This window comes from Neorhizobium petrolearium (assembly GCF_017873175.1).
GTDB classification, from domain to species: Bacteria; Pseudomonadota; Alphaproteobacteria; order Rhizobiales; family Rhizobiaceae; genus Neorhizobium; species Neorhizobium petrolearium.
The window spans coordinates 1-40886 of sequence record NZ_JAGGJW010000027.1; the positions used below are offsets into that span (position 1 = coordinate 1).

Genomic DNA, 40886 nt, shown 5'->3' on the forward strand with positions numbered 1-40886 from the left:
TCGAGGCCAAGACGCAATTCGCCGTCGCATTCGGCGAAAGGTTCGTCAGCAACTGACGGAAACGGGCCTCAGGCACAAAAAATCCGACAGTCCCCCCGGCTGGACTGAAACGCCAATGGTTGTGGCAAACAGCCAACAAAACCCCGCCTTTGCCGCACTCGCTCAAAACGCCATTCCTGCCAAACGCGGCGGCAGGCCGGAGGAAATCGCGGCCGCGGCAATCTGGCTTGCCTCCGACGCCGCCTCCTATGTCACCGGACACACGCTGACCGTCGATGGCGGCATGACGATTGGTGGCTTCGAACTTTGACGCTCAATCTTGAAAGGAACATCCCATGTCTGACCAAAACGAAGCATTGAAAGCAGTCGTCCGCCGTAACACACTCGAGGTGCAGTCCGGCGGTAATTTCGAGCTCTTTGACCAGCTTTTCGCCGAGGACTTTCTGGACCACACACCGCAGCCTGGGGGGACGCCAGACAAGGAAGGTGCCCGCCGCCTTTACCATGCTCTGCGCGAAGCCTTCCCGGACTTCCACGCCGAAATTCACTGGCAAGCGGTCGACGGCGACATCGTGACGACTTTCAAGACCTATCACGGCACGCATCAGGGCGTCGTCCTTGGGATCGCGCCAACGGGCCGCCAGATCAAGTTCGAAACCGTCGACGCCATGCGCATTCGCAACGGCCAGATCGTCGAACACTGGGGCGTGGCCAACCTCTATTATCTTTTGCAACAACTCGACGCCCTGCCCTCCTCGGCTCCCAAAGTGCCGGAACATTAAGGATCACCACAATGAGCAACAGCAACATTCTCGACGGCAAGGTCGTCATCGTAACCGGCGCATCAAGCGGCATTGGCCGTGCGATCGCCATCCGGGCTGCCGAACATGGCGCCAAAGCAGTTATCGTCTCTGACGTCGTGGAAGCACCGCGCGAAGGCGGTGAACCGACTGCCTCCGAGATCAGAAAACTGGGGGCAAAATCCGTCTTCGTGAAAGCAGACGTCAGCCGCAAGGCTGACAACGACGCCCTCGTTGCGGCGGCAGAAGAATTCGGCGGCGTCGATGTCATGGTCGCAAATGCAGGCATTACGCTGAAGACAGACGGGGCGGAGGTTCCGGAAGACGATTACCGCCGCCTGATGTCTGTCAATCTCGATGGCCCGCTATTTGGAGCGCAGGCAGCTGCGCGTCAGATGAAAGCACGCAACAAGCAGGGCAGCATTGTCCTCATGGCAAGCATGGGCGGGATCTCTGGCGCCGGCATCACCGTCGCCTACTCGACCAGCAAGGGCGGCGTTGTGCTGATGGCCAAATCATTGGCCGACGCTCTTGGCCCCGACGGTATCCGCGTCAATGCAGTCGCACCCGGCACCATCGACACGGAGCTTCTTCGCACCAGCCCCGGCATCGCACAGGCCTCCGAGGGCTTTCGCCAGAGGACGCCGCTTCGCCGGCTTGGCAAACCGGCAGAAGTCGGAGATGCTGTCGCCTTCCTTGGCTCGGACCTGTCGAGCTATGTGTCTGGTACCGCGCTCCTCGTGGATGGAGGGCTGCTCTCCGTTATCTGATTTCTCGACCCTCCAGTCGGACCCGCGCCCTCACAAGCGCGGGTTTTTCTTTGCCTCCATCATTCGATTTTATCGACGATAATCGGCGATATTATCCTACTTTTTCGTTCGCTCGCATGATGGCAATTTCTCCTCACGACGCAGCCACGGTGGCTACGCCCCAACCTAAGGAGAACGTCCATGTCTTATTCCGATGCAATCGCTCAGCGCGTTCAAACTCTTTCGCAGTCGGCCCTCATCAACGGCGTCACGCCTCTCACCGGCCGTGTCCTGCTGTCGGCAATCTTCCTTCTGTCCGGTATCAGCAAGATCTCTGATCCAGCTGGGACGATCGGCTATATCAATATGGTTGGCCTGCCCTTCCCGCCGCTGTCCTACGGCGCAGCCGTCGTGACTGAACTCCTGGGCAGCATTGCGCTGATCCTCGGCTTCCAGACCCGCATCGTCGCCCTGATCCTTGCCCTGTTCAGCGTTGCCACGGCACTGACGTTCCACAACAACCTCAGCGACCTGAACCAGTTCATCCACTTCTTCAAGAACATCGCAATGGCCGGCGGTCTGCTGCAGGTCGTCGCGTTCGGCGCGGGCCGTTACAGCCTCGACGCCCGCCGTTAATTGAACCACCCGATCACAGGAGAAGCCCGGACCATTGTCCGGGCTTCTCGCGTTTTTACTTACCCCATTCCGGACCGCCATCGGTGCAGGTCTGGCCCCCATCGACAGGCAAGACAATTCCGGTGATCCAGGCAGCTTCATCACTGGCAAGAAAAGCGACCGCCGAGGCAATCTCTTCAGGTTGGCCTGCCCGTCGCAACGGGATCCGGTCCCACGCCTTTTCGAGAAGCGCGTCGTCATCCATGATAGCATCCACCATTCCCGTGACAGTAAGCCCGGGTGCCACTGTGTTTGCTCTGACGCCGAACTTGCCGAGGTCACAGGCCGCTGAGCGGGTTAGATTCGCAACCCCACCCTTTGCAGCATTGTAGGCAGCATGGCTCCAGCCGCCACCAAGGGATGAGACGGAGCCGATGTTGACGATCGAACCCTTGGTCTCCTTCAGATGCGGGACCGCTGCACGGCTCATGTAAAAGACGCCGGAAAGGTCCGACGCAATGCATTCGCCCCAATCCTGATCGCTCGTCTCTTCGATGGTGCCGACGAGATTCACGCCGGCGGCATTGACGACAGTGTCGATCCGGCCGAAGCGCTCCACGGTCGCGGCAACAAGGGCGTCGCAGTCCGGCCGTGAAGAAACATTCGCGACAAAGGTGCCACTGCGCTCGGCCGGCATCTTGGAGGCAGCTTCCGACAACCGCTTCTCCGTCCTGCCGGAGATCATCACGGACGCTCCTTCCTCAAGAAGCCGGTTGGCAATAGCGGCGCCGATACCGGAACCACCGCCGGTCACAATTGCTACTCTTCCTTCAAATCGCTTTGACATGACACACTCCTTCATTCTCCGTGGCGAAGGCCGCGGCAGTGTTGGTTTCGTGTTTGGGTCTGACTGGATTGGTTCAGTTTGTCGGGAAGTCGGCGGAACGAGACAAAGCTTCCCAGGCGAGGACGTTCGCCTTGAGATCGTCCGCCTTCTTCAGGGCTGCGTCCGCCGCATCATTGCCGAGCGGAAGGTGATGCGGAGGCTGTTGCGCCAGCACGGCTTCCCGGATCGCCTTTGCTGCGCGCGCGGGGTCACCGGCCTGCTTTCCGACCGATGCGTGGTAGGCACGACGTGCCTCGCCCGCTGTCGCCTCGTAATCCTCAATGGACGCGGAGACCTCGTTCGACGAGCCTGCCCATTCCGTCCGGAACGCGCTTGGCTCGACGGTCATGACGTTGATCCCGAGTGGGGCGACTTCTTTCCGGAGCGTATCCGACAGGCCTTCCACGGCAAATTTGGTCGCGCAGTAATAGCCCACGCCGGTGTAGCCAACCAGGCCGCCGATTGATGTCAGATTGACGATCGTACCACTGCGGCGGGCTCGCATATGTGGAAGCACCGAATGGATCGTGTTGGCGACACCAAAGAAATTGACATCAAACAGGCGACGGGCGTCGGTTTCTTCGGTTTCCTCAATGGCGCCGAAGAAACCGATCCCGGCATTGTTGATCAGGACGTCGATCCGGCCGAAATGCGCTTCTGCTGCATCAACGACCTTCTGGCACTGATCCCGGTCGATGACGTCGAGCGGGAGGATCAGGACATCGCCCTTCTGCTCAAGATCCGCGATTTTGTCAGTCTTGCGAGCCGTCACCACGACCTTTTCACCGGCTTCCAGCAGGTGTTCCGCGATGTAGCGACCGAAGCCTGTAGAGCATCCGGTGACGAGCCAGACTTTAGGGTTTTGCGTGCTCATTTCATATACTCCTTTCTGTTTCAGACCTGCGGCGACCGTTGCTGGTAGCCGCAGATTTCAACGTCTTCGACGCACAGGTCCGGGACCTTCGCCATGAAGGCCTCGACATAAGGTGTGCTCATATGCAGTTTGAAGTCGGAGGCGTGCCGCCAGTCTTCGAGCACCATCCAGACATCGGGAACGTCGTTGGACTGGTGGATCTCGTAGCGTAGGCAGCCTTCCTCGTTGCGGGACGGAGCAACGAGCTGAAGCAGTTCGTCACCCAGATCTCCTGAACGGCCCGGCTTAGCAGTGAAGTAGGCCACATTGGTGAGGTCAGCCATTTCGGGTCTCCTTCTCGATTAGGGCAACACCCGCACAGTTACGGGATGTCTGGAAAAGATCTGCCGCGCCTTTGCGGGAGCTGTCGTGATCTTGCTGTTTTCAGACGCCGTTGATTGCTATGATGCGAGATGCGGCGGCAGCCTGCCGCTGTGCGGCCAGAGGTGCATATTCCGGCGATGCGAAGAGCTCACGGATCGCTTGCCTGTCAGGAAACTCGATGATGAGCATGTTGGTGGCGGTCCAGCCTTCCAGCTCTAGAGGGCTTTCATCGATGGCGATAAGCTTGCCGCCGGCTTTGGCGACGAGCGGCAATGCCTTTGACCTGTAATCTTCGATAGACTTCATGTCGTGGATGTCGAGATCGACGATAAGATAAGCAGACATAGGTCTTTTCCTTTCCTGTTGAGTTTGTAGCTTCTGGGGCTCATGGCGCTGTCAGGGGAGATGGCGCCATTTGACCATGCGGTCTTTGAGGTCGAGCGTGCCGCCGTCGACGGTGAACGTACCGTCACCCCGGTGATGCATCGTTCGACGCTCTTTTCGGGTCTCGTTGATCCAGATCCTCGTCGCTTCAAGGATGAAGAGGTTGTAGGGATCCGAAAGCCTGGTATCGACGACCCGACATTCGATGTTGACCAGGCAGTCGGACAAGAGCGGTGCTGCCACGTCCTTGGCAGGTCGCGTCTTGAGGCAGTACCTCTGGAATTTGTTCACCCTATCGCCCGAACAATTCCCGACGTCGACAACCGTTTCGACGAGATCCAGACCGGGGACTGCGATGACACATTCTCCGGTTTTTCGGAGAGCCTGATAGCTGTGATCCCAGGGACCGATGACACAACCGATCAGCGGCGGGTCATGTTGGATCATCATATGGAAGCCCATTGTCATCACATTGGGCTTGCCGTTATCGCTCGTGGAAACCATGACGATCGGGCCAGGTTCCAGAACGCGATAAGCTTGAGATGCGGGTAATTCCTTCATGACAATCTCCCTTGAGAGGTCCCTGCATCAAGGCAGGGACCCTTCAGGGTCGGCCTGTTACCAACCCTGTTCTACTGGCAGGACGAACAGCTCGGCGACGTCCACATGAGCCGGGGCCTGGGCGGCGAAGACGATGGTGTCGCCGATATCCTCGCCCTGAAGGAAGGTCATCTGGCTGGCCAGTTCGTCCATCTGCTTGCGATAACCCGGATCGGTTATGTGATCGTAGAGTTCGGTGGCAACGGCGCCCGGCTGGATGCAGGTGACGCGAATGCCATGCTTCTGGCCAACTTCCATACGAAGGCCATCAGAGAAAGCCGTGACCGCATGTTTCGTGGCGCAGTAGACCGACAGACCCTTGAACACCTTGCGGCCAGCGATAGAGGACATGTTGAAGACATGGCCTGAATGCTGCTTGATCATCTGGGGCAAAACGGCTGCCGTCGTGTTGAGCAGGCCCTTCACATTAACGTCCACCATTCGCTGCCACTCGTCGACCTTGAACTGGTCGATATCGGAGAGCGGCATCAGGCCAGCATTGTTGACGAGGATGTCGATCGAACCATAGGCATCGATCAGCTTCTTCACGCCCGCATCGACCGAGTTCGTGTCAACCACGTCCATTTCGATCACAAGAGCTTCGCCGCCCTTGGCTTCAATCTGGTTCTTGAGATCTTCGAGCTTGTCGGTGCGCCGTGCAGCGATACCGACCTTTGCACCGGCTTCAGCAAGCTTCGCAGCAGTCGCGGCTCCAATGCCACTCGATGCTCCGGTCACCAGTGCGATCTTTCCATTGAGGTTGGTCATTGTCTTCATTCCTTGTCTGAAGCCCACCACCGCGGTGGGCGTTTCGTTTTGACAAGGAGGAATTTAAGCCGTTCATCAGCGCCCTTCTCACGGGCTCTTGCTCGACCTGTCGCGATCTTGCTCGAAACGTAAGATGTTAAAAACTAGCCTAGGCGATGGTGACTTGGGCGGCAGGCCAGTTTAACGACGGACTAGCTGGACCAACTGAAAGTCTTCGTCGATTTCGACGTAAACGAGCATGCGGCCACAGCCACGCGCGCTATTGCGTTTGCTGAGCCGATCAAAGTATCCGGTAGGGGGGCTATTATCCGCTTCCCGAAATCAGGGCATGTTCAGGGAGACGAGACACACTACAGGTGAGGCCACTCGTCTGGAGCTGATGCTGCTGATGCAAGCGTGCCAACGGCGCTTGATGGAGCGAAAACTCACTTTCAGCCGACGGCATGATGGGGAGTAACAAGCGTGTAAAGCATTTGCGCGCCTTCTACGCCCTTGAGTGCGAACCGGCCCACGCATGCAAGACGCTGGCGATTACGCCCCTCCATACAGTCTGCGAAGTTTGAAGAGGTTAGCAGGTTTACATCCAGCGACCGACACAATGAAACGATGCGGCTTACCTCGTTTACGGCGGGACCTATCACAGTGAAATCGAGCCGGTCCTCGCTTCCGATATTCCCGTAGAAGACATCACCGATATGTAGCCCGAGACAGACTTCCGTTGTGGGACGGCCTTCCGATGTCCTCCGGGTATTAAGGGATTTCAGCCTCAGGCGGAGGAGGTTTTCGGCCTGCAGCGCGGCGTCACAAGCATCGATCTGTCGATCCGCCCTGAAAATTGCCAGGATACCATCTCCGATTAATTTCAGGACCGTCCCGCCAGCCTCATGGACTGCTGAGATGACCGCATCACTGTAATCATTCAGGAGAGGAATGATCTCCTCAGGCGACACTGAGGCAGAAATTCTTGTATAGTTTGCAAGGTCCGAGAACCACAGGGCCGCGGATATCCGTTCCGACGCGCCCCGGTTGATTTTACCTTCGAAAACTTTTCGTGCTGCGTCGTGCCCAAGATAGACTTCGGCAATCGTCCTTGCGATCCGCGCAAGCGCAGTGCTTTTAATCGCCAATGCAAGAACCGGCAAAAGTTTGCGAAGGTTTTGAAGATCGACATCAGAAAAACCACCGGGGTCGCGAGTCGCGAAGTGAGAGAAGAAGCAGTCCATCTCTCCAATGGTCCCTTGCTTCTCAAAGCCGCGCGGCTCCTATCACAAGGCCGAGGATGCAGAGCTTTTGCCCATCATCCGCAGGCTGGCGGATCAAAGGCCAACCTATGGCTATCGGCGGATCGCCGCGCTCCTCAATCGCGAGAGGCGAGCCGCCGATAAGCCTGTCGTCAACGCCAAGCGGGTTCATCGCATCATGGGCAGCCACGCCATGTTGCTGGAGAAGCACACGGCCGCTCGCAGGGGCCGCCTCCACGACGGCAAGGTCATGGTGATGCGCTCGAACCTGCGCTGGTGCTCGGACGGTCTGGAGTTCACCTGCTGGAATGGCGAGGTCATCCGTCTCGCCTTCATCATCGACGCCTTCGACCGGGAGATCATCGCCTGGACGGCGGTCGCCAACGCGGGCATCTCCGGCTCTGACGTGCGCGACATGATGCTGGAGGCGGTCGAGAAGCGGTTCGCAGCAACGCGAGCCCCGCACGCAATCGAGCATCTCTCGGACAATGGTTCTGCTTACACCGCGAGGGACACGAGGCTATTTGCCCAGGCGCTCAATCTGACGCCTTGCTTCACGCCGGTGGCCAGTCCGCAGTCGAACGGCATGTCGGACGCCTTCGTCAAAACCCTGAAGCGGGACTATATCCGCATCTCAGCACTACCGGACGCAGAAACAGCGCTCCGGCTCATCGACGGATGGATCGAGGACTACAATCCTGTTTCATAACACCCATCTTTCTATGTCATTGAAGGGAATAGGTTTTCGTGATCTGGAGGCGATCCCGCGGGGTGGCGAGGGTTCTTCCGGGCGCGATCGAGGATCTGACGTGCTTGTGGGGTCGCGAGTTTTGAACGGCTGAAGATCCATGGGCCATCGGGTAGCGGATGAACCCCCTCAATATCGCCAGCCTCGGCCGCCAGACGCAGCGTCTTTGGCGTTATCCCGAGTAACTTCGCCGCGCCGCCCAGATTAAGCCATGGCTCGACCCCGTCGATCTGCGGACGGAAGACCGGAATCTTGCGATATGACCTCAGCGCGGTGACCCGCTCCCGTGTCCAGCGATTGCCATTACCGGTCGTCAGTCCGTTGCGATTGAGGACACCGGCAATCACATCATCATTGGCGATCAAGACAAGCTGTCTCACAGCGTCGACAATGTCGTCAGGGGTCGCGTTTCTTTGGCCACGGCGTCGCTTCGGCAGGCGCAGCTCGGTGTGGACGCCGCCAACCCAATGAATGACGAGGACGATCTCAGAGGTTCCATCATCGAGATCGGCGATCACTTCATTGATGAGCGTGCGCATAATGCGCTTCTTCAGCCTTGCATCGGTTGTCGGCGCCGTCCAGACGGTGCGAAGGTTTCCCGCAAGTGCGGTTACCTGTGATGCGGACATGGGGAACGGCTGCGGCGTAACTGTCCGATGTTTGGCAATCTTGGCCTCGATCTCACCGACGCCAGTCAGCGCCTTGTTCCAGCGTGCTTCCAGCTCCGACGTCACCAGCCTATTCTCCGGATCAGCCGCGTCATATTGCCGGAATGCCCGGTCGGCGACATAGCGCGCTGCCTCGAGGTCGCGCAGCAGGGCATCCTGAACCTGGTCTCGTTGGCTGGCCATATTGCGTTCCGCCTCGACGGCGGCGGCAATGGCTCCTGGCTCGACCACGCCGAGAAGTGCCTCTTCGATCGCGTCATCGACCCGGAGCCCGCCGAAAGCAATGCAGCGCGGCTCGTCATTCTCCTGTAGACCGCGCCAGCAGGAATAGCGCGGAATGTTATGATTGCTTCCGGTGTAGCGGACTGTCAGCTTCCGACCGCACCTCTTGCAACGGAAAAGGCCGGCAAGCAGAGCGTCGCCATGCTTCGGCGCTCCATGATGACGGCTGGCCGACATATTGTCGCGGACCATCTTGCGGATCCCCTCCGCCCGTTCCCAGCTGACGTAACCTTCATGTGCATCCGGGATCAGCGCCAGCCATTCATCACGCGTTTTGCGTCGAATTCCAGACTGGCCATCGTATCGGGGCACGGAGCGACTCTTACCATAAGCGTACGCTCCGCCGTAGATCGGGTTCGCAATCATCCGGTGGATGGTGGCATAATTTGGCCTGCGCCAGATGACGGTACCATTGTTGTATCTGACCGGAAGGTCCAGACCCTGCTCAAGGAACCATAGCAAGGCCTGTCGGGCACTGCCGAGTTCGGCTACCTTGTTGAAGACGAGCACAACGGCCTCCTGGATGCGTCGGTCGGGATCCTTCTCGATCCTGTCACCGGCCTTCACGAAGCCGACCGGAACAGCGACGACGAGCTCGCCGCGGCGAGCCTTCTCGTAACGGGCGGAAAGGGAACGTTGGCGCAAGAGATCGAGTTCATACTCATTGAGGCTGCCCTTCAAACCCAGGAGCAGGCGGTCATTGCCCTGGCGGGGTGCATAGACAGCTTCCTGGTCGACCAGGACGGTATCGACAACGCGACACATCTCAATGAGTTGCTGCCAGTCCCGGCTATTGCGGGCGAAACGCGAGACCTCGCGCGCGGCCACGGCGCCGACCTTGCCCAGGCATACTTCCGCCACCATCCGGTCAAATCCAGCCCGAGTCACGCCGCCGGAAGCCGAACGACCAAGGTCGTCATCCACCGTCTCTATATGTGACCATCCAAGCGCTGCCAGCCGGTCGCGCATGGCGTACTGGAGGGCGCTGCTTTCGCGATTGTGCAGAACCTGGTGAGCCGAAGACTGCCGAACATAGAGGATGGCTTTCCGCTCCAGATGCTGCGGCGTGATCTTCTCATGCATCATGACCGACCTCCTTCTGCTGGGAGGCGCGCCCGCAGTTTGCGTGATCGACGAACAGCCGCACGATGAGAACCGTCAACGCCTGGCGGGTCTCCTCCGGCAACTCCGGCCATTGCGGCGTCCCTGCCGTCTTCCCCCGCTGCGGGGCCGAGAACAGATCGAACTGGCATGTCATGGGCTGGCGAGGCATGAACATCTCTCCGACTCGTTTCGTGAGAGACCAATGCTGCGCCCATTACCGAAGATTGCGATGAGCCATCAGCGTCCTTCAGCAATCTTGCCAAAGTATGCAGGCTTGCGAGATTGACGTGCGGGACCGCCAGGCTGCGCCAACAACCACTCACTGATCTGTCGAACATCCACGACGGGACCTCAAGAAGTCGACCAGAAGAAGAACCAGAAGGCTGCAGCGGAAAATATGCGTCCCTTTGGACACCGCCTCATGCACGTGTACGAGCCGCCCGGACCAGGGATGCCACGGATACAGAAGCTCGCGAACCTCGGTCCCGTGGGTGTTCTGTCGTCGTGTTGTACAACGAAATCCATCCCCATTCCGCGCTCAAGATGGCTTCCCCTCGGCAGTTCATCAGGGCTAAATCAAACTAGCCGACATGTCCGGTCAAACGGGGTGCACTCCACGTACTCAAACTCTGTCTCCACGACTTGCTGACTGTCCCATCGAAAGGCGCGCCCCTCGTGAACCGGGTGCAGCGTGTCAATAAGTGCAAGACTGCGGTCAAGCGGTAAACCGGCGTCACGACATGCTGCACAAAAGCCGCCGAGCAACACGGACTCGCTTGCTCCGTGAAGCCCTTGCTGTGCTACCCAAGCGGAAATCCTCTCAATGTCTTCGTTAGTCATACCACTTAGAATTTCCGCGCAAAATTGTCAGTGACTTACTGTGCGGGTTGAGTTTCACCGAAACAAGAGCCTTTAGCTTCTAATCACACCAATGCTGCAGTTCCCGACCGTTGTTCATCGCTGCCTCCCGGGTATTTACGGAACACCCGGAAACGATCTTTCGCACCTTTGGGAGCCCTGGCGCGCTCTTGCTCGAAATCGCGACAAGGCAAAAGAATTCAGCCTCGCCGATAGTGGCTCGGCGGCAGACCGGTCTCGCGACGGAAGACCTGGGCGAAATGGCTGGGGCTCGAATAGCCGACGGACATGCCGATCTCAATGATGCTCGCATCTGTCTCCTGCAGGAGAAGCCGCGCGCGGTCTATCCGCTGACGGATAAGGTAGCGCGAAGGCGACAGACCCGTTGCCTTTTTGAACAGGCGACTGAAATGGAATTCACTCATGCCGACTGTCTCGGCAATCTGTGCGAGATTGAACGGCTCGGCTAGATTTTTTTCAAGATATGCGACGGCTCGACGAAGCTTGAAGCCGGGAAGTGCATTCTGACGATCATCCGGGGCTTCACTCGCGGCATAATTCCGGATCAGATGCACGGCTAGTGTCTGGGCAAGGCCCTGAATGAACAGCTGACTTCCCTTCCCCTCAGACGTGAGTTCTTGGTGGATCACGGAAAGAAGGAGCGACAGCTGCGTGTCCTTACCCCCTGAAATATCGCGGAGTGCGGGAGGAGCGGCGCAGCCCAGCACATCATAGGCGACGCGCTCGAACAGCGGAACGGAGAGATAAAGGTGCATGACCTGGAAAGGTGCGTCGCCGATGGCGCGCCAGCGCATCTCGTATGGGGTGGGGGAGCGGGTCAGGAAAAAATCACCAACTGTGACCGTGTTGGCGACCCAGTCCCCGTCAAGGTCGCGTTCCTCAACGACAGCTTCGCCTGACATCACCCAAACGATCAATGGTTCTGCAACAGCAGGAACAAGAAATGGCTCCTGCTTGTTGAGACGGGAATAGACCTGCACGAACATGTCGTTCCACGCCGGACTATCGCCACTAACAAGCGTGCGACCGGCAATATACTGTTCAAGCCCGACCGGGGACGTCCGCTCGGGCCTCGCAATGACCTCTTCCAGTTCGGGCACGAGTGCCGCTGGATAAATGGGATTTCCGGTAACGGCCGGGATTGGGGGCAAAACGTTTTGGCGGGATGGTTCGATGGTTTCCAATGCGGACCCTCTCTTAAAACGAGCATAGCTTGTGTAGGTTGCCTAAGGGTTCAATGGAACATATCCCGGTTCACATCTCCGCCCACAACCACCATCAATGATGCAATGCAGCATTTGGTTTCGTCCGATGAGAAAATAAATCCGGTCTCAACGCACTCTTTGGGGCAAACGAAATCCACATCAACGTCACATGTAAATATTTCCGGCTCCGTAGCACCCTTCGGGAAACCTCCATTGACCTCTTTCTCAAGAAGCAACCGCCCGGCGGCACCCTCCCCTCGCATCGCTCGAATGAAAGTGGCTGCTGCACCGCCCAACATGATCCACTCCATCGTTCGTAGGTTTGGGCTAGCATCGCCCGTGACGATCAAGGATCGGTAGAACGAAGCTCCAATGAGATTGTCTGATCGCGCCAATGTGGATGCTGGCATCTGCCGCATGGAGATTTGAGCGCTCGTGAAACTGCCAAGGGGTCGGAACCCCAGCGCCTCAGTCATCACGAAGCGGAGTCAGCAGCCTGCTTTTCGTTGAATAACGAGATACGATCATCGGCAATCAGCAGAGCTTTTTCGATCAATGGATAGCCAGCATAGGGAATGACGTTGAAGAGGGTCTCGATAATCTCTTCCCGGGTGGCCCCGAGATTGAGAGCTGCATCGACATGGACGCCCAGCGGCTTTTCCGCCGCGATAGTTCCCTGGGCGGCGAGAGCAGAGATTGCACCCAGCTCGCGTCCCTTGGGGTCAAGCGCTGAGCGGGAAAAGATATCACCGTAGCAATGCGCAACAATAAGCCTACCCAGACCAGGAGCAATATCCTTGAAGCTGTCGACCACATCAGCGCCGGATCCTCCTGATGTTGCGGCAAGTGTTGCGGCCCCGCTCATGAAGCGCTTCTCATCATCTTTGGTGGTCTGGACTCTTTTCTGGGTATTCGCTTGTGGTCGTTCGGAAGCCACCAGGACATTGTTCGCTCTGCCAGCAGCGTTGAGCGCTGCAGGGAACCCGGAATAGACGCTCAGTTGGATAACCATTTCGACAATGTCGCTCTGGGTTGCGCCCGTAGCCAAAGCCGAAGCGATGTGGGCGTCGAAGCTCGCCCCCACCTTCCCCCTCGCCCCGAGCATTGCAGCGGACGCGAGATGGGCCAGCCTCGGCTCCAGGTGCACGGCGCAGAAGATCTCTTCGTCAAGGACCTGTTCGCGCCACTTCAGGAACTCGGGAGCAACTCGATCAAGGACAGCGAGACGGTCGGAGGAGATATCGGGTATGGCAGGTGATGCTTGAGCCTCCGTGGCATTATTGGTTTCGCCCCGGTCGGCGAGAATATCGCGGACGATGGGAACGGCGTTGATCGCCATCGGAAACCCGATAAGACCCGCGGAAATAAACAACAGGTCGACAACATCATCGGGGGTTCCCCCGGCATTCAATAATCCGTTGAGGTGAAAAGACAGCTGAGATTGCGCCGATCCGTGGGCCAGCAACGTGGCCGTGGTCAGAATCTGGCGTGTTCGCAGATCAAGACCATCCCGCGACAACACATCGCCATAGGGATATTGAATAGTGAACCGCGCCAGATCTTCCGAGAAGCGCGCAAGCTGGCTTACCGGCCCTCCAAAATTCTCACCTCCGATCTGTTTGAGAACGGCAAGACCACGAAGGTGTTTTTGTCTGTCTTCTGGCGAGGCCAAATTCTCGAGCTGCTCTTCGATTTTACTCATTATCATCGCTTTCTTTTGATCTGTTTTTCACGGACGCAGATGTTCCCATCGAGTGAAAGAATTGGACCACGCCGGCATTGGCTATGCCGGCGTGTCCAGACTACTGATTGCGATAGAGAACCATTCCCGCGTGGTACAGGACGCCATCGACGAAATCGCCGTCGGCAGTAAAGCCGGTGTCGTCCCAGTACTCGATGTGATCTCCCGACACCTCGTATCGTCCTTGATAGGCACTTTCGCGTCGGCCACGGGCCTCGTCGTAGCGGCCATTCGGAAGCAACTGGTGCCGGATGCGGCCGTCTGCGGTCACCCACATGCCGACATAAGGGTGTGAAGGCGTTGCGGTCGTCATTGTGCCGCCTCCGTCTTGCCCAGGAAAGACTGAATGGTCTCGGGTTCGACGACCCAGGCGTAGTTCAGTTCGTGCCGGATCTTCCATTTGCCACCAGTGCATTCCCAGCCCAGCTGCGAGCGGCCATCAAAAGCGATCACCTTGCCGTCAAGACGATCAATGCGGCCAACGAAGCCAAGAGTCGTCGAAGCAACTGTGTCGCCGACGATTGCGTCATGGCCTCCGGTCAATCCGTGGCGAACGGATCGGGCGGCGTTCTGCAATGCCTCCCAGTTGGCGCCGTAGCGAGCCGAATTGTCAAAGAGCTGTGTGCTACCAGGCGCAAAATTGTCGTAGAAAACCCCCTTGGTGTTTTCCAGGTCGTAATATTTGTTCAGCTTTTCTGCGAACACGAATTTACCATCGCCTTCATGACGCTCCCAGCCCTTCATGATCCAGTCGGCATGGAGCGCGAGAGGAGCCTCGGCGCCTTCCCGGGGGCACGTGCTATCCTGTGCAGCGACAGGTCCGGCGCAGATCCCCAGAACCAATGCTGCTGCGAGCGTGATCTTGATGTTCGTCATTGGAATATCTCCTTCGATGATCGTTGTTTGTTGCCTGCCGTGCTGTGCGAGATGCGTTTGTCGGCCACGAGCAATAGGTAGACAAATTTGATTGTCGCTTGTATTCCCTTTCCGCTAACGTGATTGGTTAGCAGGATGCGACAATGACAATTGACCTAAACTTGGTGCCAGTGTTTCTGGCGGTCGCCGAAGAGGGGAACTTCAGGGCCGCGGCCGACCGGCTGGGGGTTACACGCTCGGCCGTAAGCCAGGGCATCCGCCGGCTCGAGGATATCTGCGGCATCGCGCTCGTCAGCCGCACGACCCGTAGTGTGCGGCTGACCGAGGCGGGCAACCGCTTCCGCGAAACACTGTCCCAACCAATGGCAGAGGTCAGATCTGCGTTCGAGAATGTAGCGGGTGACGCAAGACCGAGCGGCTTGCTGCGGATCGCGGTGACATCGATTGCCGAACAGTTTTTGTCCGGCCCGCTGATCGCGTCCTTCGCTGAAGCCCATCCCCGCATCACGATCGACGTCACGGTGACCGACGACGTCTTTGACATTGTAGCTGCCGGCTTCGATGCGGGGGTCCGGCTGGGTGATGTGATCGAGCAGGACATGGTCGCGGTGCCACTGACGAAAGAAGAGCGAGAAGTGGTCGTCGCGACGCCGCAATACTTCGAGGTCCACGGAATGCCCCGCCATCCTCGGGACCTCGTACGTCATCGCTGTATCGGTTGGCGACCGTCTCCCAGTGCTGCGCCGTACCGGTGGGAGTTCGAGGAGGATGGCATACCTCTCGACGTCGCCGTTGAGCCGCAAATCACCACCAACGATCTGTATCTGATGATCCGGACTGCGCTCGCTGGCGGCGGTATTACATTTGCGCTGGAAGAGACGTTTCGTTCCTACATCGAACGAGGCGAGCTGATCACAGCGCTAGAGGACTATTTGCCCCCGTTTCCAGGGTTTTTCCTTTACTTCCCCAACCGCCGCAATATGGCGCCCAAGCTGCGAGCGCTCATTGACCACGTTCGTGCATTCAAACCGGCGTCATCCTAGCCGTCAGTCACCAGGGCACACTGGGTTTTGTGCCTCTGGTTGGACACGGATAATGCCCAGCTATTCGCTAATTCGGCCGGCCCGAACCAGGCCAAGGTGGCGCAGATTGGTGAGAATGGACACGCGGCTCCAGAAGGTCGAAAGCGGCAAGGCCCGCAGCGAAAACGACGTTCGTCACTATGGAAGAAGAGGGTGGTGTGCAGCCTCTTCACGGATCCGCATGTTTCGCCTTATTAGAGCCGGCTGTCAGACCTTAAGCGTAGTTGATGGGCAGCCAATCGTAATTAGTGCTGTCTTTGCGGACATGGCCAATGCCCGGAAAGGCGATATGCGCGCCTGCCACCAGATATTTGCCCTCCACCGCCTGCTTGAACGCAGTGTCGCGTGCAAACACGGCGGCTTTCTGGTCGATATCGAATTCGATGGCGACGCCGGGTTCATCGAACTGCAGGATATCGCCATGGGTGATGTCGCCCCAGAATACGATCTTCTGGCCTTCACTTTCCAGCGTGATGGCACTGTGGCCCGGCGTATGTCCCGCATAAAGAATGGAACCAAGACCGGGAACAGGCGCTGCGTTATCCGCGAAGGTTTCGAATTTTCCGGCTTCCACGTATGGCGTCACGCACTGATCCGCCTCGCCGAAATGCTGCTTTACTATGCCTGTCGCCGCCTTGGCGTTTGCCGCATTCAGCCAGAATTTTGCCTCTCGTTCATTGACCCGCAAGGTGGCGTTCGAGAAGGTGCGTTTGCCTTTGCTCATCAACCCGCCGGAGTGATCGGTATGAATATGGGTGAGAACGACGTCGTCGATCTCATCCAGCTTGTAACCGGATGCCTCAATGTTCGAAGCGAGCCTGCCGAGTGAGGGGCCCAGATAGGTACCGGTGCCCGCGTCAATCAGCACCAGTCTTTCGCCGGTGTTGACCAGGAACGCGTTGACGGAAGTTGGTACCATTTCGGGCAGAAAGGCATCATTCAAAGCGCCCTGCGCGTGTCGTTCGCTCGTGTTGGTGTAGAGCTTGGCGAGCGGCAGGGCGATGGTGCCGTCCGACAGGGCAGTGACCTCTACGGAGCCGATCTTAAGCCGGTAGAAACCCGGTGCCTGAACAGCGGCATAAGGTGCCTTGGCGAAGACGATTGATGGTGCGACGAAGGGTGCTGTGACGAGGCCGGTCAGAGCGCTTTTGAGAATGGAACGACGGGATGGCATGGATTTGCTCCTTACGTGAGGGTGCGGAACGGCTTGCAAGTTCCTGCCCATCAGCTAAGGATGCTTCGGTCAGCAATCAAATCGATACCGCTCATGCACGTCATCGATCATTTCAATCTTCGTTCCTTTGATCTCAATCTTCTCGTCGCTTTCGATGCGATGATGGAAGAGATGAGCGTCACCCGGGCAGCCCAGCGGCTGAAAATTCAGCAGCCTGCGATGAGCCACAACATAGCGACCCTGCGCACGCTGTTTCAGGATGAGCTTTTCATCCGTGTCGGTCAGGTGATGAAGCCAACCGCACGGGCGCTCAATTTGTCCGGCCCGGTACGGCAGGCTCTGCGGCAGGCGCAGGCGGCCGTGTTGATGGCGGCGGATGCATTCGATCCAGCCACCGAGCAACGCACATTCAGGCTGGGGCTTTCCAGCGAGGTGGAACTGCTATTGCTGCCCGATCTGACGGCGCGGTTGCGGGATATCGCGCCGGGCATCCGTATTCTCGCCCGCGGTGGTGATGCGCAGGAGGTCGACGCGATGCTGGATGCGGGTGTCATCGATTTGTCTGTGGGGTGCAGTTATCTGCCCGACTCACGGCACCATAGCGAGCCCCTGTATCAGTCCAGCGTATTGTGCTGTTTCAACCCGCAGCTACTGAACCTTTCCAACCCAGTGAGCCGCAATGACTATATGGCCGCACAGCACGCGGTGATCTCACAAACCGACAGCCTTCATGGCTGCGTTAAGGATGCGCTGGAACATGCAGGTGCAGACCTGGAAGTCGTGGCGGCAGCTCCCGATTTCATGTCGATATTGGCCACCGCGCGTTCATCTGCAGTGATTGCCACCGTATCTTCGCGCATCGCGCTTCGTTATGGGCCGCTATTGGGGCTCGAGGTCAGTCCGCTGCCACTGGCGCTTTCTTTCCCACCGGTGGCAATGGTTTGGCCGCTCCACATGCACACCGATCTGGGCTGCGCATGGTTGCGGCAGCAAATCCGTGAGGCGATGCTAAGGACGAACGAGAGCATAGTCGCGGATATTGCAGCGTGATGTTCCATAAAGATCGGTATGTCTTTCATGGCCTTGCCTTGAAGGGATAGGAACCGGCGACGCCCCACTGCACTGCGCGCGCACTAAACTCCTAGCCTTACTCCATCTTTCGAGTGCGACAGGTTGATCCGGGGAGCATATTCGAGGCTGAACTGAATCGGACTTTCATAGCCTGCATCGAATGCTAAGGGCGTGGCACTGCTTTCACCGTAAGAAGATTAGTCATCCCCGTACCACCTGGCTCAATTACTTCATCAACCACTCATGATCCGCATCGGCCTGGAAGCGCCATGCACGGCGCGGCCCTGCCATCACGTTGAGATAATACATCTCGTATCCGTAGGGCGCCCCACAGGGATGATGACCACGAGGAACAAGCACCACATCGTGGTTTTTCACTGCCATCGTCTCATCAAGAGACCCGTCTTCCGTGTACACCCGCTGGACGCCGAAGCCCTGGGGTGGATTGAGGCGATGATAATAGGTCTCCTCAAGATAAGTGATGCGAGGAAAATCGTCCTCGTCGTGTCTGTGGCTGGGATAGGACGACCAATGACCTGTGGGCGTGAATACTTCCGTCACCAGCAGGCTGTCGCAGTAGTCCTCGGCCTCCATGGCGATGTTGTTGATATAGCGTGCATTCGAACCTTCGCCGCGCTGGGTAAGGCTAATACCATCAGGGCCGATGCGGCGGGCGGCACGGCCGCCCCTTCCTGGTGCCAGGCACACAGCGATCGTGCAGTCGGTCGTCGCTTTCGCCTCCCACTGCGTTCCGTTCGGAACGTAGAGGCAATGAGGCGGCGTCTTCTCGAACACGTCCATGCGATCGCCAAGCTTGCCCCAGTCCTTATCCGCAGCGGTAAAGATCGCTTTTCCCTCCACCATCACCAGGATCGCTTCCATCGCTCCGGTGGACTCGGTGGCGCTCTCCCCGGCCCGTAGGCGGTAGAGCGAGAAGCCGACATAGCGCCATCCCGCCCCGGCCGGCGTGATCTCATGGATCTTCCCATGGTCACCGAAAGGCTTGCGAATGAGATTTGCCATGGACTACCCTTTCCCTATCGTCAGTTCATCAGACGCTGGAGCGCACGATTGGTGTTGTAGTGGGCACGGGCCTTTTCGAGGCGCTCCGGCCCACCCACCTGCGGCACCGCAACGTCCCACCAGTACCCGCCCGCGCCCGTGCCGCTCACGGCCTCGGTGTCGATCACGATGACGGTCGGTTTGGTGCGCCCCCGTGCCGCGACGATGCGCGCTTCGAAATCGGCAATGCCTAATGCCTTTTCGGCATGGGCGCCCATTGAGGCGGCGTGCGCGACGAAATCGATCTCCGGCTGGTCCTCGATGTTCGAGTCCTTGTACATATTGTTGAATTCGGCGCCGCCACATTCCTGTTGCAGCCGGTTGATGCACCCGTAGCCGCGGTTGTCGGTCAGCACGACCGTGAAGGGCACGCGCATCATGACAGCCGTCGCGAGTTCGGAATTGGCCATCATGTAGCTACCGTCGCCGACGAAGCAGATAACTTCCTTGGACGGGTCGGCCAGCCGTATCCCCATGGATCCCGCAACTTCGTAGCCCATGCAACTGTAGCCATATTCCATATGGTAGCCATTGCGCGCGGATTGCCACAATACCTGAAGCGCGCCGGGCATGGTGCCGGCGGCGCACATGGCCACTGTGTCGTCCGTTGCCACGCGCTGCACCGCGCCGATGACTTGCGCATCGCTCGGCAGCATGTTCACCTGTTCGTCGGCGGGAGCGGCGGTCACGGCTTTGACGGTTTCCAGCCAGGCGGCACGACTGCCCTTGTCCGGAGCCGGCGCGCGATAGCCGCCAAGCCCGAGAGAAATTCGTTCGAGCGTCAACTTGGCATCCCCGACAACACCGACCGCGCCGTGTTTGGAGGCATCGTAGCCATGAAGGTTGATGCTGAGGAGGTGGCAGCTATCATTTCTGAACAGCGTCCAAGACCCTGTGGTGAAGTCCTGAAAGCGCGTACCGACGCCAATGACGAGATCTGCCTCGGCGCACAGCCGGTTGGCGCAATCCGAACCGGTGACACCGGGGGAACCGAAATTCAGATCGTCGCTTGCCGGATTCGCGCCCTTACCGGCCTGCGTTTCCACGAAGGCGATGTCATGTCTGCGTGCGAAGTCGGCGAGCACCTGTTCGGCGCCGGAATAGAGCACACCGCCGCCGGATACAATCACGGGCGCCTTCGCCGCGCGGATCATGCGGATCGCATCTTCGACCTCGCTTGCGTCGGCTTCCGGGCGGCGGATGCGCCAAATCCGGGGTTCAAAAAAGGCGACGGGCCAGTCCCAAGCCTCGGATTGAACATCCTGGCAGAAGGCCAGCGTTACCGGGCCACAATTGGCCGGATCGGTCATGACCCGCAGGGCGCGTGGAAGCGCCGTCAGAAGGTGTTCCGGCCGCATGATCCGGTCGAAGTAGCGGCTGACGGGGCGGAAGCAGTCATTGGCGCTAACCGTGCCATCGTCAAAGTCTTCGATCTGTTGGAGAACGGGATCAGGACGGCGGTTGGCAAAAATGTCGCCGGGGATAAGCAACACCGGCAGGCGGTTGACATGCGCCAAAGCTGCCGCCGTCACCATATTGGTCGCGCCCGGACCGATCGAAGAGGTGACGGCCATGGCCTTGCGACGACGCTTCTGCTTGGCATAGGCGATCGCAGCATGCGCCATTGTCTGTTCGTTCTGGCCGCGCCAGGTCGGCAGTTTTTCGCCGATACCGTGCAGGGCCTCTCCCATGCCTGCGACATTACCATGGCCGAAGATGGCCCAGACGCCCTCGATGAACCGCTCCCCGTCCTCGTTCATCTGAACCGAAAGCCAGCGGACCAGGGCCTGCGCTGCCGTCAGGCGAATAGTTTGTCTCGTCATGTTCAGAACTCCTCTTAGGCGCTGCGACTTTTGCGTTGTCCCGTTCCGACCGCTTCTCGCGCCTCATCCCATATGTCGCAAAGACGTCGATAGCGTCTCTCCATATCGATCACCGCCGCGTCGTCACCGATCGTGCCGGCGAACCAATTGCGCGCAACCTCGCCGAAGATCGTCCTGCCAACTGCAAATCCCTTGACGAGATCGTAGCCCGCCGCCACTTGGAAACTCTCAGCGAGCACATCTTCCGGTGCGTCGAGACCCAGCACGACAATACCGCGTACATGGGGGTCGTGATCGTGAATGGCCTGGCAGGTTTGGCTCCACGCTTCATGCGTAGCCATCGGCTCCAGTTTCCACCAGTCGGGATAAATGCCGATCTCATAGAACCGTCTGATCAAGGCTGCGGTAGTCGTGTCATCCACCGGACCGACCTTCGACGGGATGATTTCCAGCAGGAATTCGAGTCGACTGCGCCTAGCTGCATGGAACAGCCGCGTGACGACAGCCTCCTGCTTCTCACGCATCTCCGACGTGTCGGTCGGGTGGCAGAAGCAAAGGACCTTCACGACATTTTCAAGCGGCCATTCCGCGAGCGCACCGTAGTCACGGCCGAGTTCCGGCTCCAGCAACAACGGGCGGGACGCCGGCCATTCTACCGGGCGCCCGATCCACAACCCCGAACCCGATGCCGCATGCAGGGCATTACGACCAAGGCGGTTGTCGCATAAGATACCGTAGCCGGGTTGGCCATCTTGCACCTGCAACGCGGCCTTCAGGCAAAGTTCTTTGAACGCGCCTATGCGTTCAGCCGTAGCGCCTTCGATAGCTTCCAATTGAATGCGATGGTCGAAGGCGAACACCCGCATGACCGGCCAATCGCCTCGCCGGTTTGTGGACCAATGCAGTTGTTCCAGAACCTTGTCATGTCTCAAGGCTTTTTCGACCACGCCACGATCGAGGAAGAACTTCAACTCCTCCAGCGAGGGATAGGAGGGTGTGCAGCCGTGGCGGCTGACGGCAAAAGCCCCGCAGGCATTTGCATATTCGAGCGTCCTTGCCCATGTCTCATCATCAAGCCAGCCCTTCAACAGGCCGGCCATGAAGCCGTCACCGGCGCCCAGAACGTTGAACACTTCAATAGGGAAACCCCGACCGCTGATCGCCTCGTCCAGGGAGTCCGGAACAGCACCGGTAATGGCAACCGCACCTGCCGCACCGCGCTTGCAGATCAGGACGGCAGGCGTCCGTTCGCGAACGGCCCGCAAAGCTTCGATCGTGTCAGCCGAACCACCGGCAATGTGGAATTCCTCTTCCGTTCCGACGATCAGGTCGAACAGCGGCAGGTGGCTCTGCAGTCTGGCGGTGACGGCTGCACTTTCAATATAGCGGCTCTCACCGTCTCCATGACCGGCCAAGCCCCAGAGATTGGGACGGTAGTCGATATCGAGACCGGTGCGGGCGCCACTCCTACGGGCTAAGGTCAACGCCTTCACCACGGCTGCCTCCGTTCTGGGATGGCTTAGATGCGTACCCGTCGCGACTACGGCGCGGGCTTCGGCGATAAAATTCTCGTCCATGTCGTCTTCCGAAAGCGCCATGTCGGCACAGTTCTCACGGTAGAAGATCAGCGGAAAATGATCCTCGTCACGGATGCCCAGCAATACCAGCGCCGTCAGCCGTTCCGGATCGGTCACCACGCCGCGGATATCGACACCCTCGCGCTGGAGTTCCTCGCGAATGAACCGGCCCATATGCTCATTGCCGACACGCGTGATCAATGCCGATCTGAGCCCGAGGCGCGCAGCACCTGCGGCGATGTTTGTCGGCGAACCTCCGAGATATTTCTGGAACGACGCCATATCCTCCAGCCGTCCTCCAACCTGTGCTCCGTAGAGATCAACCGAGGAGCGTCCGATTGTGATAAGATCGAGAGACTTGTTCATTTCGTTCTCCGTAAATGCCGCAGAGCGGTCGACGGTCTAAGCAGGACACAGCTTTCCCACCGGGCGACAGGGTCACGCGGGTGATCTGGCATTGGCATCGGCCAGAGATGCGCTGAAGGCGACTCCAGACTTATTTCGGCCAGTATTTTTCGATGTAGCGGTTCATCTCCGCCAGCATGAACTTGCCGGAGTGATCCGCCTTGTCTTCCCAAGCAAAAACACAGGCGGTCATGATGCCGTCAAAACCGATTTCCCCCAGCGTCCCGAAGAAGTCATCCCAGGGAACCTCGCCTTGGCCGATGTTGAGGTGCTGATGCACACGAGCCTGCGTACCGGGCGGGTTGAGGATATATCGCAGTCCCGAGCTTGCCTTGTGATTGAACGTATCGCCTACATGGACGTGGGCGAGAACGTCTTTTGCTTCGCGCAGCATGGCCTTGGTGTCATCACCGAAGTAGAAGGTATGCGGCGCGCAGTAGAGGAACTTGACGTTCTTCGAATTGACGGTGCGGATGATGTCGAGCGCTGGCTGCAGTGTCTCGCACCAGTCTTCCGGATGGGGCTCGATGTTGAGCTGGATGTTTTCCCTTTCGAAGACCGGAACGAGCTCTTCCATGGATCTCCACCAGGCGTCCTCGCAGGCCTCGATCATCGAGCCGGTATGGCAGCAGTAGCAGCCGCCTTTGTCGGGGTGCGGACCGCGGCCAAATTCGGAATTCATTGTATCGATTTCCATTTCGACGGCGATTTCGATGGCGCGCTTCCAGTGTTTTACCGCCGCCTGTCGTTCGCTCTCGTCGTTAGAAGCCCAACGATACATTGGCAGTAGCGAGGCGATTTTCACATTCTCCGCCGCCAGCGCTTTCTTGAATTCTTTCATCCGCTGCGGGAAGACGCGGGGCGCCTTGAACCATTCGAGAAAATCGGCGCGCGGGCTCATCTCGATCCAGTTATAGCCAAGCTCGCGTACCTTGCGCGGCAGCTCCTCAAGGCTGAGGTGACGGTGCATGAACGGGTCTATTGCGATGCGCATTTCTGCCTCCGGGCGGAGTTGTGTTGACATTGTGTTGGACGGCACTGTTTGGGGCTGCGGGCCAGGGAGGGATGGCCCGCAGCAAGGTCCGCTTACTTCACATAAGCGGCCATGATCGGAGGTCGCGAGACATGTCGAGGTCAGCAACGAGCTTCTTCATAAGGCTGGTCTTCAGGCTTTCTTGACGCGCTTCTTCTGGCGATAAACGTCCGCGACGACAGCCGCCACGATGATCAGGCCCTTCAGCATTTCCTGGTAGTAGGCATCAAGCCGGAGAAAGGTGAAGCCGGAAATGATGACGCCGAAGATGACCATGCCGATACACGTCCCGAGAACGGAGCCGCGTCCGCCTGACAGCGACACGCCGCCGATGACAGCCATGGCGATGGCATCCAGCTCATACATCTGGCCCATGCCAGCCTGGGCTGTGAGGCCGCGCGCGGCAACCACAATCCCGGCCAGAGCGGAAAGCAGTCCGGCCACGGCATATATCTTCACAGTGTGACGCTCGACATCGATCCCGGTCACGCGTGCCGCATGGGCATTGGCACCGATTGCGTAAGTGAACTTTCCGTATCGGGTGTAACGCAACACGACATGCATGATCACGGCGACGACGAGGAAGATCAGAACCGGCGTCATGCCTTTGCCCAACGCTGCGAAGCTGTCGGTCGGAAAGCTGATCGGCTGCCCCTTCGTGTACCATTTGGCAAAGCCGCGGGCCGTCACCATCATGCCGAGGGTGGCGATAAACGGCGGAATGCGCGTATAGGCAATCAGGGCTCCGTTGATGGCCCCACAGATCAATCCGACGATCAATCCGATCGCGACAGGGACAATAACCGGAAGGTCTGTCAGGCCGGGATACAGTGCCCGCTCGAAAGTGCCGATTTGTGCAAAGCTCATGGCAATCATGGCCGTCGCGCCGACGATCGATCCCGAACTGAGGTCGATGCCGCCGGAAATAATGACCTGGGTGACACCGATCGCAATGATGCCGATCACCGACACCTGCAGAATCATGATCGACAGGCGTTGGGGATTGAGCAAAAACGATTGTCCCTGCAGGATCCAGCCGAGGATCTCGAAGGTCAGAGAGATGCCGATGAGAACCAGCAGGATATTCAGCTCGGACGGCAACTTGCGTTTCGTCGTTGCTACGGCCGCAGCTTGTTGCGAAATCGTATTCATATGTTCTCCTCCTCTTCGGCGCCGCGTCAGCGCGCCGCGAGATCCATGATTTTGACCTGGTCAGCATCCGCGCGGTCGAGAAACCCGGAAACGCGCCCCTCATGCATGACCATGATCCGGTCGCTCATACCGAGAACTTCCGGAAGCTCCGACGAAATCATCAGGACAGCGACGCCTTCGGCCGCGAGGCCCGTAATCAGCCGGTGAATTTCCGATTTGGCGCCAACATCGATCCCGCGCGTCGGTTCATCCAGGATAAGAATGCGTGGCTTTGTCAGTAGCCAGCGTGCGATCAGCAGCTTCTGCTGGTTCCCGCCCGACAGATTTTCAACGATCTCGTGGAGATTCGGTGTCTTGACCCTAAGCTTCGCAGCCATATCCGCGGCCAGCCTGGTCAACGTCTTCTGATCGACGAAGCCTGCTTTGACATGCGATCGCGTGATCAGCGCGGATTGAATATTCTCCAGGCAATCAAGAGCGAGAAAGCACCCGGTCTCCTTGCGATCCTCTGTGAGGAATGCCATGCCATGCGCCATCGCCTCGTTCGGGCTACTGATTGTGACCGCCTTGTTATCGATGAGGATCTGGCCGCTTGCGGCAGGATTCACGCCAAAAAGGGCTTCGGCGACATTCGAGCGCTTTGAGCCGACCAGGCCGGCGAGACCCAATATTTCACCGCGCCTCAACGAAAACGAAATGTCGTGGAAGACACCCGGAATCGTGAGTTTGTTTACCTCTAGAATGACATCGCCGATCGGGCAGTCGATCTTTGGAAACATATTGGTGATTTCGCGCCCGACCATCATACGAATGATGTCGTCGCGGGTCACATCCTTCGATGCATGTGTGCCGATATACTTGCCGTCGCGGAAGACTGTGAACTCGTCGGCGATCTCGAATAGTTCGTTCATCTTGTGAGTGATGTAGATGATGCCGATACCGCGGGCCCTCAGGTCGCGAATGATGGCAAAGAGATGCTCCACCTCGCGCTCGGTCAGTGCAGAGGTCGGCTCGTCCATGATGAGGATACGCGATTCATAACTGACGGCGCGCGCGATCTCGACCATCTGCTTCTGTGCTACCGTCAGCTCGGAAACCTGGGTGCCGGGATCGAGTGAGAGATTGAGACGCGAGAAGAGCTCGCGGGTCATCTCGGCCATCTTTCCGTGATCGATCAGGCCAAAGCGATTGCGCGGCTCGCGCCGTATCCAGATATTTTCGGCAATCGTCATCCAGTTCATCAACTGGAGTTCCTGATGGATCATGGCGATGCCCTGCTCGAGAGCGTCGAGCGGCGATTTCAGGGTCACCGGCTCGCCACGCAGCCGGATTTCTCCTGCATCGGGTTGGTAAATGCCGGCGATAATCTTCATGAGAGTGGATTTGCCGGCGCCGTTCTCACCCATCAATGCATGCACACTTCCCGGGCGGACGCGAAGCTGGACGTTATCAAGCGCAAGAACACCGGGAAACTCTTTGCGGATTCCCTCAAGCGCGAGGAGTCCGTCGATCTCTATCTTCTCCAGTACCTGCTTGATTGCTGACGCCGTGGCCGGACTAACCATTTACATCCTCCTCCCAAAAATCTGCGAAGGGGTGCTCGACCCCTTCGCCGTTCTTGCAACCTCAGTTCTTTTGCTGGAAGTCCTTGAGATTGGCGGGTGTAACGAGTTCGAAGGGCACATAGACCTTCTTTTCCACGCTATCGCCCTTGGCCAGCTTCAGCGCGGCATCGACCGCGCCCTTGCCTTGACCTGCGGCATTCTGGAAGACCGTCACGTCCAGGTCTCCGGCTGCCATGGCCGCGAGCGCGTCCTGCGTGGCATCGATCCCGCCGACGATCACCTGATCCATTGGAACGTTTGCGGCCTTGAGCGCCTGGATGGCGCCAATCGCCATTTCGTCGTTGTTCGCAAGAACAGCATCGAATTTGATGCCAGCCGACAGCCAGTTGGTGACGAGGTCAGCGCCCTGCGTGCGAGACCAATTACCAACCTGTTCTTCCGCAATGGACATGAAGCGGCAATCGGGCGTGGCGATCACGTCCTTGATAGCCTGCGTGCGCATGCGGGAGGCCTGGTTGGAAAGTTCGCCGAGAAGAACGACGATCTTGGCCTCCGTCTTGCCGGCGGCTTTCAGCAGGCGGCAGGCTTCCTGCGTTTCAAGAGTGCCGGCATCAATCTCCTTGGAGGCAACGAATGCCTGCTTGTCAGGAAGCTGATCCACATTGGCCGGCTCGCGATTGACGTAGACGAGCGGGATACCCGCAGCGGCAGCAGCTTGCGTCATGGCGGCCGTCGCATCGGTGTCAACCGGATTCACGATGATCGCATCGACGCCGGAGGCGACGAAGTTCTGGATCTGGTTGAGCTGCTTGCCGACGTCGTTTTGCGCATCCTCGATCTGAAGATTCACATCCTTCAGTTCCTTGGAATAGTCGATCATACCGTTGCGCAGGACCGTCAAAAAGTTGTCGTCGAACAAGGCCATCGACACGCCGATGTTTTCAGCCTGTGCTGTGCCAGCCATTAGGCCCGCCAACATTGCGGCCATAACCAATTTGGATTTCATGCTGCTCTCCTCCCTAGTTAAGAGCTCCCTTTGAGGGAGGGTACGACCATCGCACCCTCTACCCAATTACCGATAGTCGACCCAGACCCCACCGAGGTCGGCCGAACGAACGCAATTCTCCACCCAGCGAACGCCTTCGACGCCTGCCTCGATACCCGGATAACGAAGGCCTGAAAGGCGCTCCCCATCGTTTTCGTTGCGCGCTTCCATGGCGATGGCAAAGCGGTCGTAAAGGTTTGCCCAGGCCTCGAAGAGACCCTCCGGATGGCCCGCACCGATACGATCGTCGGCAAGCGCCTTTGCATGCAGGTAACCCATACCGCGCTCCAAAATTCGCACCGGCTCGCCCTGAACCTCGAAGCGAAGCTGGTTCGGTTGCTCGTCCCACCACTCGATTGAAGCTTTCGATCCGACGACGCGCACCTTTTGACCATGCATGGAACCCGCATTGATGGCGCTCGACCAGACGGTGCCAAAGGCGCCGTTGTCGTATTCCATGAGGGTCATCGCGTTATCTTCGAGCGGCGCACGCGTCTTAACGAAGCTCTGGCGGGCGCAAAGAAGCCGCTGGATATGGAGCTCCGGTAGAATGACCTCGGAGATATAAAGCGGATGTGTACCGATATCGCCGAGGACATAACTTGGGCCGGCAAATTTGGGATCGACGCGCCAGCGGGTCGCCGGATTTTGAAGCTCGACCGCCTCGTTGTGAAAGCCATGCGCAAATTGCAGGTTTACCAGGCGTATTTCACCCAATTCGCCAGCTGCAACTAGCTCGCGGGCGTGTTCGATCACTTGATGGCCGCTGTATCCGTAGGTCACACCGACAATACGGCCACGCTCTGCGGCAACACGCTGAAGATCCTCGGCCTCGGCCACCGAGAAGCACAGCGGCTTTTCGCACACCACATGCAGCCCGCTTTCCAGCGCAGCCTTGGTGATCTCGTAATGGGTATTGTTAGGCGTTGCTATCGATACTGCCTCGATCCCATCTGGACGCTTTGCCTCTTCTGCGAAAAGCGCACGCCAATCTGCATAGCACCGCGAAGGCTCCAGCCCCAGCTCAACACCGAAGACGCGGCCGCGCTCGGCATCAAGGTCGAAGGCGCCGGCGACAAGATCGAAGTAGCGGTCACGAAGCGCGGCACTGCGGTGAATATAGCCGATCTGGCTTCCCCGGCCACCGCCCACCATAGCCCAGCGCAGCGGTCGTTTCGTCTGACGAGTTCCGTAAATCATGAGGTTACTCCCGGATTATCAGAAGCCAGCCGACTTGAGATAGTCGCGGCTCAGTTTCACATCGGCGAGGCTGCCGCCGGCGTTGCGCGGATCACGTTCCTGCTCCACGGTGATGAAGCCCTCATAGCCCTGCTCATCCAGAAGGCTGCGAATCGCCGGGTAGTCGATGCACCCATTGCCAATCGGGCACATGACGCCTTGGCCGCAGGCGTCGAAGAACCGGATCCGTTCACCCATGACGCGTTCGAAGACAGCCTTGTCGATGTCCTTGAAGTGGATGTAGTCGAGGCGATCTGCGTATTTGCGCAGCGTTTCGACAGGGTCCATACCGGCATACCAGGTATGGCCCGTGTCGAGGCAAAAGCCGGCGACTTCCTGAGGAATATCGACGGCGAGGCGGGCAATCTCGTCTTCGAACTCGATATAGCCGCCGGCATGGGGGTGTATGGTGGCGCGAACACCATATTTCTCGCGGGCGAGATCGGATATCGCCCTGATATTACCCATCATCCCGGCCCAGGCCGCGTCGTCGAGTCTGGGCGCTCTGTCGGAATGGCCAGCTGCGTAGTCGCGTTCGTCGTGCCCCCAATCCATGACGGTCAGATAAGGCGCTGAAAATCGCTGGCCCAAAGATGTCGGGGGCTTCGGCAGTCGGGTAATCAGAGCGCAAATCTCGTCCGTCTGGCGCAGCAGGCTATCGCGGTTTTCCTGAGCGACAAGATTATTGAAGATCGTTCCGGCCACGATGTAGAGCCCTCGGCTCGTCAGAGCCTGAGACACCAAATCGATGTCCAGCGGTACATAGCCGTAGGGGCCAAGCTCCATTCCACCATATCCGGCCGCTTTGATTTCGTCGAAAACGAGCTCCCACGGGGGGAGGTTTGGATTGCGCACGTCGTCAACGCCCCAGCAGCAAGGTGCCGTGGTAACGGTAATACTCATAATGTTCTGGTCCTTCCCTGGCGCCGCTCACTTGGTGGGCGACCCTCCTTGGCGCAGAGATTTAACTGGAGATATCTGATTTACAAAGTTGGATTTTGATGGAATTCAATCAGAATGCTCGGCGGAGAGGCAAATGATTGCACGAAAGATAAGCATTACGGACGTTGCAAAGGCAGCCGGGGTATCGACCGCGACGGTGGATCGAGTTCTCAACAACCGGGGCGGCGTGCGTACCGACAAAGAAGACCGCGTGCTGGCTGCGGCACGTGCTCTCGGTATTGACCGGGCTTTAGACCGCACGCCCTCTCGCGCGCTACGCGTCGCGGTCCTTATCCAACCACCTGTCAACCCGTTTCACGCGGCGTTGCGCGAAGGTATCGATCTTGCATCGCGAATGTACACAACGCTGAACGTGCAATTCTTCGTCAATCACATCGACCCGCGAAAGCCTGCGGCAATCGCCGCCGCCGTCCGCGATTGTCGCTCCTATGACGGCCTCGTCATCACCAGCCCTGACGATATTCGAGTTAGGGAAGCCGTAGCAATCCTATCGCGCAAGGTCCCGGTGGTTACTCTGGCGACCGACCTCGCCGATTGCGGGCGTGCCGCCTATGTCGGGCCGGACGACAGGCAGGCTGGTCGGGTGGCCGGTGACCTGATGGGACTTTTCCTCGGACGGGAAGGCGGTCGCGTCGTCGTGGTTGCAGGCTCACGCGATATCACCGGCCATCGCGAACGGGAAGCCGGCTTTCGAGCCATCATGACCGAACGCTACCCGGAATGCAGTCTTGCTGCGGTTCTGGAGACTGGAGAAAATCAGGAGGAGGCAGGACGTGTCGTAGAGATTGCTTTTCGGGATGACCCGGGATTGCGAGGCATCTATCATCTGTCGGCAGGCGCAATGCCGATTGTAAGCACTCTCCAGCGCCTTGCGAGGATCGACGACACTGTGGTCATCACCCATGAACTCACGCCTAACCGACGGATGTTGCTAAAGTCCCGAAAGATCAACGCGGTTATTGACCAACGACCACTTCTGGAAGCCCGATTGGCGGTTGAGACCATCGCAAAACTCCTAGGGCGGCTACCGGGAGAAGCAGTCTCCATTGCAACGGATATTCAGATCTTTCTAGCCGAAAATGCGTAGCGGATGGACTGAAGGCTGGAGCGACCTTCGTGATGGGCGCGGCGTCAGACCCACCGCCCGTGAGCGCTCTTGATGAGAATCGAACCTTTACTGGGCAAGTCGTGGAAGCACTGACTTCCTCAGGATTTGATCTGCGGGCCGTTGCATTCCCCACTTCAACTCCACCTCGGTGGTGCGCCGATATGGGCCTTGAGTGCTTCCGTAAACGCCCTGACCTTGGCGGACGGCACCTGCAGGGCACGCAGGAGATAGATGCCTGACGATCGCTCGTTCCATCGCTCGCCGCGGAGCTTCAGCCGGATGAGATCACCTGCCTGCGTGAAGGGCCCCGAAACCCAGCTCGGCAGAAACGCCACACCCATGCCTGCGATCGCGGCGCTGTTTAACGCTTCAAAATCATCGGACCGGAAAGCCACCTGCTTGCAGGCCTCGCCGGCTGGGCTGCCGAGAATGTCAGACCATCCGAGCAGATCATTGCCATGGAGCTTGTCGAGAAGGCGATGATGGCGGAGCGCAGTCTCGTCTTCCGGCTCGCCGAATTGGTCGACATAGCCAGGGCTTGCAACGAGGATGCGGTCAAGCGGAGCAAGTTTCGTGGCAATCAGAGAGCTGTCCGCAAGCTCCCCCATCCTCACCACGAGGTCGAGCCGTTCGGCCACGGGATCAGCCAGCCGCTCGGTAAGATCCAGCTCGACATGCAGGCCCAGGTGTTCCTGCGCTAGCGATGCGAGAACAGGAATGACATAGCGTTTCCCGAAGGTTGGGAAACAAGCGATGCGGAGCGTGCCGCTGACCGCACTATCGAAGGCGGAAACTTCGGCATGGGTATCGGCCAGGTCATCGAGCAGGCGCTGGGCGCGCTCAAACAGGTGACGGCCAGCGTCCGTCAATGACAACGCCCGTGTCGAGCGAACAAGGAGGGATACGCCCAGGTCCTGTTCGAGCGCATCGATCTGTCGAACCACAGCCGAAGGCGTGACAGCCCTCCGCCGAGAGGCAGCTGAGAAGCTCCCTGTGCGGACAACGTCGACGTAAACAGCGAGATGTTCAGCGAACCGTGGGTCTCTCATCTTTGCCTACAGCGCAAAACCGTTTCGACCATTCAGTTCGTTATCATCTGCGGGCATCAGGAGCACTTTCCTTCTCGTCAACGGGCGGTCGCCCAACAAACAGAAGGAACACTCCAATGGTCAAGGTCCTAGATAAAATTCTCTCCCAGTCCGCCTATTCCGCAGAGATCGACGTTCCGCTCGAAAAGATCGACATTGCCGACTGGCTGTTCACCCTGCCGGAAGCCGAATACCTGCGCTGCTGCCCGCCTGATCACATTGCAGCCGGCGTCACATGGACCGACGACGGTCGTCGCATGTCGATCAATGTTGAGCAGATCGGCTCGGGCCTCGTCGTGCAGCATTATGTGGCCGAGGTCGCCGAGCCTGCCTACTGCCGCATGAACTCGATCTCCGATGTGTTCACAGCCAATGGCCGGACTCAGGTCAATGTCGTTTGGGAACTGATTGCCGAGAAGATCGACGATGGCAGGACCCGCTATACCAACAAGGTTACCGCCCACCCGACGGATGTGTTCATGGCTTTCCTCAGCGAGCACAGCATCAAGTTCGAAGATGCTGCAGCAGCCCGTCAGGCCGCAGGCGGCGACCACAACAGTCGTGAAACCCCTCTCTTTGCTGCAAGCATCGCCCGCCGGGCCCTTTCCAAGTAAGGAGATATCCAAATGAAGGCGATCATCTTCGATGACTTCGGAGGCGCGGATGTTCTGCGCCTCGCCGATGCACCCATGCCCGAATTGCGCCCAGACGATCTTCTGATCAAGGTCATGGCGGCTGGCGTCAACCGCGCCGACCTTCTTCAACGCGAAGGCGTCTATGGCTCGCAAAGCTACGGGGACAGCCCTATTCTCGGGCTGGAGGTCGCTGGCGAAGTCGTGGCCATTGGAGACACCGTTAGCGGTTTTGCTGTCGGAGACCGTGTCATGGGCATTGTTGGTGGGGGCGCATATGCCCAGTATGCGCGCGTCGATAGTGGAATGGCAGTTGTCATTCCGGCCGGCTTGTCCTTCATGGAGGCTGCCGCAGTCATGGAAAGCTTCGTCACAGGCTGGGAGGCTCTTGCCCATCTCGGACACGTCGCAAAAGGTGACACCGTCCTCGTTCATGCTGCAGCAGGCGGCATCGGATCGGCTGCCGTCCAGCTTGCAAAGACTGCCGGAGCCACTGTCCTGGCCACTGCTTCGGCAAGCAATATCGACAACGTGCTGTCACTTGGCGCCGATGCTGTTTTTGATTACAAGCGGGTGGATTTCGAGGCGGAAGTTGTTGATGCGACGGCGTCTCGCGGGGTCGATCTCATCATCGACTTTGTCGGCGGGTCCTACCTCGCCCGCAACATTCGTAGTCTTGCTCCCGGTGGTCGGCTTGTCCAAGTGGGCCTGTTGGGGCGCGATGACAACGCCATCATTCCACTCGGCGTCGTGCTTCACAACCACCTGCGGCTGATCGGAACGGTCATGAAGTCACGGTCCAGGGCGGAAAAGAGAGCAATGGTCCAGCGCTTCACGAACTAGGTTCTGCCGATGATGGGACAAGCGCTTAAGCCGGTCATCGGAGCGGTATATCCGCTCGCGGCTACATCGGAGGCCCATCGCCGAATGGAGGCTGGCGGGTTGTTTGGGAAGATCGTTCTGACAGATTTTCCTGAATGACGCAGGCACACGGCGCGTCCGACCAATCGCCTTGAAAGGAATCGAACTCGTACGCCCGTCGTTGGAAGTTGCCACCAGCGAAAGTCGTCGTCAGCCCAATAACTTGGCGTGTCTGGGATGGCTGGTTTGGGGCCGGAAGCAAACTGTCCGTTGACGGGGTGCCGAACGGCGAAACCGGATATCCACGCATGTGGTGATGTGGTCCGCGTCCGGCCCAAGCACGTCCTCCCACGTAGCGGGTTCGTGCATGAAGGCGCAAAGCCGTCGTCGACTATGGGCCTCCGTGGGCATCGAGCAAAATGCCCAACGACATCATCACCTTGAACGGATCTGAACCTCATCGCCTTGTCAATACACAGACAACGAGCATGAGGGCATTGCGCCGCCTGTTTCGGCGGCCAATTGCTCAATCCGCCATCGCGACACCGAACTTCGCCAATTGGCACACTCCGGTGCGTGTGACCTCACGCTGAACGCACCGTCCGGCTGGCATACCGATTGTGTAGGCGCTGCTGGGTTAAGGCGTCCTGCTTAGGAGCAATGCCAAAGGTTCTCGAATATTCTCGGCTGAATTGCGATGCGCTTTCATAGCCAACCTTGTAGGCAGCTTCCGCAACATTGGCGGCCTCCGTCACCATGAGGCGGCGTGCCTCAAGCAAGCGCAATTGCTTCTGGAACTGAAGCGGCGTCATTGAGGTCAAAGCCTTGAAGTGCTGGTGAAACGACGACGGGCTCATCCGCGCAATATCTGCCAGGTGTTCAACACGCAGTGTCTCTGCGAAGTTCGTGTGGAGCACCGATACGGCTCTGACGACGCGTTCGATGTTCGATTCTGGCAGGGCCAGCTTGCAAATCTCACCGCCATGCGGCCCGCTCAACAGCCAATAGCAGATTTCGCGCACGATCGAAGGCGCCAGGACGGGAATCGCCTTCGGCGTCGCCAACAATTTCACCAGGCGAAGAATGCAGTCGGCCAATGGTTGATCGACTTTGGCAACAAAAGCACAAGGGCCCGATTCTTCTGATTGAATGGGAAGTGCGTCCAATTGCTCGAGAACGTCCCGCATAGTCGCAACGTCAAAATCGATCAAGACGCCCACATAGGGGACTTCCTCACTAGCCTCTACGATCCGACCGGTTGCCGGCAGCCCTACGCTGACAACCAGGCACTCCATCGTTCCATAGCTCAGTCGCTCGTCTCCGAAATGGAGTTCCTTTGCGCCCTCCAGCACAACGCAGAGCGACGGCCGATAGATGTTTCGCATCGGCATCATCGACTGAAATGAGCGGACAATATTGAATCCATCGATGGCTGTCGGAAACAGGCCTTGGCCACCGCCCTGTGCTTCGATGTAATCCGTTACGGCTGCAAGTAGCGGTGCATTCATGCGCGGCTCCACATGGTCCAGGGGCCATGGCAACACTTGGCTCCTTGCCGGCATATTCGCCCCTTCTGCAGGAATAGGCAAATTTCTTGAGAGTTCGGGCATTCTGCTCATTGGACACTCCATCTAGCTTAAGGGTGCAACCAAGCGAGGAGTAACCTCAAAATGGCAGAAATTGTCGCCGGGTCAAGTGATCCGTCAAAAGTACGGCCACCGCCTGTCGTATCCAGCAGTGAGTATGTCAGGAACTGGCGGTTCGTCGCCATATGCGCCGTGCTTCTGCTGATCAATGCATTTTCGCAGATCGACCGCATACTTCCTTTTATCCTTGCGGAAAAAATCAAAGCGGACCTTTCACTGAGCGACACGCAGATGGGACTGCTGACTGGCCTTGCCTTTGCAGTCTGTTACGCGCTTCTTTCGCTACCGCTTGCTCGCGCGGCCGATCGCGGATCGCCGCGGCTGGTGCTGGTCTCCTGCATCCTGATCTGGAGCGTGATGACAGCGCTGGGCGGCGTTGCTGCAAGTTTCATGTTCCTTGCGCTGACCCGGTTTGGGGTTGCTTTCGGAGAGGCAGGGGCAGTCCCGGCTGGCCATGCCTTGATTGCGCGCAAGATCGAACCGGAGCGACGTGGACTTGCTATCGGTCTTTTCGCGATGGGAATCCCGCTCGGAACCATGGCTGGTTTTGCCGCAGGCGGTGCTATTGCTGATATTTTGGGCTGGCGTGTCGTGCTGATGGGTGCCGGCGCCATCGGTATCCTGATCGGCTTGTTGACGCTACTTGTCGCAGGTCCGACGCCGCGCCTGCAGATTGCCGCCACGCGCAACGAACCCTTCCTGAAAACAAGCCTCAACCTCCTGTCGTCGCCCGCCTTTCGCTGGCTGTTCATAGGCACGATTTTTCTCGGCTTTGCCGGTGCGCCCTTCTATGCATTCTCGGTCCCGTTTCTGATCCGCACCTATGATTTCACCGCAACCGAGGTCGGCGTTTTCTTCGGCCTGTTGCAGGGGTTGATGGGGATTGTCGGCACGCTGGGTGGCGGTCGATGGTTCGACCATACCGTCCACTCCGGCTCCGGCAGGGTGCTCGGCCCACCCGCCATTCTCTTACTGATGGCCAGCATCACGACGACCGCCGCCTTGTTTGCCCCAGTGGGCTGGATGTCCATCGCCTTGTTTGTCCCTTCAATGTTGTCGTTCTCGTTCATGCTGCCTTGGGGTTTCGGTGCGGCACACCTCGTCGCCGGGCCGGGCCGGCAGGCCCAGGCGTCCAGTCTCGTGATGATTGGTAGCGGACTTGTCGGACCGGCACTCGGGCCATTGTTCGTCGGCATGGTCAGCGACGCCGCGAGCACAGCCGACATTCCAAACGGTCTCGCGCTTGGCCTGTTGATCGTGCCATTGGCGAGCGTTTTGTCCGGCATCGCCCTTCTCGTCGCGAACCACCGTGTCGGCGCGTTCCTTCGTCTGCGATGAGCACGAAGTGGCTCACGAATATTTCCAGAACATCCTGAGTGTACTCAAAAGGAGAGACGTCAATGTCCGATACTGACAATTCCCGCCGCACGTTCCTGGCTCTTGCAGCTGCGGTTCCATCAGCGCTCGCCATGACCGGCATTGCTTCGGCGCAAACCGAAGAAGCAACCACGCCAACCACCACACAGCGGGTCGCCGTCGTTACAGGTTCTTCCCGCGGTATTGGCGCCGCGACCGCCCTGCGACTGGCGCGCGACGGCTACGATGTGACGGTGAACTATCTTACCAACCGCGATCTGGCGGCCCAGGTGGTCCGCGATATCGAGGCAGCCGGTGGGCGCGCGATCTTTCGACAGGCAAACGTGGCTGATCCGGTTGCGGTGAAAGCCCTCTTCGACGCCAACGACGAAGCATTTGGCGGCGTAGATGTCGTGATCAACAATGCCGGCATCATGAATGTCGGTCCTTTTGCCCAGATGACCGACGAAGCTTTCGACCGGATGATGGCCACCAATGTGAAGGGCAGCTTCAACGTCTTGCGCGAGGCAGCGAGACGCGTTCGCGATGGTGGCCGTATCATCAGCCTCAGCTCTAGCATCATCAAAACGCCTCCGCCCGCCACGGCCGCCTATGCCGCGACCAAGGCCGCCCAGGTGCTCTATTCAAGCGTACTGGCCAAGGAACTCGCAGGCCGAAACATCTCGGTCAACTCCGTGGCACCCGGCGCCGTCGACACACAGCTCTTGCGTCAGCACGGCGAGGAGGCGCTACGCGGCATTCCCGAACAGACGCCACTCGGGCGACTGGGACAGCCGGACGACATTGCTAGCGTCATCGCCCTTCTGTGCTCGAAAGATGGCGCCTGGATCGATGCTCAGAATGTCTTCGCAAACGGCGGTCTCGGTTGAGATGGCGGACGGTCGGGACTTCCTCTCGCCGCCGCTCTCGGCACCGAAACATCTGCCCGAAAATCATAGCTCGCCATCACCTCGAAGGCCCGCATCATGAAATACAACACACTTGGCAATACAGGTCTCTTCGTCTCTGAGCTTTGCCTGGGAACGATGACCTTCGGCGGCAAGGGGATCTGGTCCAACATGGGCAATGTCCAGCAGGACGACGCTCAGGTTCTGATCGCCCGTGCCCTCGAACACGGGATCAACTTCATCGACACCGCCGACATTTATTCCGGCGGCGTCTCCGAGGAGATCGTCGGTCAGTCGCTGAAAAACCTTGGCGTCCGGAGGGAGGATGTGGTTATCGCCACCAAGGTCTGCGGGCCGATGGGTCCAGGCCCAAACGAGGCTGGCAACTCCCGCGCCCATATCATGAACAGCGTGAAGGCGAGTTTGAAGCGGCTGCAAGTCGACTACATCGACCTCTATCAGCTTCACAACGTCGATACCGTGACGCCGATCGAGGAAAGTCTTGCTGCCTTGGATGCTCTGGTCCGGCAGGGTCTGGTTCGCTATGTCGGCGTGTCGAACTGGTCGGCTTGGCAGATGGCGAGAGCAATTGGCCAAAGCGAACGGTACAATCTCGTGAAGATCGCGACAACGCAAAACTACTACACGCTCGCCAGCCGCGATATCGAACGGGAGATCGTGCCGCTGATCAATGCCGAGAAGCTTGGCCTTCTCGTCTGGAGTCCTCTCGCCGGTGGCCTTCTTAGCGGCAAATTCGGCCGCGACAAGCAGGTCGAGAAAGGCAGCCGCCGCACGACCTTCGACTTTCCGCCAGTCGCCATGGATCACGCTTACAACGTCATCGAGGCGATGGAGCGTATCTGCCTGCAGAAAGGCGTGAGCGTCGCTCGAATTGCCCTCGCCTGGCTCCTGCACCAGTCGCATGTCACGAGCGTGATCGTCGGCGCCAAAACCGTCAACCAGCTGGACGACAGCATCGGATCGACCGAGGTCTCGTTAAGTCCCGATGAAGTGGCCGAGTTGGACGCGGTCAGCAAGCTTCGCCCCGAATATCCGGCCTGGATGCAGCGAACCCGCGACGTCCCAGCAAGGCCACCGCTCGGAAGAACCATCGAGGCAGCACAATAAGCTCGGATCCTGAAGCCCCCGTCGGGGTCCTTGAAGGTCGCGTCCCGCCCACAGCGACCTTTGTCCGCCAGAGATGCCACGTTCCCCCCGATGCCTCTCCGGCGGACAATCTTGCCAACAAACGAGAAAGGAACTGATCATGTCGAAATCCTGGACGCTTGATGACATGCCGTCGCAGAAGGGCCGCACAATCCTTGTCACCGGAACCGGTGGCCTGGGTTTCGAGGACGCCATTGCGTTGGCCAGAGCCGGCGGCGAGGTGATCCTTGCAGGTCGCAATCTGACGAAAGGCGCTGAAGCCATCAAACGCATCAGAGAAAGCCTGCCCCGCGCTTCGGTCACGTTCGAGCAGGTGGATCTTGGCAACCTCGATTCGATCGAGGCGCTGGCCGAGCGGCTGAAAGGCAGTCACGATCACCTTGATGTGCTCATAAACAATGCAGGCGTCATGACGCCGCCGGTGCGCAAGACCACAGCTGACGGGTTCGAGCTGCAGTTCGGCACAAACTATCTCGGTCACTTCGCCTTGACGGCTCATCTGTTGCCGCTTCTGCTCCGGGGACAAGACCCGAGAGTGGTGACGCTCTCCAGCATCGCTGCAAGGGGCAAGAACGTCGCGATCAACTTCGATGACCTGCAGGCGGAGCGGAGCTACGAGCCCATGCCCGTCTACAGCCAATCGAAGCTCGCCTGCTTGATGTTTGCACTCGAACTTCAGCGACGCAGCGAGAAGGCGGGTTGGGGTATCACCTCCATCGCAGCCCATCCCGGCGTTTCCCGGACGGATCTGCTGCACAACGCACCGGGTCGCCGCAGTGCGCAAGGTCTTCTGCGGTCGCTGCTGTGGTTTTTGTTTCAGCCCGCGTCCCAAGGCGCACTGCCGACCCTGTTTGCCGCCACATCTCCAGATGCCCGCGGCGGCAGATATTATGGCCCAGATCGGCTGAGCGAAACCCGCGGTCACCCTACCGAGGCGCAAATCCCGCCACAGGCGATGGAGCCCCATGTTGCCAAGAGACTTTGGGATATCTCGGAAAAGCTGGCAGGCATTGCGTACGAGGCCCAACCTAAAACGGTGGCAAATCCGGTTCTTGGCGCGCAGCCCCTCAGACAAGAGGGCTGAGGATGGACCCGCTCGCAGATCTCGTCGATTGGATAGCGCTGTACGGCGTCTTTGGCCTTCTTTCGATCGGCCTCGCGGAACGTTTTATCCCCGCACTCCCGTCTCATGGCGTTCTCGTTGCCATTGGAATTGCCGTCAATGACGATGCCTGGTCCGTCCAAGCGGCCGTTGTCGGCACCACCATTGGGAGCTTTACGGGGGCTCTAGCGCTCTATCTTCTTGCGCGCGCAATCGGAGAAGGGAAGTCCGTCACGCTTCTCTACTTCATTGGCAAGTGGATTGGGGTTTCACGGCAACGCATCGACCAAACACTATCGTACCTGCGTGCCCGCGAACAAGCGATCGCCATTACATCGCAACTCATCCCTACGATACGGTTGATCTCCCCCTTGGCCGCAGCGCTCTTGGGAACGAGCTTGTTGCGGTTCACGTCTGGCTTGGCGGTCGGCATCGTGTTGTGGAACGGGCTGTTCATCGCCGCAGGCTACCTGGCCGTGATGGCGCTTCCAGGCATCAACTCTTCGGCGCTTGCCCTCAAGATCCTTGCGTTTCTCGTTGCCGTGGAATTGCTCGTCGCCTTGACATGCCGGCTGCAGCTTCGGTCCCCCAAGCGGCTTCGTCGAAAGGGAGATGTGCGATGACCAGTAGAACGGCCGATGCGGTCCTGTTCTTTCGCACCTGGCTTTCTGCGCCTTTGCAGGTGGCCTCAGTTACGCCCTCGGGACGCGCTCTCTCTTCGCTTATAACCATTGAGATCTCTGCAGATACAGGAACCGTGATTGAACTTGGACCAGGAACGGGTGTCTTCACCGAAGCTCTGCTTGAGCGGGGTGTTGCAGAATCCAATCTCGTACTCGTTGAGTACAACACAGATTTCGCCGGCCAGCTCAGCCATCGCTTTCCCAAAGCCGGAACCATTCAGATGGACGCCGCGAAGCTACGCAAATTATTGCTTCAGGCCCCTGGGTGTTGATTTGCGTTGAGAGCTGACCCGGGATTTGCACCGAGAAGTGACCCGCCTTTTAGATATCGTTCGTGTCCGTCGTGGTGGTCAAGCTCCTC

39 protein-coding genes and 4 pseudogenes are annotated in these 40886 nt (G+C 58.6%); 16 read left to right on the forward strand and 27 right to left on the reverse strand.

Features of this window, described 5'->3' with window-relative positions:
- The 4 genes from J2046_RS34030 to J2046_RS31705 form a co-directional block, all read left to right on the forward strand.
- A partial coding sequence (locus J2046_RS34030) for an SDR family oxidoreductase (protein WP_233470418.1) occupies positions 1 to 310 on the forward strand: 310 nt, incomplete at its 5' end.
- Between the two features lie 25 nt (positions 311 to 335).
- Complete coding sequence (locus J2046_RS31695; RefSeq protein ID WP_210058620.1) at positions 336 to 782, forward strand: ester cyclase; 447 nt, start codon at positions 336 to 338, stop codon at positions 780 to 782.
- A gap of 11 nt (positions 783 to 793) precedes the next feature.
- Complete coding sequence (locus J2046_RS31700; protein ID WP_210058622.1) at positions 794 to 1570, forward strand: SDR family oxidoreductase; 777 nt, start codon at positions 794 to 796, stop codon at positions 1568 to 1570.
- Between the two features lie 180 nt (positions 1571 to 1750).
- On the forward strand, positions 1751 to 2185 hold the full coding sequence (locus J2046_RS31705) for a DoxX family protein (protein WP_210058624.1): 435 nt from the start codon (positions 1751 to 1753) through the stop codon (positions 2183 to 2185).
- A gap of 55 nt (positions 2186 to 2240) precedes the next feature.
- On the opposite strand, the gene budC is transcribed toward J2046_RS31705, so the two are convergent.
- From budC to J2046_RS31740, 7 genes and pseudogenes are all read right to left on the reverse strand, one after another.
- Positions 2241 to 3011, reverse strand: a complete 771-nt coding sequence (gene budC / locus J2046_RS31710; protein ID WP_210058626.1) for a meso-2,3-butanediol dehydrogenase — start codon at positions 3009 to 3011, stop codon at positions 2241 to 2243.
- Between the two features lie 73 nt (positions 3012 to 3084).
- Positions 3085 to 3924 carry an oxidoreductase gene (locus J2046_RS31715; protein ID WP_210058628.1) on the reverse strand — a complete coding sequence of 280 codons (840 nt, stop codon included), beginning with the start codon at positions 3922 to 3924 and terminating at the stop codon, positions 3085 to 3087.
- Positions 3925 to 3944: 20 nt separating this feature from the next.
- Positions 3945 to 4247 (reverse strand): putative quinol monooxygenase, encoded by a 303-nt coding sequence (locus J2046_RS31720; RefSeq protein ID WP_210058629.1) that lies wholly within the window; start codon positions 4245 to 4247, stop codon positions 3945 to 3947.
- Between the two features lie 100 nt (positions 4248 to 4347).
- On the reverse strand, positions 4348 to 4632 hold the full coding sequence (locus tag J2046_RS31725) for a DUF1330 domain-containing protein (RefSeq protein WP_210058631.1): 285 nt from the start codon (positions 4630 to 4632) through the stop codon (positions 4348 to 4350).
- Between the two features lie 51 nt (positions 4633 to 4683).
- Positions 4684 to 5232 carry a flavin reductase family protein gene (locus J2046_RS31730; RefSeq protein ID WP_210058633.1) on the reverse strand — a complete coding sequence of 183 codons (549 nt, stop codon included), beginning with the start codon at positions 5230 to 5232 and terminating at the stop codon, positions 4684 to 4686.
- Between the two features lie 57 nt (positions 5233 to 5289).
- Positions 5290 to 6039 (reverse strand): SDR family oxidoreductase, encoded by a 750-nt coding sequence (locus J2046_RS31735; RefSeq protein WP_210058634.1) that lies wholly within the window; start codon positions 6037 to 6039, stop codon positions 5290 to 5292.
- Positions 6040 to 6470: 431 nt separating this feature from the next.
- Positions 6471 to 7289, reverse strand: a pseudogene (locus J2046_RS31740) (adenylate/guanylate cyclase domain-containing protein); the annotation flags it as partial.
- On the opposite strand from J2046_RS31740, the pseudogene J2046_RS31745 reads away from it, so the two are divergent.
- Positions 7285 to 7989: pseudogene (locus tag J2046_RS31745) on the forward strand (IS3 family transposase); the annotation flags it as partial. The pseudogenes J2046_RS31740 and J2046_RS31745 sit on opposite strands and share 5 nt — an antisense overlap.
- Positions 7990 to 8000: 11 nt before the next feature.
- Here the strand turns inward: J2046_RS31745 and J2046_RS31750 are convergent.
- The 8 genes and pseudogenes from J2046_RS31750 to J2046_RS31780 all read right to left on the reverse strand — a co-directional run bounded on the left by J2046_RS31750 (position 8001) and on the right by J2046_RS31780 (position 14783).
- Entirely contained in the window at positions 8001 to 10064 is a 2064-nt protein-coding gene (locus J2046_RS31750) for a recombinase family protein (protein ID WP_210058635.1), read from the reverse strand.
- Entirely contained in the window at positions 10054 to 10251 is a 198-nt protein-coding gene (locus J2046_RS31755; RefSeq protein WP_210058636.1) for a hypothetical protein, read from the reverse strand. The genes J2046_RS31750 and J2046_RS31755 overlap by 11 nt, the downstream gene beginning before the upstream one ends.
- 449 nt (positions 10252 to 10700) lie before the next feature.
- Positions 10701 to 10922: pseudogene (locus J2046_RS34035) on the reverse strand (adenylate/guanylate cyclase domain-containing protein); the annotation flags it as partial.
- Positions 10923 to 11140: 218 nt separating this feature from the next.
- Positions 11141 to 12145: an AraC family transcriptional regulator gene (locus J2046_RS31760; RefSeq protein ID WP_210058637.1), complete on the reverse strand. Its 1005-nt coding sequence runs from the start codon at positions 12143 to 12145 to the stop codon at positions 11141 to 11143.
- Positions 12146 to 12195: 50 nt separating this feature from the next.
- The gene (locus J2046_RS31765; RefSeq protein WP_233470420.1) at positions 12196 to 12465 is read right to left on the reverse strand and encodes a hypothetical protein; all 270 of its coding nucleotides are present in this window, start codon (positions 12463 to 12465) and stop codon (positions 12196 to 12198) included.
- Between the two features lie 176 nt (positions 12466 to 12641).
- A complete protein-coding gene (locus tag J2046_RS31770) occupies positions 12642 to 13868 on the reverse strand; it encodes a carboxymuconolactone decarboxylase family protein (protein ID WP_233470422.1) in 1227 nt (408 codons plus the stop codon).
- Positions 13869 to 13968: 100 nt separating this feature from the next.
- Positions 13969 to 14220 (reverse strand): Atu4866 domain-containing protein, encoded by a 252-nt coding sequence (locus tag J2046_RS31775; protein ID WP_210058639.1) that lies wholly within the window; start codon positions 14218 to 14220, stop codon positions 13969 to 13971.
- Positions 14217 to 14783: an invasion associated locus B family protein gene (locus J2046_RS31780; RefSeq protein ID WP_210058641.1), complete on the reverse strand. Its 567-nt coding sequence runs from the start codon at positions 14781 to 14783 to the stop codon at positions 14217 to 14219. Before J2046_RS31780 ends, J2046_RS31775 begins: the two co-directional genes overlap by 4 nt.
- A gap of 143 nt (positions 14784 to 14926) precedes the next feature.
- Between J2046_RS31780 and J2046_RS31785 the strand changes: the two genes are divergently transcribed.
- Entirely contained in the window at positions 14927 to 15826 is a 900-nt protein-coding gene (locus J2046_RS31785) for a LysR family transcriptional regulator (RefSeq protein ID WP_210058643.1), read from the forward strand.
- A gap of 253 nt (positions 15827 to 16079) precedes the next feature.
- Here the strand turns inward: J2046_RS31785 and J2046_RS31790 are convergent, their stop codons facing one another.
- Entirely contained in the window at positions 16080 to 17039 is a 960-nt protein-coding gene (locus J2046_RS31790) for an MBL fold metallo-hydrolase (protein WP_210058645.1), read from the reverse strand.
- A 93-nt stretch (positions 17040 to 17132) separates the two neighbouring features.
- On the opposite strand from J2046_RS31790, the gene J2046_RS31795 reads away from it, so the two are divergent.
- Positions 17133 to 18089 (forward strand): LysR family transcriptional regulator, encoded by a 957-nt coding sequence (locus J2046_RS31795; RefSeq protein WP_210058647.1) that lies wholly within the window; start codon positions 17133 to 17135, stop codon positions 18087 to 18089.
- Positions 18090 to 18335: 246 nt separating this feature from the next.
- Here the strand turns inward: J2046_RS31795 and iolB are convergent, their stop codons facing one another.
- The 9 genes from iolB to J2046_RS31840 form a co-directional block, all read right to left on the reverse strand.
- The gene (gene iolB, locus J2046_RS31800; RefSeq protein WP_210058648.1) at positions 18336 to 19133 is read right to left on the reverse strand and encodes a 5-deoxy-glucuronate isomerase; all 798 of its coding nucleotides are present in this window, start codon (positions 19131 to 19133) and stop codon (positions 18336 to 18338) included.
- Positions 19134 to 19153: 20 nt separating this feature from the next.
- Complete coding sequence (iolD, locus tag J2046_RS31805) at positions 19154 to 20995, reverse strand: 3D-(3,5/4)-trihydroxycyclohexane-1,2-dione acylhydrolase (decyclizing) (protein ID WP_210058649.1); 1842 nt, start codon at positions 20993 to 20995, stop codon at positions 19154 to 19156.
- A 14-nt stretch (positions 20996 to 21009) separates the two neighbouring features.
- Complete coding sequence (locus J2046_RS31810; RefSeq protein ID WP_210058650.1) at positions 21010 to 22938, reverse strand: bifunctional 5-dehydro-2-deoxygluconokinase/5-dehydro-2-deoxyphosphogluconate aldolase; 1929 nt, start codon at positions 22936 to 22938, stop codon at positions 21010 to 21012.
- A gap of 130 nt (positions 22939 to 23068) precedes the next feature.
- Positions 23069 to 23971: a sugar phosphate isomerase/epimerase family protein gene (locus tag J2046_RS31815; RefSeq protein WP_210058651.1), complete on the reverse strand. Its 903-nt coding sequence runs from the start codon at positions 23969 to 23971 to the stop codon at positions 23069 to 23071.
- Between the two features lie 171 nt (positions 23972 to 24142).
- Positions 24143 to 25162: an ABC transporter permease gene (locus J2046_RS31820; RefSeq protein WP_210058652.1), complete on the reverse strand. Its 1020-nt coding sequence runs from the start codon at positions 25160 to 25162 to the stop codon at positions 24143 to 24145.
- Between the two features lie 26 nt (positions 25163 to 25188).
- Positions 25189 to 26727: a sugar ABC transporter ATP-binding protein gene (locus J2046_RS31825; protein WP_210058653.1), complete on the reverse strand. Its 1539-nt coding sequence runs from the start codon at positions 26725 to 26727 to the stop codon at positions 25189 to 25191.
- A 61-nt stretch (positions 26728 to 26788) separates the two neighbouring features.
- Complete coding sequence (locus tag J2046_RS31830; RefSeq protein WP_210058654.1) at positions 26789 to 27733, reverse strand: sugar ABC transporter substrate-binding protein; 945 nt, start codon at positions 27731 to 27733, stop codon at positions 26789 to 26791.
- Positions 27734 to 27799: 66 nt separating this feature from the next.
- Positions 27800 to 28972 carry a Gfo/Idh/MocA family protein gene (locus J2046_RS31835; RefSeq protein WP_210058656.1) on the reverse strand — a complete coding sequence of 391 codons (1173 nt, stop codon included), beginning with the start codon at positions 28970 to 28972 and terminating at the stop codon, positions 27800 to 27802.
- A gap of 18 nt (positions 28973 to 28990) precedes the next feature.
- A complete protein-coding gene (locus tag J2046_RS31840) occupies positions 28991 to 29914 on the reverse strand; it encodes a TIM barrel protein (protein ID WP_210058658.1) in 924 nt (307 codons plus the stop codon).
- A gap of 133 nt (positions 29915 to 30047) precedes the next feature.
- Between J2046_RS31840 and J2046_RS31845 the strand changes: the two genes are divergently transcribed.
- A complete protein-coding gene (locus J2046_RS31845) occupies positions 30048 to 31061 on the forward strand; it encodes a LacI family DNA-binding transcriptional regulator (protein WP_210058661.1) in 1014 nt (337 codons plus the stop codon).
- A gap of 155 nt (positions 31062 to 31216) precedes the next feature.
- Here the strand turns inward: J2046_RS31845 and J2046_RS31850 are convergent, their stop codons facing one another.
- Entirely contained in the window at positions 31217 to 32131 is a 915-nt protein-coding gene (locus J2046_RS31850) for a LysR family transcriptional regulator (RefSeq protein ID WP_210058663.1), read from the reverse strand.
- A 116-nt stretch (positions 32132 to 32247) separates the two neighbouring features.
- Here J2046_RS31850 and J2046_RS31855 point away from each other — a divergent pair, with 116 nt between their 5' ends.
- Positions 32248 to 32784, forward strand: coding sequence for a hypothetical protein (locus tag J2046_RS31855; protein WP_210058664.1), 537 nt, complete (start codon positions 32248 to 32250; stop codon positions 32782 to 32784).
- A 12-nt stretch (positions 32785 to 32796) separates the two neighbouring features.
- A pseudogene (locus J2046_RS31860) lies at positions 32797 to 33783 on the forward strand (NAD(P)H-quinone oxidoreductase).
- A 464-nt stretch (positions 33784 to 34247) separates the two neighbouring features.
- On the opposite strand, the gene J2046_RS31865 reads toward J2046_RS31860, so the two are convergent.
- Entirely contained in the window at positions 34248 to 35171 is a 924-nt protein-coding gene (locus J2046_RS31865) for an AraC family transcriptional regulator (protein ID WP_210058673.1), read from the reverse strand.
- A 162-nt stretch (positions 35172 to 35333) separates the two neighbouring features.
- Here J2046_RS31865 and J2046_RS31870 point away from each other — a divergent pair, with 162 nt between their 5' ends.
- The 6 genes from J2046_RS31870 (at position 35334) to J2046_RS31895 (ending at position 40797) form a co-directional block, all read left to right on the forward strand.
- Positions 35334 to 36647 carry an MFS transporter gene (locus J2046_RS31870; RefSeq protein ID WP_233470425.1) on the forward strand — a complete coding sequence of 438 codons (1314 nt, stop codon included), beginning with the start codon at positions 35334 to 35336 and terminating at the stop codon, positions 36645 to 36647.
- A 62-nt stretch (positions 36648 to 36709) separates the two neighbouring features.
- Positions 36710 to 37555: an SDR family oxidoreductase gene (locus J2046_RS31875; RefSeq protein ID WP_210058665.1), complete on the forward strand. Its 846-nt coding sequence runs from the start codon at positions 36710 to 36712 to the stop codon at positions 37553 to 37555.
- A 96-nt stretch (positions 37556 to 37651) separates the two neighbouring features.
- Positions 37652 to 38701 (forward strand): aldo/keto reductase, encoded by a 1050-nt coding sequence (locus J2046_RS31880; RefSeq protein ID WP_210058666.1) that lies wholly within the window; start codon positions 37652 to 37654, stop codon positions 38699 to 38701.
- Between the two features lie 139 nt (positions 38702 to 38840).
- Positions 38841 to 39824 carry an oxidoreductase gene (locus J2046_RS31885; RefSeq protein ID WP_210058667.1) on the forward strand — a complete coding sequence of 328 codons (984 nt, stop codon included), beginning with the start codon at positions 38841 to 38843 and terminating at the stop codon, positions 39822 to 39824.
- 2 nt (positions 39825 to 39826) lie between these two features.
- Entirely contained in the window at positions 39827 to 40465 is a 639-nt protein-coding gene (locus J2046_RS31890; protein ID WP_210058668.1) for a DedA family protein, read from the forward strand.
- Positions 40462 to 40797 carry a class I SAM-dependent methyltransferase gene (locus J2046_RS31895; protein ID WP_210058669.1) on the forward strand — a complete coding sequence of 112 codons (336 nt, stop codon included), beginning with the start codon at positions 40462 to 40464 and terminating at the stop codon, positions 40795 to 40797. The genes J2046_RS31890 and J2046_RS31895 overlap by 4 nt, the downstream gene beginning before the upstream one ends.
- Positions 40798 to 40886 lie beyond the last annotated feature (89 nt).

Coding starts and splice junctions, on each gene's coding strand:
- J2046_RS31790 (WP_210058645.1), bottom strand. CDS start 17,039: ATGCCATCCCGTCGTTCCATTCTCAAAAGCGCTCTGACCGGCCTCGTC.
- J2046_RS31835 (WP_210058656.1), bottom strand. CDS start 28,972: ATGATTTACGGAACTCGTCAGACGAAACGACCGCTGCGCTGGGCTATG.
- J2046_RS31775 (WP_210058639.1), bottom strand. CDS start 14,220: ATGACGACCGCAACGCCTTCACACCCTTATGTCGGCATGTGGGTGACC.
- J2046_RS31730 (WP_210058633.1), bottom strand. CDS start 5,232: ATGAAGGAATTACCCGCATCTCAAGCTTATCGCGTTCTGGAACCTGGC.
- budC (WP_210058626.1), bottom strand. CDS start 3,011: ATGTCAAAGCGATTTGAAGGAAGAGTAGCAATTGTGACCGGCGGTGGT.
- J2046_RS31890 (WP_210058668.1), top strand. CDS start 39,827: ATGGACCCGCTCGCAGATCTCGTCGATTGGATAGCGCTGTACGGCGTC.
- J2046_RS31700 (WP_210058622.1), top strand. CDS start 794: ATGAGCAACAGCAACATTCTCGACGGCAAGGTCGTCATCGTAACCGGC.
- J2046_RS31815 (WP_210058651.1), bottom strand. CDS start 23,971: ATGCGCATCGCAATAGACCCGTTCATGCACCGTCACCTCAGCCTTGAG.
- J2046_RS31865 (WP_210058673.1), bottom strand. CDS start 35,171: ATGAATGCACCGCTACTTGCAGCCGTAACGGATTACATCGAAGCACAG.
- J2046_RS31705 (WP_210058624.1), top strand. CDS start 1,751: ATGTCTTATTCCGATGCAATCGCTCAGCGCGTTCAAACTCTTTCGCAG.
- J2046_RS31725 (WP_210058631.1), bottom strand. CDS start 4,632: ATGTCTGCTTATCTTATCGTCGATCTCGACATCCACGACATGAAGTCT.
- J2046_RS31810 (WP_210058650.1), bottom strand. CDS start 22,938: ATGAACAAGTCTCTCGATCTTATCACAATCGGACGCTCCTCGGTTGAT.
- J2046_RS31765 (WP_233470420.1), bottom strand. CDS start 12,465: ATGTTGGGCGGTGCAGCAGCCACTTTCATTCGAGCGATGCGAGGGGAG.
- J2046_RS31780 (WP_210058641.1), bottom strand. CDS start 14,783: ATGACGAACATCAAGATCACGCTCGCAGCAGCATTGGTTCTGGGGATC.
- J2046_RS31715 (WP_210058628.1), bottom strand. CDS start 3,924: ATGAGCACGCAAAACCCTAAAGTCTGGCTCGTCACCGGATGCTCTACA.
- J2046_RS31735 (WP_210058634.1), bottom strand. CDS start 6,039: ATGACCAACCTCAATGGAAAGATCGCACTGGTGACCGGAGCATCGAGT.
- J2046_RS31895 (WP_210058669.1), top strand. CDS start 40,462: ATGACCAGTAGAACGGCCGATGCGGTCCTGTTCTTTCGCACCTGGCTT.
- J2046_RS31695 (WP_210058620.1), top strand. CDS start 336: ATGTCTGACCAAAACGAAGCATTGAAAGCAGTCGTCCGCCGTAACACA.
- iolB (WP_210058648.1), bottom strand. CDS start 19,133: ATGGCAAATCTCATTCGCAAGCCTTTCGGTGACCATGGGAAGATCCAT.
- J2046_RS31820 (WP_210058652.1), bottom strand. CDS start 25,162: ATGAATACGATTTCGCAACAAGCTGCGGCCGTAGCAACGACGAAACGC.
- iolD (WP_210058649.1), bottom strand. CDS start 20,995: ATGACGAGACAAACTATTCGCCTGACGGCAGCGCAGGCCCTGGTCCGC.
- J2046_RS31885 (WP_210058667.1), top strand. CDS start 38,841: ATGTCGAAATCCTGGACGCTTGATGACATGCCGTCGCAGAAGGGCCGC.
- J2046_RS31830 (WP_210058654.1), bottom strand. CDS start 27,733: ATGAAATCCAAATTGGTTATGGCCGCAATGTTGGCGGGCCTAATGGCT.
- J2046_RS31795 (WP_210058647.1), top strand. CDS start 17,133: ATGCACGTCATCGATCATTTCAATCTTCGTTCCTTTGATCTCAATCTT.
- J2046_RS31750 (WP_210058635.1), bottom strand. CDS start 10,064: ATGATGCATGAGAAGATCACGCCGCAGCATCTGGAGCGGAAAGCCATC.
- J2046_RS31720 (WP_210058629.1), bottom strand. CDS start 4,247: ATGGCTGACCTCACCAATGTGGCCTACTTCACTGCTAAGCCGGGCCGT.
- J2046_RS31845 (WP_210058661.1), top strand. CDS start 30,048: ATGATTGCACGAAAGATAAGCATTACGGACGTTGCAAAGGCAGCCGGG.
- J2046_RS31855 (WP_210058664.1), top strand. CDS start 32,248: ATGGTCAAGGTCCTAGATAAAATTCTCTCCCAGTCCGCCTATTCCGCA.
- J2046_RS31880 (WP_210058666.1), top strand. CDS start 37,652: ATGAAATACAACACACTTGGCAATACAGGTCTCTTCGTCTCTGAGCTT.
- J2046_RS31850 (WP_210058663.1), bottom strand. CDS start 32,131: ATGAGAGACCCACGGTTCGCTGAACATCTCGCTGTTTACGTCGACGTT.
- J2046_RS31825 (WP_210058653.1), bottom strand. CDS start 26,727: ATGGTTAGTCCGGCCACGGCGTCAGCAATCAAGCAGGTACTGGAGAAG.
- J2046_RS31755 (WP_210058636.1), bottom strand. CDS start 10,251: ATGCCTCGCCAGCCCATGACATGCCAGTTCGATCTGTTCTCGGCCCCG.
- J2046_RS31840 (WP_210058658.1), bottom strand. CDS start 29,914: ATGAGTATTACCGTTACCACGGCACCTTGCTGCTGGGGCGTTGACGAC.
- J2046_RS31875 (WP_210058665.1), top strand. CDS start 36,710: ATGTCCGATACTGACAATTCCCGCCGCACGTTCCTGGCTCTTGCAGCT.
- J2046_RS31770 (WP_233470422.1), bottom strand. CDS start 13,868: ATGAGTAAAATCGAAGAGCAGCTCGAGAATTTGGCCTCGCCAGAAGAC.
- J2046_RS31870 (WP_233470425.1), top strand. CDS start 35,334: ATGGCAGAAATTGTCGCCGGGTCAAGTGATCCGTCAAAAGTACGGCCA.
- J2046_RS31785 (WP_210058643.1), top strand. CDS start 14,927: ATGACAATTGACCTAAACTTGGTGCCAGTGTTTCTGGCGGTCGCCGAA.